Annotated in this window: 51 protein-coding genes and 1 tRNA gene (2 of these 52 running past the window's edge); 25 read left to right on the top strand and 27 right to left on the bottom strand. The window is 57.8% G+C overall.

Annotation, left to right across the window (positions count from 1 at the left end; translation table 11 throughout):
- Both ACYZTR_RS16440 and ACYZTR_RS16445 read right to left on the bottom strand, forming a co-directional pair.
- Positions 1-727: the 5' end (the start) of an aldehyde dehydrogenase gene (locus tag ACYZTR_RS16440; protein ID WP_461972519.1), read on the bottom strand. The gene continues 764 nt to the left of window position 1, outside the view; the window shows 727 of its 1,491 coding nt (coding positions 1-727); it begins with the start codon at positions 725-727; its stop codon lies beyond the left edge, outside the window.
- Between the two features lie 166 nt (positions 728-893).
- Positions 894-2,270 (bottom strand): glutamine synthetase family protein, encoded by a 1,377-nt coding sequence (locus tag ACYZTR_RS16445; protein WP_282375832.1) that lies wholly within the window; start codon positions 2,268-2,270, stop codon positions 894-896.
- A gap of 280 nt (positions 2,271-2,550) precedes the next feature.
- On the opposite strand from ACYZTR_RS16445, the gene ACYZTR_RS16450 reads away from it, so the two are divergent.
- The 5 genes from ACYZTR_RS16450 to ACYZTR_RS16470 all read left to right on the top strand — a co-directional run bounded on the left by ACYZTR_RS16450 (position 2,551) and on the right by ACYZTR_RS16470 (position 7,770).
- The gene (locus ACYZTR_RS16450) at positions 2,551-3,312 is read left to right on the top strand and encodes a gamma-glutamyl-gamma-aminobutyrate hydrolase family protein (protein ID WP_461972521.1); all 762 of its coding nucleotides are present in this window, start codon (positions 2,551-2,553) and stop codon (positions 3,310-3,312) included.
- Positions 3,313-3,521: 209 nt separating this feature from the next.
- Positions 3,522-4,664 carry a polyamine ABC transporter ATP-binding protein gene (gene potA / locus ACYZTR_RS16455; RefSeq protein ID WP_461972523.1) on the top strand — a complete coding sequence of 381 codons (1,143 nt, stop codon included), beginning with the start codon at positions 3,522-3,524 and terminating at the stop codon, positions 4,662-4,664.
- 29 nt (positions 4,665-4,693) lie between these two features.
- Positions 4,694-5,575 (top strand): ABC transporter permease subunit, encoded by an 882-nt coding sequence (locus ACYZTR_RS16460; RefSeq protein ID WP_282376079.1) that lies wholly within the window; start codon positions 4,694-4,696, stop codon positions 5,573-5,575.
- Positions 5,572-6,456 carry an ABC transporter permease subunit gene (locus tag ACYZTR_RS16465; RefSeq protein ID WP_461972525.1) on the top strand — a complete coding sequence of 295 codons (885 nt, stop codon included), beginning with the start codon at positions 5,572-5,574 and terminating at the stop codon, positions 6,454-6,456. Before ACYZTR_RS16460 ends, ACYZTR_RS16465 begins: the two co-directional genes overlap by 4 nt.
- A gap of 216 nt (positions 6,457-6,672) precedes the next feature.
- On the top strand, positions 6,673-7,770 hold the full coding sequence (locus ACYZTR_RS16470; protein WP_461972527.1) for a polyamine ABC transporter substrate-binding protein: 1,098 nt from the start codon (positions 6,673-6,675) through the stop codon (positions 7,768-7,770).
- 165 nt (positions 7,771-7,935) lie between these two features.
- Here ACYZTR_RS16470 and thpR read toward each other — a convergent pair whose 3' ends face one another.
- Entirely contained in the window at positions 7,936-8,475 is a 540-nt protein-coding gene (gene thpR / locus ACYZTR_RS16475) for an RNA 2',3'-cyclic phosphodiesterase (RefSeq protein ID WP_461972529.1), read from the bottom strand.
- 60 nt (positions 8,476-8,535) lie between these two features.
- On the opposite strand from thpR, the gene ACYZTR_RS16480 reads away from it, so the two are divergent.
- Positions 8,536-8,730, top strand: coding sequence for a hypothetical protein (locus tag ACYZTR_RS16480; RefSeq protein WP_461972531.1), 195 nt, complete (start codon positions 8,536-8,538; stop codon positions 8,728-8,730).
- A 13-nt stretch (positions 8,731-8,743) separates the two neighbouring features.
- Here ACYZTR_RS16480 and ACYZTR_RS16485 read toward each other — a convergent pair whose 3' ends face one another.
- The 8 genes from ACYZTR_RS16485 to ACYZTR_RS16520 all read right to left on the bottom strand — a co-directional run bounded on the left by ACYZTR_RS16485 (position 8,744) and on the right by ACYZTR_RS16520 (position 17,348).
- Positions 8,744-9,097: a DUF1428 domain-containing protein gene (locus tag ACYZTR_RS16485; RefSeq protein WP_461972533.1), complete on the bottom strand. Its 354-nt coding sequence runs from the start codon at positions 9,095-9,097 to the stop codon at positions 8,744-8,746.
- 2 nt (positions 9,098-9,099) lie between these two features.
- Positions 9,100-10,194, bottom strand: a complete 1,095-nt coding sequence (locus ACYZTR_RS16490; protein WP_461972535.1) for a hypothetical protein — start codon at positions 10,192-10,194, stop codon at positions 9,100-9,102.
- A 166-nt stretch (positions 10,195-10,360) separates the two neighbouring features.
- Positions 10,361-11,308, bottom strand: coding sequence for an NAD-dependent epimerase/dehydratase family protein (locus ACYZTR_RS16495; RefSeq protein ID WP_461972537.1), 948 nt, complete (start codon positions 11,306-11,308; stop codon positions 10,361-10,363).
- A gap of 3 nt (positions 11,309-11,311) precedes the next feature.
- Positions 11,312-12,427: an HlyD family secretion protein gene (locus ACYZTR_RS16500; RefSeq protein ID WP_461972539.1), complete on the bottom strand. Its 1,116-nt coding sequence runs from the start codon at positions 12,425-12,427 to the stop codon at positions 11,312-11,314.
- Between the two features lie 6 nt (positions 12,428-12,433).
- Positions 12,434-13,282, bottom strand: coding sequence for a hypothetical protein (locus ACYZTR_RS16505; protein ID WP_461972541.1), 849 nt, complete (start codon positions 13,280-13,282; stop codon positions 12,434-12,436).
- A 1-nt stretch (position 13,283) separates the two neighbouring features.
- On the bottom strand, positions 13,284-14,612 hold the full coding sequence (locus ACYZTR_RS16510; protein WP_461972543.1) for a glycosyltransferase family 2 protein: 1,329 nt from the start codon (positions 14,610-14,612) through the stop codon (positions 13,284-13,286).
- Positions 14,613-14,618: 6 nt separating this feature from the next.
- Positions 14,619-15,956 carry a TackOD1 domain-containing metal-binding protein gene (locus tag ACYZTR_RS16515; RefSeq protein ID WP_461972545.1) on the bottom strand — a complete coding sequence of 446 codons (1,338 nt, stop codon included), beginning with the start codon at positions 15,954-15,956 and terminating at the stop codon, positions 14,619-14,621.
- A gap of 501 nt (positions 15,957-16,457) precedes the next feature.
- Positions 16,458-17,348, bottom strand: coding sequence for a LysR family transcriptional regulator (locus tag ACYZTR_RS16520; RefSeq protein WP_461972547.1), 891 nt, complete (start codon positions 17,346-17,348; stop codon positions 16,458-16,460).
- 133 nt (positions 17,349-17,481) lie between these two features.
- Between ACYZTR_RS16520 and ACYZTR_RS16525 the strand changes: the two genes are divergently transcribed.
- The gene (locus ACYZTR_RS16525; RefSeq protein WP_461972549.1) at positions 17,482-18,912 is read left to right on the top strand and encodes an MFS transporter; all 1,431 of its coding nucleotides are present in this window, start codon (positions 17,482-17,484) and stop codon (positions 18,910-18,912) included.
- A 13-nt stretch (positions 18,913-18,925) separates the two neighbouring features.
- On the opposite strand, the gene ACYZTR_RS16530 is transcribed toward ACYZTR_RS16525, so the two are convergent.
- The 3 genes from ACYZTR_RS16530 to ACYZTR_RS16540 form a co-directional block, all read right to left on the bottom strand.
- Complete coding sequence (locus ACYZTR_RS16530; protein ID WP_461972551.1) at positions 18,926-19,366, bottom strand: cupin domain-containing protein; 441 nt, start codon at positions 19,364-19,366, stop codon at positions 18,926-18,928.
- A 546-nt stretch (positions 19,367-19,912) separates the two neighbouring features.
- Positions 19,913-21,316 carry an MFS transporter gene (locus tag ACYZTR_RS16535; RefSeq protein ID WP_461972553.1) on the bottom strand — a complete coding sequence of 468 codons (1,404 nt, stop codon included), beginning with the start codon at positions 21,314-21,316 and terminating at the stop codon, positions 19,913-19,915.
- Between the two features lie 695 nt (positions 21,317-22,011).
- Entirely contained in the window at positions 22,012-22,248 is a 237-nt protein-coding gene (locus ACYZTR_RS16540; protein ID WP_461972555.1) for a hypothetical protein, read from the bottom strand.
- A 173-nt stretch (positions 22,249-22,421) separates the two neighbouring features.
- Here ACYZTR_RS16540 and ACYZTR_RS16545 point away from each other — a divergent pair, with 173 nt between their 5' ends.
- From ACYZTR_RS16545 to ACYZTR_RS16565, 5 genes are all read left to right on the top strand, one after another.
- Positions 22,422-24,185, top strand: coding sequence for an L-lactate permease (locus ACYZTR_RS16545; RefSeq protein WP_461979760.1), 1,764 nt, complete (start codon positions 22,422-22,424; stop codon positions 24,183-24,185).
- Between the two features lie 257 nt (positions 24,186-24,442).
- On the top strand, positions 24,443-25,942 hold the full coding sequence (gene glcD / locus ACYZTR_RS16550) for a glycolate oxidase subunit GlcD (RefSeq protein WP_461972557.1): 1,500 nt from the start codon (positions 24,443-24,445) through the stop codon (positions 25,940-25,942).
- Positions 25,942-27,006: a glycolate oxidase subunit GlcE gene (glcE, locus tag ACYZTR_RS16555; protein ID WP_461972559.1), complete on the top strand. Its 1,065-nt coding sequence runs from the start codon at positions 25,942-25,944 to the stop codon at positions 27,004-27,006. The genes glcD and glcE overlap by 1 nt, the downstream gene beginning before the upstream one ends.
- A gap of 3 nt (positions 27,007-27,009) precedes the next feature.
- Positions 27,010-28,251 carry a glycolate oxidase subunit GlcF gene (gene glcF / locus ACYZTR_RS16560; RefSeq protein WP_461972561.1) on the top strand — a complete coding sequence of 414 codons (1,242 nt, stop codon included), beginning with the start codon at positions 27,010-27,012 and terminating at the stop codon, positions 28,249-28,251.
- Entirely contained in the window at positions 28,248-28,649 is a 402-nt protein-coding gene (locus ACYZTR_RS16565) for a heme-binding protein (protein WP_461972563.1), read from the top strand. The genes glcF and ACYZTR_RS16565 overlap by 4 nt, the downstream gene beginning before the upstream one ends.
- 70 nt (positions 28,650-28,719) lie before the next feature.
- Here the strand turns inward: ACYZTR_RS16565 and ACYZTR_RS16570 are convergent, their stop codons facing one another.
- From ACYZTR_RS16570 to ACYZTR_RS16600, 7 genes are all read right to left on the bottom strand, one after another.
- On the bottom strand, positions 28,720-30,249 hold the full coding sequence (locus tag ACYZTR_RS16570; RefSeq protein WP_461972565.1) for an MFS transporter: 1,530 nt from the start codon (positions 30,247-30,249) through the stop codon (positions 28,720-28,722).
- Between the two features lie 93 nt (positions 30,250-30,342).
- Positions 30,343-31,215 (bottom strand): prephenate dehydrogenase dimerization domain-containing protein, encoded by an 873-nt coding sequence (locus tag ACYZTR_RS16575; protein WP_461972567.1) that lies wholly within the window; start codon positions 31,213-31,215, stop codon positions 30,343-30,345.
- Positions 31,212-33,281, bottom strand: a complete 2,070-nt coding sequence (gene pabB / locus ACYZTR_RS16580) for an aminodeoxychorismate synthase component I (protein ID WP_461972569.1) — start codon at positions 33,279-33,281, stop codon at positions 31,212-31,214. Before pabB ends, ACYZTR_RS16575 begins: the two co-directional genes overlap by 4 nt.
- Positions 33,278-33,676: a chorismate mutase gene (locus ACYZTR_RS16585; protein WP_461972571.1), complete on the bottom strand. Its 399-nt coding sequence runs from the start codon at positions 33,674-33,676 to the stop codon at positions 33,278-33,280. The genes pabB and ACYZTR_RS16585 overlap by 4 nt, the downstream gene beginning before the upstream one ends.
- Positions 33,657-34,919, bottom strand: coding sequence for an aminotransferase class I/II-fold pyridoxal phosphate-dependent enzyme (locus ACYZTR_RS16590; RefSeq protein WP_461972573.1), 1,263 nt, complete (start codon positions 34,917-34,919; stop codon positions 33,657-33,659). Before ACYZTR_RS16590 ends, ACYZTR_RS16585 begins: the two co-directional genes overlap by 20 nt.
- Before the next feature lie 21 nt (positions 34,920-34,940).
- Positions 34,941-35,792, bottom strand: a complete 852-nt coding sequence (locus ACYZTR_RS16595) for a HemK/PrmC family methyltransferase (protein ID WP_461972575.1) — start codon at positions 35,790-35,792, stop codon at positions 34,941-34,943.
- Positions 35,789-37,222, bottom strand: coding sequence for an NAD(P)/FAD-dependent oxidoreductase (locus ACYZTR_RS16600; protein WP_461972577.1), 1,434 nt, complete (start codon positions 37,220-37,222; stop codon positions 35,789-35,791). The genes ACYZTR_RS16595 and ACYZTR_RS16600 overlap by 4 nt, the downstream gene beginning before the upstream one ends.
- Positions 37,223-37,770: 548 nt before the next feature.
- Here ACYZTR_RS16600 and yghX point away from each other — a divergent pair.
- Positions 37,771-38,658, top strand: a complete 888-nt coding sequence (gene yghX / locus ACYZTR_RS16605) for a YghX family hydrolase (RefSeq protein ID WP_461972579.1) — start codon at positions 37,771-37,773, stop codon at positions 38,656-38,658.
- A gap of 107 nt (positions 38,659-38,765) precedes the next feature.
- Here yghX and ACYZTR_RS16610 read toward each other — a convergent pair whose 3' ends face one another.
- A complete protein-coding gene (locus ACYZTR_RS16610) occupies positions 38,766-39,083 on the bottom strand; it encodes a carboxymuconolactone decarboxylase family protein (RefSeq protein WP_461972581.1) in 318 nt (105 codons plus the stop codon).
- Positions 39,084-39,280: 197 nt separating this feature from the next.
- On the opposite strand from ACYZTR_RS16610, the gene ACYZTR_RS16615 reads away from it, so the two are divergent.
- The 4 genes from ACYZTR_RS16615 (at position 39,281) to ACYZTR_RS16630 (ending at position 44,937) form a co-directional block, all read left to right on the top strand.
- Complete coding sequence (locus ACYZTR_RS16615) at positions 39,281-40,654, top strand: glutamine synthetase family protein (protein ID WP_461972583.1); 1,374 nt, start codon at positions 39,281-39,283, stop codon at positions 40,652-40,654.
- A 7-nt stretch (positions 40,655-40,661) separates the two neighbouring features.
- Positions 40,662-42,053, top strand: coding sequence for an aldehyde dehydrogenase family protein (locus ACYZTR_RS16620; protein WP_461972585.1), 1,392 nt, complete (start codon positions 40,662-40,664; stop codon positions 42,051-42,053).
- A gap of 3 nt (positions 42,054-42,056) precedes the next feature.
- Positions 42,057-43,217, top strand: a complete 1,161-nt coding sequence (locus tag ACYZTR_RS16625; protein ID WP_461972587.1) for an iron-containing alcohol dehydrogenase — start codon at positions 42,057-42,059, stop codon at positions 43,215-43,217.
- 154 nt (positions 43,218-43,371) lie between these two features.
- Positions 43,372-44,937, top strand: a complete 1,566-nt coding sequence (locus ACYZTR_RS16630; protein WP_461972589.1) for an amino acid permease — start codon at positions 43,372-43,374, stop codon at positions 44,935-44,937.
- 216 nt (positions 44,938-45,153) lie between these two features.
- On the opposite strand, the gene ACYZTR_RS16635 is transcribed toward ACYZTR_RS16630, so the two are convergent.
- The 5 genes from ACYZTR_RS16635 to ACYZTR_RS16655 all read right to left on the bottom strand — a co-directional run bounded on the left by ACYZTR_RS16635 (position 45,154) and on the right by ACYZTR_RS16655 (position 48,922).
- A tRNA-Gly gene (locus tag ACYZTR_RS16635) sits at positions 45,154-45,229 on the bottom strand.
- Between the two features lie 62 nt (positions 45,230-45,291).
- Positions 45,292-45,852 (bottom strand): CDP-diacylglycerol--glycerol-3-phosphate 3-phosphatidyltransferase, encoded by a 561-nt coding sequence (pgsA, locus tag ACYZTR_RS16640; RefSeq protein ID WP_017339130.1) that lies wholly within the window; start codon positions 45,850-45,852, stop codon positions 45,292-45,294.
- 32 nt (positions 45,853-45,884) lie between these two features.
- On the bottom strand, positions 45,885-47,708 hold the full coding sequence (uvrC, locus tag ACYZTR_RS16645) for an excinuclease ABC subunit UvrC (protein ID WP_461972591.1): 1,824 nt from the start codon (positions 47,706-47,708) through the stop codon (positions 45,885-45,887).
- A 2-nt stretch (positions 47,709-47,710) separates the two neighbouring features.
- Positions 47,711-48,352, bottom strand: coding sequence for a response regulator transcription factor GacA (gacA, locus tag ACYZTR_RS16650; RefSeq protein WP_008015884.1), 642 nt, complete (start codon positions 48,350-48,352; stop codon positions 47,711-47,713).
- Positions 48,353-48,478: 126 nt separating this feature from the next.
- Positions 48,479-48,922, bottom strand: a complete 444-nt coding sequence (locus ACYZTR_RS16655; RefSeq protein WP_461972592.1) for a GNAT family N-acetyltransferase — start codon at positions 48,920-48,922, stop codon at positions 48,479-48,481.
- Between the two features lie 178 nt (positions 48,923-49,100).
- On the opposite strand from ACYZTR_RS16655, the gene ACYZTR_RS16660 reads away from it, so the two are divergent.
- The 8 genes from ACYZTR_RS16660 to ACYZTR_RS16695 form a co-directional block, all read left to right on the top strand.
- Positions 49,101-49,229, top strand: coding sequence for a hypothetical protein (locus tag ACYZTR_RS16660; protein ID WP_461972594.1), 129 nt, complete (start codon positions 49,101-49,103; stop codon positions 49,227-49,229).
- 336 nt (positions 49,230-49,565) lie between these two features.
- Positions 49,566-50,654 (top strand): 3-deoxy-7-phosphoheptulonate synthase, encoded by a 1,089-nt coding sequence (locus tag ACYZTR_RS16665; RefSeq protein ID WP_461972596.1) that lies wholly within the window; start codon positions 49,566-49,568, stop codon positions 50,652-50,654.
- Positions 50,655-50,941: 287 nt separating this feature from the next.
- Positions 50,942-51,823: a lipase family alpha/beta hydrolase gene (locus ACYZTR_RS16670; RefSeq protein ID WP_461972598.1), complete on the top strand. Its 882-nt coding sequence runs from the start codon at positions 50,942-50,944 to the stop codon at positions 51,821-51,823.
- A gap of 108 nt (positions 51,824-51,931) precedes the next feature.
- Entirely contained in the window at positions 51,932-52,213 is a 282-nt protein-coding gene (locus ACYZTR_RS16675) for a peptidylprolyl isomerase (protein ID WP_461972600.1), read from the top strand.
- 135 nt (positions 52,214-52,348) lie between these two features.
- The gene (locus tag ACYZTR_RS16680; protein WP_461972602.1) at positions 52,349-54,217 is read left to right on the top strand and encodes an extracellular solute-binding protein; all 1,869 of its coding nucleotides are present in this window, start codon (positions 52,349-52,351) and stop codon (positions 54,215-54,217) included.
- Positions 54,217-55,281: a microcin C ABC transporter permease YejB gene (locus ACYZTR_RS16685; protein WP_461972603.1), complete on the top strand. Its 1,065-nt coding sequence runs from the start codon at positions 54,217-54,219 to the stop codon at positions 55,279-55,281. Before ACYZTR_RS16680 ends, ACYZTR_RS16685 begins: the two co-directional genes overlap by 1 nt.
- Complete coding sequence (locus ACYZTR_RS16690; protein WP_461972605.1) at positions 55,281-56,303, top strand: ABC transporter permease; 1,023 nt, start codon at positions 55,281-55,283, stop codon at positions 56,301-56,303. Before ACYZTR_RS16685 ends, ACYZTR_RS16690 begins: the two co-directional genes overlap by 1 nt.
- A 27-nt stretch (positions 56,304-56,330) precedes the next feature.
- Positions 56,331-57,671: the 5' portion of an ABC transporter ATP-binding protein gene (locus tag ACYZTR_RS16695; protein WP_461972607.1), read on the top strand. 243 nt of this gene lie beyond the right edge of the window; the window shows 1,341 of its 1,584 coding nt (coding positions 1-1,341); the start codon lies at positions 56,331-56,333; its stop codon lies beyond the right edge, outside the window.

The raw sequence follows: 57,671 nt of genomic DNA on the forward strand, positions 1-57,671 counted from the left end.
CGGTGAAGGCCAGCACGTCGACATCAAGGTGCAACGCCAGCGCCTTGCCGACGGTGTGACCGTAGCCTGGCAGAACGTTGAACACGCCTTTCGGGATGCCCGCGTCCAGCGCCAGTTGGGCGATGCGGATGGCCGTGAGTGGCGACTTTTCCGAAGGCTTGAGGATGAACGAGTTGCCGGCCGCGAGGGCTGGTGCGAACTTCCAGCTGGCCATGATCAGCGGAAAGTTCCACGGCACGATGGCGGCTACAACACCTGCAGGTTCGCGAGTGATGAGGCCGAGTTGGTCGTGCGGTGTGGCGGCGACTTCGTCGTAGATCTTGTCGATGGCTTCGGCGCTCCAGCGGATCGCGTTGGCGGTCGCCGGGATGTCGATGTTCAGGGCGTCGCTGATCGGCTTGCCCATGTCGAGGGTTTCGAGCAGGGCGAGTTCTTCCTGGTTGGCCAGGATGAGATCGGCGAAGCGGATCAGGATGCGCTTGCGCTCGGCCGGGGCGAGTTTGGCCCAGATGCCGGAGTCGAAGGTGCGGCGCGCGACGGCGACTGCCGCATTGGCGTCGGCTTCGTCGGTGCTGGCGACGTTGGCCAGGAAGCGGCCGTCGACCGGGCTGATGCATTCGAAGGTGTCACCGCTGAGTGCTGCGCAGTATTGGCCGTCGATGAATGCGCGGCCTTCGATTGTTAAGGACTGGAAGCGTTGTTCCCAGTCGCTGCGAGTGTTTGTCATTGTTGTGACTCGACGCAGAGGAGTAAGTGATCGTCAGTTAAAACTTGAAATGCAATCCCTTGTGGGAGCGAGCTTGCTCGCGATAGCGGTGTGTCAGGCGACATCAATGTTGACTGTGCCGCCCTCATCGCGAGCAAGCTCGCTCCCACAGGTGATTCACCAGCCATCAAACGGTGTGCAAATACCAGTTGTACTCAAGGTCCGAGATGGAGTTCTCGAACTCGGCCAGCTCGCTTTCCTTGCACGCCACAAACACGTCGATGTACAGCGGGTCGATGTAGCGCGACATGACTTCGCTGTCGGCCAGCTCGCGCAGTGCGTCACGCAGGTTGTTCGGCAGGCTCTGCTCGTTCTGCTCGTAGCTGTTGCCTTCGACCGGTGCGCCCGGCTCGATCTGGTTGGTCAGGCCGTGGTGAATACCGGCCAGGACCGACGCCATCAGCAAGTACGGGTTGGCATCAGCGCCCGCCACGCGGTGTTCGATACGCACGGAGTCCGACGAACCGGTCGGCACACGTACTGCCACGGTACGGTTGTCGATGCCCCAGCTCGGCGAGTTCGGCACATAGAACTGCGCGCCGAAACGACGGTACGAGTTGACGTTCGGGCAGAGGAACGCCATCTGTGCCGGCAGGGTCTCGAGCACACCGCCGATCGCGTGACGCAGTGCGGCGTTCTGCTCGGGATCCTCGCTGGCAAAGATGTTGTTGCCTTCTTTGTCGAGAATCGAAATGTGCACGTGCAAACCATTGCCTGCCTGGCCCGGATACGGCTTGGCCATGAAGGTGGTGTCCATCTCGTGGTCGTAGGCGATGTTCTTCACCAGACGCTTGAGCAACACCGCGTAGTCGCAGGCCTTGATCGGGTCGTTGACGTGATGCAGGTTCACTTCGAACTGCGCCGGGGCGCTTTCCTTGACGATGGCGTCGGCAGGAATGCCCTGCTCTTTCGCGCCTTCGAGGATGTCTTGCAGGCAATCGACGTATTCGTCCAGGTCGTCGATCAGGTAGACCTGGGTCGACATCGGACGCTTGCCGGACACCGGCGAGCGTGGCGATTGCGGACGACCGTTCACGTTGTCCTGGTCGATCAGATAGAACTCGAGTTCGAACGCGGCGCAGATGGTCAGGCCCATTGCATCGAACTTGCTCACGACCTGACGCAGCACTTCGCGAGGGTCAGCGAAGAACGGCTGGCCTTCGAGTTCGTGCATGGTCATTAACAGTTGCGCGGTTGGGCGCTTCTGCCATGGCTCGATGCTGAGCGTATTAGGGATGGGAAAGCAAATTCGGTCTGAGTCACCGATGTCCAGACCCAGGCCGGTGCTTTCCACCGTAGAACCGTTGATGTCCAGAGCAAACAGTGACGCCGGGAGGTTGATGCCTTTTTCGTAAACCTTATGAAGACTGGTGCGCTCGATGCGCTTACCGCGCACCACACCGTTCATATCCGCAATCAGAAGGTCGACGTACAAAACCTCAGGATATTTCTTAAGGAATGCGTTTGCTTCGTTGAGTTGAACGGCACGCAGAGGGACCGACATTTTGCACCTATTAGCTGTTAATTATTATGTTCACTACGGTTTGACGAGCCCAGTCAACCCGAACGGCAAAGTGAAGTCAATAGCGAACGCCCAGCCTCTCATCCTTTATTTTCTGGCCTTTTATGGGCACGGGAGTGCCAATTAAGTCGTGCGCACCGCTTAAATCCTGAAGATCAGACGTGCGGCGTCTAGAATTTTTTACATGAGAGTTGTTAATTAAAATCAACAAGGCTAAGCTCCGGAAAAGCTCGTTCTAGTGTGAAACTTCGAGGTGATAAAAATGGCATTCAAGCCATTGATCGGCGTTACAGCGTGCGTCAAACAGATTGGCCTGCACCCCTACCATGTCAGCGGCGACAAGTACTTGCGTGCTGTCAGCGTCGCGGCTTTGGGGCTGCCGGTCATCATTCCTTCCTTAGGCAAATTGACTGAGATTGAAGATGTGCTCGCACATCTCGACGGTCTGCTGCTGACCGGCTCGCCGTCGAATGTGGAACCCTTCCACTATCAAGGCCCCGACAGCGCCCCCGGGACGGATCACGATCCGCAACGGGACGCCACCACCCTTCCTTTATTGCGTGCAGCCATTGCGGCCGGCGTGCCGGTGCTCGGCATCTGCCGCGGCTTTCAGGAAATGAACGTGGCGTTCGGGGGCAGCCTGCATCAAAAGGTCCACGAACTACCCGGCATGCTGGATCACCGGGAAGCGAATCATCCGGACCTGGCTGTGCAGTACGCGGCGGCTCACGCGGTCAACGTGCAACCGGGCGGTGTGTTCGAGGCGCTGGATTTGCCGCAGGTGTTCCAGGTCAATTCGATTCACAGCCAGGGCATCGACCGGCTGGCTCCCGGCCTGCGCGCCGAAGCCGTCGCACCGGATGGTTTGATCGAGGCTATTTCGGTCGAGCACAGCAAGGCTTTCGCCGTCGGCGTGCAATGGCACCCGGAATGGCAGGTGCTTTCGAACCCTCCTTATCTGAGTATTTTCCAGGCGTTTGGCGAGGCGTGCCGGCAACGGGCGGCGTTGCGTAATACGCGCTGACTTAACACTCGATTAATCAATTTACTGCCCCCGTGAGTCAGGCGGGCGCGCCTTTGCGCGCCAGTCCCTCACGACAACAACAAACGCGATAACAACAAGTACGAACAGGCAGCCAGGACGGCGGCGCCGAATAAGCCCGACCGGGCTTGCAATCCACTATTAAGTCAGGCCGCGTTGGCCCGACGACTGAAACCTGTTGGGAGTTTCACATGGCAAACGCCTCCAGCATCTACAGGAAGGCTCTTGAAGGTCACCAGTCACCGAAAAAGGTGCTGGTGAAAGTCGACCGCGTCACCAAGAAGTTCGACGAAACCACCGCGGTGGACGATGTCTCGCTAGAGATTCATCAAGGCGAAATCTTCGCCCTGCTCGGCGGTTCCGGCTCCGGTAAATCGACCCTGCTGCGGATGCTCGCAGGCTTCGAGCGCCCGACCGAAGGACGGATTTTGCTCGACGGTGTCGACATCACCGACATGCCGCCGTACGAACGACCGATCAACATGATGTTCCAGTCCTACGCCTTGTTCCCGCACATGACGGTGGCGCAGAACATCGCCTTCGGCCTGAAGCAGGACCGGCTGTCCAACAGCGAAATCGACGCCCGCGTTGAAGAGATGCTGCGGCTGGTGCACATGACCCAGTACGCCAAGCGCAAGCCGCATCAACTGTCTGGCGGTCAACGTCAGCGTGTGGCATTGGCTCGCTCCCTGGCCAAACGTCCAAAGCTGTTGTTGCTCGACGAACCGATGGGCGCGCTGGATAAAAAGCTGCGCTCGCAGATGCAACTGGAGTTGGTCGAGATCATCGAGCGCGTTGGCGTGACCTGCGTGATGGTGACCCACGACCAGGAAGAGGCCATGACCATGGCCCAACGCATTGCCATCATGCACCTCGGCTGGATCGCGCAGATCGGCAGCCCGGTGGACATTTATGAGGCACCGGTCAGCCGCATGGTCTGCGAGTTCATCGGCAACGTGAACGCCTTCGAAGGCACGGTTGTGGAAGACCTTGAGGGTCACGCAATCATTCACAGCCCGGATCTGGAGCAAAAGATTTACGTCGGTCACGGCGTCAGCACCTCGGTGCAGGACAAGTCGATCACCTACGCGATCCGCCCGGAAAAAATGCTGGTCAGCACCCTCAAGCCGGACACCCGCTACAACTGGTCCGAAGGCAAAGTGCATGACATCGCCTACCTCGGCGGTCACTCGGTGTTTTACGTGGAGCTGCCTGGCGGCAAGGTGGTGCAGTCGTTCATGGCCAACGCCGAACGCCGTGGCGCACGTCCGACCTGGGACGACAAGGTCTACGTGTGGTGGGAAGACGACAGCGGCGTGGTACTGCGCTCATGAAAACACTCAATCAGCAGTTTATGCGGCTGATGCCGAGTGGTCGAAAGCTCGTCATCGGAATTCCTTTCCTGTGGCTGTGCTTGTTTTTCCTGTTGCCGTTCTTCCTGGTGATGAAGATCAGCTTCTCGGAAGCGGCGCTGGCCATTCCTCCTTACTCAGAGATCTACACCTTCGCCGAGCAGAAATTTCAGCTGCTGCTGAACATCGGTAATTACTCGCTGCTGACCCAAGATGAGCTGTACATCTCGGCCTACTTCGGCTCGTTGAAGGTCGCGTTTTTAAGCACGCTGATGTGCCTGGCGCTCGGTTTCCCGATGGCCTACGCGATCACCAAGGCCAACAAGGAAACGCAAAACGTTCTGCTGTTGCTGATCATGATGCCGACCTGGACCGCGATCCTGATCCGCGTCTACGCGTGGATGGGCATTCTCAGCAACAACGGCTTGCTCAATGGATTTCTGATGTGGACCGGGCTGACCTCGCACCCGATCGAGATCCTCAACACCAACACGGCCGTTTATATAGGGGTTGTTTACGCCTACCTGCCGTTCATGGTGTTGCCGCTGTACGCCAACCTGGTCAAGCACGATCAAAGCCTGCTAGAAGCCGCGTCGGACCTGGGGTCGAGCAACTTCAACAACTTCTGGAAAATCACCGTGCCGCTGGCCAAGAACGGGATCATCGCTGGCTGCATGCTGGTGTTCATTCCGGTGGTCGGTGAGTTTGTGATCCCGGAACTGTTGGGCGGCCCGGAGACCCTGATGATCGGTCGTGTGCTGTGGCAAGAGTTCTTCAACAACCGCGATTGGCCGGTGGCATCTGCCCTGGCGGTGGTGATGCTGTTGATCCTGATTGTGCCGATTCTGCTGTTCAACCGTAGTCAGGCCAAAGAGATGGAGGGTCGGGGATGAAACGCTTCGGATTTTCAAAGTTCATGCTGATTTTCGGCCTGTCGTTTATCTACCTGCCGATGTTGATTCTGGTGATCTACTCGTTCAACGCCTCGAAACTGGTGACGGTGTGGGGCGGCTGGTCGGTGAAGTGGTACGTCGGCCTGCTCGACAACTCGCAACTGATGGGCTCGGTGCTGCGCTCATTGGAAATCGCCTGCTACACCGCGATTGCGGCTGTAGCGCTGGGCACGTTAGCGGCGTTTGTGCTGACTCGGGTGACGCGTTTCAAGGGTCGTACGTTGTTCGGTGGTTTGGTGACGGCGCCGCTGGTGATGCCGGAAGTGATCACCGGTCTGTCGCTGTTGCTGCTGTTCGTGGCCATGGCGCAGTTGATCGGCTGGCCGATGGAACGTGGCATCTTCACCATCTGGATCGCCCACACCACGTTTTGTGCCGCCTATGTAGCGGTGGTGGTTTCGGCGCGTTTGCGTGAGCTGGACCTGTCCATCGAAGAAGCGGCGATGGATTTGGGCGCGAAGCCGTTCAAGGTGTTTTTCTTGATCACCATTCCGATGATCGCGCCGTCACTGGCGGCCGGCGGCATGATGTCGTTTGCCTTGTCGCTGGATGATTTGGTGTTGGCGAGCTTCGTGTCCGGTCCGGGTTCGACGACCCTGCCGATGGAAGTGTTCTCGGCGGTACGTCTGGGTGTGAAGCCTGAGATCAACGCCGTGGCCAGCCTGATTCTGTTGGCGGTATCGATCGTGACCTTCATGGTCTGGTATTTCAGCCGCCGCGCCGAAGCCACCCGAAAACGCGCGATCCAGGAAGCCATGGACCAGACCGCCAGCGAATCCTGGCAGCAACCTAAAAAGCAAATGGTAGAAGCGACGGCCTAATGTGGTGAGGGGATTTATCCCCGTTGGGCTGCGAAGCGGCCCCAAAACCTGCAACCGCGGTGTATCAGGTACACCGCATTCACTGGTTTTACGACTGCTGCGCAGCCGAACGGGGATAAATCCCCTCGCCACAAGGTTTGTGTTTACTGCACAGGTTTTGTGTTCACTGCATTTTTGCTTTGTGTGATTTGATAAAAAAAGAATGGAGTTGTACCGATGAAAATGTTTGGCAGGACTCTGCTGACACTGTCCCTATTGGGCGCGATCGCCACTGGCGCCCAGGCCAATGACAAGGTACTGCGCGTCTACAACTGGTCGGATTACATCGCCCCGGACACCGTCAAGAAGTTCGAAGACGAGACCGGCATCCGCGTGACCTACGATGTGTTCGACAGTAACGAAACCCTTGAGGCACGGCTGCTCGCCGGCAAATCCGGCTACGACATCGTCGTGCCGTCCAACAGTTTCCTGGCCAAGCAGATCAAGGCTGGCGTCTATCAGGAGCTGGACAAGTCGAAGCTGCCGAACTGGAAAAACCTCAACCCGGTCCTGCTGAAAAACGCCGCCGCCAGCGACCCGGATAACGGTCATGCCTTCCCGTACATGTGGGGCTCGATCGGCATCGGCTTTAACCCGGACAAGGTCAAGGCAGTACTCGGCAGCAACGCGCCGACCAACTCCTGGGACTTGCTGTTCAAACCGGAAAACGCTGAAAAACTGAAAGCCTGCGGCATCAGCTTTCTTGATTCGCCGACCGAGATGCTCCCGGCCGCCCTGCACTATCTGGGCTATCCGGTGAATTCTCAGGACAAAGCGCAGATCGCCGAAGCTGAAGCGCTGTTCATGAAAATCCGTCCTTCGGTGGCGTACTTCCATTCGTCGAAATACATCTCGGACCTGGCCAACGGCAACATCTGCGTCGCCGTCGGTTACTCCGGCGATGTGCTGCAAGCCAAGGCTCGGGCCAAGGAAGCCGGCGACACGGTGAAGATCGACTACAGCATTCCGAAAGAAGGAGCCGGCAGTTTTTATGACATGGTCGCCATCCCACGGGACGCGACGAACGTGGAAAACGCCTACCTGTTCATGAACTTCCTGATGCGCCCGGACATCATCGCCGAGATCACCAACAACATCGGCTACAGCAACGCCAACGCGGCGGCGACGCCCTTGGTGGATGAAGCGATTCGCGATGATCCGGGGTTGTACCCGTCGCAAGCGGTGATGGCGACGTTGTATGCCATTCCGGACATGCCGATCGGCGTTCAGCGGGTGATGACCCGCGGGTGGACGCGGGTGAAGCTCGGTAAGTAATTCATTCGGTACTGATCGTTCCCACGCTCTGGTCTGGGAACGATCGGTGTCAAAGATTTCCGTTCACGCAGCGCCTTACCACCGCTGCACTCCTATCTGCAGAACGGCCTCACCTGGCTTCCTCGGTTAAGGTGAATTTGGGCGCCCTCCTCGGGCGCCTTTTTTTTATGACGGAACGAGTGGCCATTCGGCCAATGCGCGATAACGGCCCTTATGGGATTCGAACAAGGTGAAGTGATCGGCCCGCAGGTAAAACTCGGGAGGTGTCGCGGACTCAGGCACCGGCACTCGGTAGTCGCGCATCAAGGTCAAATGCGGGCGGAATTCCTTGGGTGAATCCTCAAACCCAAAGGGCAACATTGCCTGCTCCAGGGCATACACCAGACGAAGCAACTCCGGTGATGCCTGCTCAGGCGCGAGCACCAACACCCCGGCCCTGCGCCAGACATCCAGCCGATCAAGCGCAACCCTCAAAGGCATACCCGGCGTTCGAACATTCGCGGCAGCCGTGCAGATATCGGCAATCTGTGCCACGCCAACCGTGCCCAAAAACAACAACGTCAGGTGAAAGTTTTCCGCCGGCACCGGGCGTCCGCTCCTGAGCCCAAGTGCGCTGCGCCACTGGGCAATGGCCCGACGTTGCTCGATTGCGCAATTCAGGGCAAAAAACAGCCGTTTTAACGGCTCATGGGATTCGTCGCTCATACCTGGCGCCTCCTGGTATCCAAGTTATAGTTCATGCAAACGATTCAACGGGAGGGGGCCATGCGAGAGATCATCAGCAAAGAGCCATGGTGGGCCATGCCACCGAAACCCGGTCAAGATGAGTCCGAGCTGGAATGGGGCTGGCTGGTTCATTACAACGAAGGTGAGCCGCGCTTCGAGTTCGTCAAAGAGCGGCCGACAGACAGCGAGATTCGTCATCGCAAGAGTTGCAGGACCACCCCGCCGCCGGAGTGATCCTGCCGTTAGCTCAGGCTTTGACGATCATTTCGAAACCGCCAAAGATCAACCGCTGACCATCGAACGGCATCGGGTTGACGTCCTGCTGCATGCGCGGATCGGTCATGAGTTTGTCCATGCCTGCATCGCGGGTGGCCTTGTCTGGCCAGACGATCCAGGAAAACACCACGGTTTCGTCGTCCTTGAGTTTTACCGCCATCGGAAACGAGGTCACTTTGCCGTCTGGCACGTCGTCGCCCCAGCATTCAGCGAGGCTGATGGCACCGCTTTCCTTGAAAATGGCAGCGGCTGTCTCGGCGTGTTTCTTGAATTTCTCACGGTTGGCGGTAGGTACGGCTGCGATGAAGCCATCAACGTAGGACATGGTCATTCTCCTGCTGGGGGTAGAGGGTCGATCTGCTGGTTAGTCGATTCCGTCGGGCCCCAATCGACAGACCCGCTGCCCGAACTGACCGACGGTACCTCGGCGCTTCCCGCCAGATTGCCCTCGATCTGCGCCGCCATGTACAACGTTCCGGCCATCACCCCGGTCGTCGGGTTTTGCACCAGTTTCATCCAGGCCTTGTCGAACGTATTGCCCAGGCTGCTGCGAATCAGTGCCTCGCTGTCCGGCCGGTCGTTGGCCTGAATGATCGCGCGGATACCCGCCACACCCACGGAAATCAAGCCCCCGGCCAATTTGCCCGCTGCAGCGGCGACCGCACTGGCCGCACCTCGCGGGACCATTTCGGCTTCCATCCGTTGACTGGCGCGCTTGGCCACCGGTGCCATGGCGGTGTCGGTCGAATCCACGCCTCGGTCGCCACCTGCCTTGTGGATCTTGTCGATCAGCGCCGCGTAGGCCGGCAGCGTGTTCAGCGGTTGGGTGTGCACGACCTGATACAGCGAGGCATTCCGGGCGGGCGGCGGGCCCAGGGCAATCGCGGGAATTTTCTGGATACGGCCGTTGAGCTGAGCCATCGGCACGCCGTGGCGCTGGGAGATTCGCTGCAGTTCTTCCTGAAGAATGTCCACATAGAACGCCGCTGCCAGGCCGAGAATCGCGTCGGGATCGATCTCCACCGCGACCGGCGCCAGCACGCGCCGTTGGTATTGCTCCAGCAGATAGGCTGCCAGGCGCTTGGCCGAGGCATCCTGCTCGCCCTTGGCACTGAGGGTGTACCAGCTGACCTTCATCGATAGCCATTCCTGGGTCCAGTAGCTGCTGAACCAGGGAATAAAGTTCTCTTCGGTCAGTTGATAGACGCGCGTTCGCCAGTAATCCATGGCTCCGCGCGCGTAGATTTTGGTCTGCTCGGTGGCCGATTGCGATGCCGCGACAATCTCACGATCCACCCGCTGCCAGGTGCTTTGGGAAATCACCACCGGCACCACTTCCACCGGGGCAGGCGCAGGCGTGACGCATCCCGCCAACACCACCAACACCACCAACACGGCGACGATCAGCGAACGCAAGTTCAAGATCGCGGTTTCCTACAGACTTGCCCGAACGGAATGTCCGGTACTCAAAGGCCTATTAATTTGAGTATAGGTGTCGGTGTTTGTTCGCTTGGGCTCGAGGGGTGTTCTTCAAGAACATCCAAAAACCGTCCATCAGTTATTCTCCTGGCGATTGAGCTCGCCTCTTCTACCGCCCGCCGGAATCAATACTTCTGAGCAGTTGCCCCAGGCCCTCGGCAAAACAGGTCGGCGTGCTCGGGGAGAAGCACTGAAGCAGTCGGCTGTTGTCGGCGCGCGAATGCTTGATATCACCGGAACGCGGCGCATCGTAGTTCAACGTCAGGGGCCGCCCCAGGAGTTCGCTTAACGCTGCCGCCAGATCGTTAAGGCTGGTGGATCGATTAAACCCGATGTTGACCGGTCCGATGCTCGGTTTTGACGCTTTGACCGCCTGTAGCAGGACCTTTACGAGGTCCTCTATGTAGACAAAATCCCTTGTTTGCTCCCCGTCACCGTAAACCGTGATGGGGAGATTTTTTTTGGCCCTTTCGCTGAAAATACTGATAACACCGGAATAAGGCGATGAAGGGTCCTGGCGCGGTCCGTAAATATTGAAAAAACGCAGAATGACCGGTTCTAGACTGTGCTGGCGTCGATAGAAATCGAGGAAATGTTCGCTGGCCAGTTTGTCGGCGGCATACGGAGTCAGCGGATTCTTGGGCGTGTCCTCGGTAATCGCCATGCCCTCGCCATTGTTGCCATAGATCGCCGCACTGGACGCGTAAACCACCCGTCTTACGCCTGTCTGACGCATGGCTTCGCAAATATTCAGCGTACCGACGAAGTTGCTTTGGTGAGTAGCGACCGGGTCGTCGACCGACGCCTGCACCGAGGCCACCGCAGCCAGATGAACCACCGCACTGCAGTCTTTCATCGCCCGCTCCACCGTCGGCGCGTCGGCGACATCCCCCACTACCAAAGTCAAATGGCAGCGATCAATCGGCAGATTCGACAATTTGCCAGTAGAAAGATCGTCCAGAACTCGGACGCTATAACCGTTTTCAAGCAGTGCTTCGACAAGGTGCGAACCGATGAAACCGGCACCGCCCGTCACAAGAATACGATCTGCAGTCATGGTTTATTTACTCCCCGGTGCGGTGGTGGGTGTTCGATCCATCGCAATGAAGTCCCCTAATTGCTCGATGAGCTCACGGCTGTCACTGAGCATTTGCTGCCAGTCGGTCGGAAAGCGAACATTCAACGGCAGTTGATCGATTCTCCAGCGTGCCGACAGGGGGCGATCAAACCGGGCGGCGACCTGCAAGCCCATTTCGCTGGCAGCGAACGGCCCACGCAACACCGTCGGCGTGCGGCCGGCGCTGTCGACGGCCTGGACAACATGGGCCGCCAACCACTCGCCATCGGGCATGCGAACGCGCAACGGCTGACCAATCGCGGCGTAGCTGATGTTCAGCGGTTCCAGATAAATCCACAGCAGGGGCTCTTCCAGCCGTTCAAGGCGTATTAACAACGTACCGGCACCGACATTTTCGCCGGGGGTGACCAATACCTCCGCAACCCGACCGCTCTGCGAAGCCTTGACCGACAACGCAGCGAGGCGCGTTTTCAACCACTGTTGCTCGGCGTTCTGTTGAATAATCTCGCGTTCAACGCTTAACGGCGACTGACGAGCCAGTTGCTCGCGGCGCTCGAACGCCAACAGGTCCGCTTTAAAAGCGTCGAGTTCGGACTGGGCGGCCAGCACTTCTCCACGAGAGACGGCGCCTGAGACCACGAGGTCTTCAAGTACCTGCACGCGTTGTTCGGTCCTGCTCACTCGAGTCCTGAGCAACTGACGCTCCCGAGTGTCCAATTTGGTGCTGGCGGCGCGCACCGTGTTCTTCGGCATCGCGGCGAGCTGCATTAGCCGCGCACGCCATTCGGGATTGTCGAGACTGACCAACGGCTGATCGACCTGTACCTGTTCCCCGGCCATGACAAACAGCTGATCGACCCGACCGGCATCCCGCGCGCGCACCTCGAGAATCGGCAGGCGCAATTGCGCCGGCGCGTCAATCATCAGCATGCCGTAGGTCAGTTTTCCACCCAGCCAGAGCAAGGGGCTCGCGACCAGGAACAAGATCAAATACCAACGCACGCGAAACGCCATGCGCTTGCCTGGAGCGTAGAGCACACTCAAACCCTGCTCCTGAGTGGGGTTCAGTTCTTTACGACTATCGAATCGAATCTTCATGACGGCTCACCGTTTTGGAAAGTCTCGCCAGGCTTGCCAGTCAATGCCGGCAATTCCTCGTGGTTGCAGCTGTTCGCGCCAGGCACGGGTCTGGTGCTGCAACTGCTCAGTCGACGCGCCGGCCCAGGATTCCGTGGCATCCAATTGCGGCTCGGTGCTTTGCGCCAGGCGAAACTGCAGATCAGGCCAGCGATGAGCGATCTGCTCTGCCATTCGTGCGCTGTTTTGCGGGTTGCGGGTGTAGATCATCAGGCTGACCTGACGCACACCCGCGTCGGGCAGCGCGCACGGCAGACAGGTTTTTCCGGGTTTTGCCTCGGCGAACCAGCGATGATGGCTGGAAATCTCTACCGGCCAGGGGCTCGCTGCGGAGGCCGCGCGCAAGGTGTCGAGCAAGTCCTTCAAACGCTGATCCGGGACCGGTACGCCCAGCTGCTCGACTTCCAGGTCCAGGTGCAGGCTGGCGAATGAAAGCCCCTTCAGCTTCGCCAATAAATCGGTGAGCTGATGGCGTCCCTGCGGCTCGATCCAGGCCGAATCGCCGAGCAACAGGCTGACTTGCACCCCCTCGCCTGCCGCGTCCTGCAGCAATTGCTTCAGCCGTTGGCGCGTCGTGACAAGGTCTTTCAACTGGGCGGCCTTGAGGCCAAGGTAGATCTTGTCCATCCCGGCTTTACGCAGTTGCTCAAGCTCCGCTTGACGCTGATCGGGATCGAGCAATGCTTCGCTGTCCCAGACATAACTGGCCTGGGACCATTGGCTCGACTGCGAACCCGCCGCCTGAAGCGGCAGTGGTTGTGCGGCCATTATTGTCGTTGGCAACGACAGCGTCAGGAGCAGAAGTATCGATCGCATATCAAAACCTCGTGGCTCGTTTAAGCACCCACCATGGCGCCATCGAGGTTTCTTCATGGCCCCGACGAAACATCTCGTTGAGCATGGCCACTGCGCTCCAGCACCGCAGAAATAGCATGAACAGCGGAAAGAAAGGCACCAACAACCCCAGGATCATGTCCTTTCGAGGTCGGTCGGACACCATCAACAACATGGCGCCGAACAACAGTGTGGTGATCATCAGGTACAGCGCGTAGATCAGTACAAACAGAAACAACAGCGTCTTGCCCGGCAGAATAAATAACGCCAGCAAGGTGTAGCTGAAGATGATGAACGGCAGCACCAGCTGAAAAAAGAAGCCGCTGAGCAGGATCATCAGAAAGGTCGGCCAGCCCAATAAGTTAGGGTCGATGTTATGGTTGTGCTTTCTGACGTACAGAAAAAACAGGTCGCCATCCCAGCGCAATCGCTGCATCAGAAACTGACTAAGCGTCGACGGTGCATCGGTGTGACCAATCGCTTCCGGCTCGAAGGGAATCCTCAAGTCATGTCGCTTGAAGTAACTTTTGATGCGCAATGTCAGGTCCAGATCCTCCGCAGTGTGCGTGTTCCAGCCACCGATTTTCACCAGAAAGCTGCGGCGAAATGCCCCGAAGGCCCCCGAGACGTTGTTGACCAGGTTCCATTCGGCCAGACCGATTTTCGACATGTGGATGGATAACAGGTATTCCAGCGCCTGCATCGCGGTGACCCAGGAACCCCAGACATTGCGCACACGCAGGCTACCGGCGACCGCAGGTACCGAAGGGTCCTCGAAATGGCGCACGATGGAGCTGACCATGTTGTTGTCGAAAGACGTGTCACCATCAAGCGCCATCACGATGTCACCGCTGGCAAGCGACAGACCTGCGTTCAATGACGACACCCGCCCGCCCCGCTGCCATTTGGCGATCGGGCGCAAATGACGCCTGGGGTACAACTGCGGATCCACCTTAAAACTGCGAACGGCGCTCAACGTCGGCTGATTCACCGTGGCCCCGTCCACCACCGGAATCATCTCGATGTGGCCGGGGTACGTCTGCTCGCACAGGCTTAACAGCGTGGTCTGAACATCCATCCCTTCGCTGTAGCAGGTAATGATGCAAGAGACCTTGGGGCGATAGACGCTGATCTTCGGTATACGAGTGCGTCGACGCGTAAACCAGCGCAATACACCCAGCAGCACCATGATCATGAGGGGCAATTCAAAGATCAGAAACAAGGGGAAAAGCATCAAAAACAACCGGCTCAATCCATCTGGCCCCATGAGCGCGCTGAGTGCGTTGAAGAGTTGCTCCATTAATGGGCTCATGGCGTCTCACACCAACTCACTGGCCAGACGGGCCAGTAGTAATTCGCCGTCTTCCTGCTCGAGAAGATCGTGGGGCGCCGTGATGCTGACGACACGCAGTGAAATGTCACTGACCTCCGGTGCTGAAAACAACTCGGCGACCCGGCTCAAGCGTTGTTTGACGCTTTCCAGGCCCTTGCCATCGGTGTGTGGAAGCATGATCCACAAGTACTCTTCCGTACTTCGAGAGCAGCGGTCGGTTTCCCTGACGGTTTCCTTCAAACGATCGGCCACACTGTCGATGAAGGCATGGCCGTGGTGTTCGCCCAGGCGAGACAACGTACTGGCCAGGTTGATGAAGCGCAGACCGATCAGTGAGAAGGCAGGCATCGGGTAGCGGCGCACGACTTGCATCTGCCAGGTCAGCAGATCATAAAAATCCTTGCCGCCTAACAGAGTGAGTTGACCGAAGTGCTGTACCGATTGATCGCCGAACTCCTGGCGGCAGCGGAAACGTCCGGCCTCGGCCAGGCGGAAATCTCTGACCTCGCGTACTCGCAACTTGTCAGGCGTGTGTGACAGGCCGCAGTCCAGGCAGCGCGCCTGCACTTCGGCATCGACAAAAAACGCCTGGCATGACCGACAGCGATAATTCTCCATAGGGCGGTCGTAATCACTGCCGATATGACGCAGCCGGTTCAAGCAGTTGGGGCACAACAACACCCCGTCTTTGAGAAAGGATTCCTGTGGCCCCACGTGCCCACAGGTAAAGCAGTGCAATGAAGGCTGCCGTGAAATGTCCAGGGCCTGACATTCGGCACACACATCAATGTAATTGAGCCGGCCCGAACCACAGTCCGAACAGAGGCGAACACGATCGACCAGAACCCCCGCTTCCAGCCAGTCCTGCTGCACCATCAAACTGAGCCAGACAAACGAATTGACTTGCTCGTTATCAGCCAGGGCGTCCAGCAACGGATAGCGATAATGCTGAGGCACCTCCGGGTCTCGCAGGGCATAGACGTGGGAGTGGTCGCGCAACCACAACCAGGAAAGCACCCGACTTTCAAAACGCTCGGGGGCGGAGCCCTGATTGAACAGCCGGTAGCGCTCTTGCCATACCCCCCAGAGGGTTCTTATTTCGCTGGATTCGCCAGGGCACTCACCGTCACCCAAGGCTTCACACCAGTCATTCTGATCACGGCAACAAAAAATGAGGGTGTAGCGATAAGGGGGAATCGATCGCAACTTTCGAAGCACCCGCCCGGAATAAGCCGCTGGCAGGTCCAGCAGCAAGACATCAAATGCGGGTGCAGCCAACAAGCTGCCCACATCGGCGAAGTGTTCAAGCTCCGGAAGATTCAAGCTTGGAACTCTATTACCGAGTATCGCAATCCGTGGAGTTGGAGTCGGCATGTCGCACGGCCTCTGCGGACAGATAAGCGCGGTTAAAAGGAGTTACAAACACTACCACCGCGTCAGAAAAGCGCCAACTTTATTGTGAAGTTATTTTTTTGATAGGTCGAATGCCACTATTTTGTCATTAACTTACTCGCCTCCCGTCGTTGAACACTGCGCTTCAATACGACCGGTATCCATGACTATCAAAAATAATAATTGTTAATATTTCAAATACTTACACACACTTAGCAATTAAAACATTACCACTACGCTCACTACTGTTTAATTGCCAGCATTGACAGCGCTGGACGTAGCCAAGACCGCTATCAAGTTAATAAGTTCAAGGGGTTTTTATATCAAATTCGCCAATTCATATAACAATAACAGCACAACGAAACTGAACAGTTACACGAGTGAAACATGCAGTGTTTCATTAATGAACATTTGCTAAAATCTTGCAACTTTTTAATCAGCACAAACATCCCGAAGGCAGCTACGTAACCAGCGATGCACCGGATCAGCGTCCAGGCGCGGGTGCCAGAGCATTGCGACGGTGAACGCCGGCAGAGACAGCGGCAGCGCAAAGCTGTGCATGCCGGCACGAAGGTTGGCGGTGTGCCGTTCGGGAACGCTGGCGATCAGGTCGGTGGCCCGGGCGAGTACCAGCGCAGTGGAGAAGCCTGCGACGATTGTTGCTATCTGCCGCTTCAGTTCCAGGGGCTCAAGGGCCTCATCAATAGGTCCCTTGTCGAGCCCGCGCCGAGAGACACTGATGTGACTGCCCGCCGCATAACGCGCGGGGGTTATCTCGCCTTGGCTGAGTGGATGCCCCCTTCGCACGACGCCAATGAAACGGTCACGGAACAAGCCCTGCGTGCGCAACTCCGGACCAGCAGCCATTCCCACCACACCCGTTTCCAGATCGACCGTCCCGTCGCGCAGTGACGTGCTGTCTTTGTCGGGTTTGTGCATGAAGCGCAGCCGCACGCCTGGGGCTTGCTCGGCGACGCGCGCAATCAGGTCCGCGCCAAAATTCTCGACGAAGCCTTCACTGGTGCGCAGCGTGAACGTGCGGCTCAGCTGTTTAAGGTCGGGTTGCTCGGCAGGCCGAAGTACCGCTTCGGCGTCCTGCACCAGTTGACTGACCCGCTCGCGCAATTCGAGCGCTCGCGGGGTGGGCACCAGACCACGTCCGGCCCTGACCAACAGCGGATCGCCGGTGGTTTCACGCAATCGCGCCAGCGCCCGGCTCATCGCCGACGGGCTCAGCCGCAAGCGTTTGGCGGCGCGCGCCACGCTGCCTTCGGCGAGCAGCACATCAAGAGTGACCAGCAAGTTGAGATCGGGAGTGGACATGCATTGCCCCGCGGCAGAGTGATATGGCGTTTGACGCACGAATAAAGTGCAAATGGTGCGTCTTCCGCCATGTTAGGCCGGGGCGTAGATTTCTGGTAGCTCCGCTTCGGGAGTGGCCAGAAATGAGGACAGAATGAAATCAATCAGTGCAGTCGCAGCTCAAGCGCAACAGACACCGTCCGTTCGGTGGGCGTTGGCCAGTCTTTCGCTGTCGATGCTCCTGTCCTCGCTGGGCACCAGTATCGCCAATGTCGGTTTGCCGACCTTGGCCCAGGTGTTCAACGCCTCCTTTCAGGAAGTGCAGTGGATCGTCCTCGCCTACCTTCTCGCCATCACCACCCTGATCGTCAGCGTCGGTCGGCTCGGTGACATAACGGGCCGTCGACGGCTGCTCTTGGCCGGCATCGGCGTGTTCACGCTGGCGTCGGCGTTGTGCGGCTTTGCGCCCTCGCTTTGGCTGCTGATTGGCGCCCGGGCGCTGCAGGGACTCGGTGCGGCAATCATGATGGCGCTGACCATGGCCTTTGTCAGCGAGACGGTAGCGAAGGCGAAAATCGGCAGCGCCATGGGCTTGCTCGGGACGATGTCGGCGATAGGCACCGCAATGGGGCCGTCGCTCGGTGGCCTGCTGATTGACGCGTTCGGCTGGCGGGCGATCTTCCTCATCACCGTACCGCTGGGCTTGCTGACGTGGGTGCTCGCTCATCGCTATTTGCCCGCCGATCACCAGAAACCCAAGACCGATCGTGCCGGCTTCGACCCGCTGGGCACACTGCTGCTGGCGCTGACACTCGCCGCTTATGCGATGGCCATGACCCTTGGACGAGGCAGTTTCGGCCTGATCAACATCGCTTTGCTGTTGGCGGCGGGCGTCGGCGTCGGCCTCTTTGTGTTCGCCGAGGCCCGCGTCACCTCACCGTTGATTCGATTGGCGCTGTTCCGTGATCCCGTGCTCAGTGGCAGCCTCACCATGAGCCTGCTCGTCGCGACAGTGATGATGGCGACGCTCGTGGTCGGTCCGTTCTATCTCGCGCATGGACTCGGCCTCGATGCCGTTCTGGTGGGGTTGGTCTTGTCAGTCGGGCCGTTTGTCGCGGCACTGACGGGTGTGCCCGCAGGCCGTATTGCCGACCGCTTTGGCGCCCGACGCATGACCCTCGCCGGGCTCGCGGCAATGGCCACCGGATGCTTCACGCTATCGGTGCTGCCGGAGACATTCGGCATCAGTGGCTACCTCTTGCCCATGGTCGTGATCACTCTCGGCTATGCCCTTTTTCAGACAGCCAACAACACGGCGGTCATGGCGGATGTTCAGCCAGACCAACGGGGCGTCATTTCCGGCATGCTCAACCTGTCGCGCAATCTGGGGCTGATCACCGGTGCATCCGCCTTGGGCGCGGTGTTCGCGCTCGCATCGGACGCTGTCGACATTGCAACAGCGCAACCCGAAGCGGTTGCCAGCGGTTTGCGAATCACCTTCGCCGTGGCGCTGGTGTTGGTCGCTGTCGCACTGGCCATCGCGCTGGGAAGCCGCGCGTTGGCAATGCGTCATAACCGCCGGTAACCCGACACGGCGTTTACTTTTCCAGCACGACCAGTGGCGTGTCTTTCTTCACAATATACGTCGCCAGCTCCGACGCTTTGTTCGCGCCGATATTCTTCGCGACGTGCGCAGTACCGGCGGGGATGTACAAGGAGTCGCCAGCCTTGAGCGTTATCGGTGGCCGCCCCTCGAGCTGATATTCAAACGTGCCCTCAATGACGTAGGCCGCTTCCACTCCCGGATGAGAATGCTTGGGGGATACCACACCCGGCTCGAAATCAACGCGAACCTGAATCACCTCACGCCCGGCGACGTCGAGATCCTGGCGCAGCAGATCGGTGCGGTGAAGACCCGCCTGCCAGCTTTTTACCGCAGGCGCCTCTTCAGCTTGAGCAAGGCCCGCGAAGGCGGTGAGTGCCGCGGCAATGGCAACGCCGAACATGCCAGCGGAGATACGGTGGTTGAAAGGGGACATGGCATTTCTCCAATAAGAGCGCGGAAAGTCGCGCGCAGGTTGCCGCGGATGCGGTGGCTCTATTCAGAGGCCGCCGTGTATCGCGCAAGTGTCGGGAATGCCGTGGATTTGTATGCGAAGTTAGCTGCAGCCGTGCGGGATACGTTCCGATACAAACGGATCCTGTGGATACGAAAAAGCCCGCACAAGGCGGGCTTTGAAATAGAGTAGGTGGCCGGTGCTGGTCTCCGGCTTACAAGGTTTATCGGGACTCCCACAGAACAGTTTTGTGCTGTCCTGCTTCACACGGCATAAGGGCTGGATCTCAGCGCGGAGATCTTTCTAACCGTGTACCCTTCGGAACGCGCCCCACGTTTCCTCGCCATCCGCTTGCGCATCAGTCTGCGTCTTCACCTACAACTTCAAGAGTAGTACAAAGTCCAAAGCGCAACGCGGGCTTTTTTAGAACGATTTTGAACTGTGGCAAGCGTGGCAGGATGGAAAAATGCTATCGCCTGTGGCGCACCATCGTCCCCCGCCTTTCAGCTCAGTGGATGGTGCCAGCCGTTACAGATCGGTGATTTCCTTATGGCGTGGCACCAGCGTCTTCATCACACTCCACGCCACCAGATAGGCCACCGCACAGATGGCAAACATGATCATGTAGCCGGTATGAATATCGCCAATCAGTTTGTAATGGTCGATCACCCAACCGCCGGTCTTGGTCATCACTACGCCGCCCAAGCCGCCTGCCAAACCACCAATACCGACCACCGAAGCGATGGTTTTCTGCGGGAACATGTCGGACACGGTAGTGAAGATGTTGCACGACCACGCCTGGTGCGCGGATGCGCCCACGCCGATCAGCAGCACCGGTACCCAGAAACTGAGGTAACCCAATGGCTGCGCCAGTAACACCAGCAGCGGGAAGAAGGCGATCACCAGCATGGCTTTCATACGGCCGTCATACGGCGCGTCGCCGCGTGCCATGAAATAGCTGGGGAACCAGCCGCCGCCGATGCTGCCCACCATAGTCATGCTGTACAACACGGCCAGCGGCAACACGATGGCCTGGCCCTTCATGCCGTATTGCGCTGACAGATAGGTCGGCAGCCAGAACAGGAAGAACCACCACACGCCGTCGGTCATGAATTTGCCAAAGGCAAAGGCCCAGGTCTGGCGGTAGGTCAGCAACTTGAACCACGATACTTTTTTGGCAGCGCCACCCGAGTCTGTGCTGGTGAGCGCCTGCGCGCCCTGATCACTGCGGATGTAGGCCAATTCCTGCGCCGACAGGCGTTTTTGCTCCTCCGGCTTTTCGTACAGCGCAATCCATACGCCCAGCCAAACGAAGCCCAACATACCGACCACGATGAAAGCCGCTTCCCAGCCCCACAGGCCGGCGATCAGCGGTACGCAGATCGGCGCCAGGATCGCGCCCACATTGGCACCGGAGTTGAAAATACCGGTGGCAAAGGAACGTTCCTTCTTCGGAAAATATTCGGCAGTGGCCTTGATTGCGATCGGGAAATTACCCGCTTCGCCTATCGCCAGCACGGCGCGCGACAGCATGAAGCCTGCGATCGAGACCGGGATGACGGCAATGCCGAGCGCGCTGGATAGGGCGCCGATCCCCTCACCCATCGGCACCGCAAAGGCGTGCATTATCGCGCCGGTCGACCAGATGCCGATTGCCAACACAAAGGCGGTCTTGGTGCCGATCCTGTCGACCACACGGCCGGCGAACAGCATGGAAATCGCGTACACAAACTGAAAAACAGACGCAATGTTGGCGTAATCGGTATTGCTCCAGCCAAACTGCGTCGATAGATCCGGCGCCAACAGACTGAGTACCTGCCGGTCCAGGTAATTGACCGTGGTGGCAAAAAACAGCAACGCACAGATAGTCCAGCGGTACTGGCCGACGGCCTGGCCGATGCGTTGCGGGTTGATGGGCTCATTCAGATTCATAGCATCACTTTATTGTTGAATTAGGCTCGAAAATGGGTAATCAGTGCTCAGCGGCCGAAGTTGGACGTATAGCAAGTGCTATCAGGCGTTTGAGGAAACAGCCGTATGTAACGCGCCAGACTGCGAGGATGGGCAGGCAGTCAAGGTCGAACCATAAGAAGGGGCATTCAGGGAGGCGTGCAGGCGGGTTGCATTCATGATGGGGCCGATACTCTTTTTTATTTTTAGGGTTTAGTCGTCGGCAATTGTCTGTCGTCGTACAACTGCGTCTTTTATATCGAGTTCACTCATAGGCTGTCAATCTGAAAAATAGCCGTTCGTCTCAACGATGAGCGCCTGTTAATGGCATTAAGCGTAGGGTATGAACAATGGGGTGATTGGGATTGTTGTACGACAACACTTTCCCAGCTCATGACGAGACATCGATTGCGGTCATCTCGTCAGGGTTTCGCAGGGCCGCTTACTCAGCCGATTGGGTGCGACAGGCCGCTCGTGTCGAGATGAGAGGCCTGATGGGTCTTCCAGCGAGGCGCCCTTGGCAAACGTCAGCTTCACGACCTGCTTGTACGGCGTTCCTTGATTCTCGCGCCGATTAGCTGCGAGGCCGAATCGCCGCCCTCTTCTTCTGTTGCACCGACCTGCTCTTTGTTCATGGTGGTTATCGCCTTGTTCATGTGGGTGTCTAGAGCCAGGGCTTACAGCGTTCTTTGGCTGTTACCGACGTCTTTCGCCGTTTCGATACCCCAATCCAAGGCGGCCTCCATGTCCAGCAGATGTGGTTTTGGATCGTGATCCTCAAAAATGGCCGTGCCGTCCGGCCGGTATACACCGATGAACATCCCCAGCGAGCCGTCCTTCAATATCTCGGCTTTGACCTCGATCTTGCATCCGTTCGACAGCGTTTCCTTGTGGTGAATATGGCGTTCAGTCATTGCTGCATTCCTCTCGTCGTTGAAGGCTGAGTAGCGCATTTACCTATGGGCCATGTTAGCTCAGTGCGGTCCACTAGAAGGCCTGCCAGGACAGCGGCGTAATGCCACCTATACTAGAAGCCACCGCCCCCACCGGGGTCTGCTCGCCCAACAATAAAAAGCAGAGGTGGAACATGGTCTGGCAGCAAATCTACGATCCGTTCGGCAACCCGATACTTTCAACCATCATGGCAGCAGTGCCGGTCGTGGTGATGCTGGCAGCCCTGGCGTTTTTCCATATCAAGGCGCATCTGGCCGCATTGCTGGCCCTGGCCTCGGCGCTGGTGATCGCGATCTTCGCTTTCGGCATGCCGGCGAACATGGCCGGCTCGGCCGCACTTTACGGCGCCGCCAACGGCTTGCTGCCGATTGGCTGGATTGTGCTCAACATCATTTTCCTGCATCGGCTGACGACGGAGAACGGCTCGTTCAAGGTGCTGCAGGATTCCCTGGCGCGCATCACCGACGACCGACGCCTGCAATTGCTGCTGATTGCCTTCTGCTTCGGTGCTTTCTTCGAAGGCGCCGCTGGTTTCGGCACGCCGGTGGCGGTGACCGGGGCGATTCTGATCGGGCTGGGCTTCTCGCCTCTGGCCGCGTCTGGCCTGGCGTTGATCGCCAATACTGCGCCTGTGGCATTCGGCGCGCTGGGTACGCCGATCATCACCCTGGCCAAGGTGACCGGGCTGGATGAAATGGAACTGTCGATGATGGTCGGCCGGCAATTGCCGTTCTTCTCGGTGATCGTGCCGTTCTGGTTGATCTGGGCCTTCGCCGGATGGCGCAAGATGCTGGAAATCTGGCCGGCGATTCTGGTAGCCGGGGTCAGTTTTGCCGTGCCGCAGTTCGTGGTGTCCAACTACCACGGGCCGATGCTGGTGGACGTGATCGCCGCGCTGATTTCCATGGCCTGCCTGACCGGTTTCCTCAAGGTCTGGAAACCGGCCACCGTGCATACCTCCGCCGCGCTGTCCGGGCGCGTCGACAACTCCAAAATAGCCGAAGAGCATGACGAAAAACCCGTCGCCAGCGCGACCTTTGCCAGCGATGCCAAACCTGCGGTGATGCGCGCGTGGATGCCGTGGATCATCCTCACGGTATTCGTTTTCGCCTGGGGCACCCAGGGTTTCAAAAACATGTTCGATACCCGCCCGGCGATGGATCCGGCGACGAACTCAGCGAAGCTCGACCCTCAAGGCAAACCGATGCGCGAAGCGAACCCGATCTTCGCCCCGGTGGTGACATTCACGACTATTCACCAGCAGATCGAGAAGGTACCGCCCGTGGTGCCCGCGCCTAAAACCGAGGAAGCGGTCTACAAGTTCACCTGGCTCACCAGTACCGGTAGCGGCATCCTGCTGGCGGCAATCCTCGGCGGGTTGCTGATGGGCTATTCCATCCCGCAACTGATTCACCAGTACCTGCGAACGATCTGGGTCGTGCGTTACTCGCTGATTACCATCGTCGCGATGCTCGCCCTGGGTTTCCTCACCCGCTATTCAGGCCTGGACGCCACCATGGGCCTGGCCTTCGCCGCGACGGGCATCTTCTACCCCATGTTCGGCACCCTGCTCGGCTGGCTCGGCGTAGCCTTGACCGGCTCGGATACGGCGTCAAACGTGCTGTTCGGCGGCTTGCAACGGGTGACCGCCGAGCAGCTGGGAATCAGCCCGGTGTTGATGGCCGCAGCCAACAGTTCTGGCGGGGTCATGGGCAAGATGGTCGACGCCCAGTCAATCGTGGTGGCGTCCACCGCCACGCGCTGGTATGGCCATGAAGGGGAAATCCTGCGTTACGTGTTCTTCCACTCGATCATCCTGGCCATTCTGGTCGGTGGCCTGGTGACGTTGCAGGCGTATGTGGAGCCGTTCAGCAGTATGGTTGTGGGCGGGCATTGATTGAAGCAAACCTGTCAGCCATGACTGGGGTCATCGTTTGGGCATGGCGGCAGGACTCTCACTGACTCATGACTTCTTTAAGTGATCAGCAAGCTTTACACCCCCCCAAGTCGCAGCGTTGCCCGAACCTTCGAACAGAAAACTGGTTCGACCAGCCAACAACACATAGACAGTAGAACGCCTCAGGCCAATGATGAAAGTCAGTGGTAAACGGACACAGACCTCCAATAAAAACAACTGAGGGCCGTCAACCGACTATGAACATTCTCTACGATGAACGCGTCGACGGCGTCCTGCCTGATGTCGACAGAGCTGCCTTACTGCAAGCCCTGCACACGCAGTGGCCAGATCTGGAAGTCCTGCACCAACAGGAAGAGCTCAAACCGTACGAATGCGACGGACTTTCTGCTTACCGCACCACACCCATGCTGGTGGTACTGCCGCGCCACATCGATGAGGTACAAGGCGTGCTTCGGCTCTGCCATGAGCGGCATGTCGCGGTGGTCGCCCGCGGTGCCGGCACCGGTTTGTCCGGGGGCGCATTACCGCTGGAAAAAGGCGTGCTGCTGGTGATGGCGCGCTTCAATACTATTCTGCACATCGACCCCGCCGCCCGCACGGCTCGGGTTCAGCCGGGGGTGCGCAACCTGGCGATTTCCCAGGCAGCAGCGCCGTTTGGCTTGTACTACGCGCCGGACCCTTCCTCGCAGATCGCCTGCTCTATTGGCGGCAACGTGGCGGAAAACGCCGGTGGCGTGCATTGCCTGAAGTACGGGCTGACCGTGCACAACCTGCTCAAGGTCGACATCCTGACCGTCGACGGCGAACACCTGAGCCTGGGTTCCCAGGCACTCGACTCTCCGGGCTTCGATCTGCTGGCGTTGTTCACGGGCTCCGAAGGCATGCTCGGTGTCATCACCGAGGTCACGGTCAAACTGCTGCCCAAACCCCAGACCGCCAAAGTGCTGTTGGCAGCGTTCGATTCCGTCGAGAAGGCTGGCCGTGCGGTGGGTGACATTATTGCCGCCGGCATCATCCCCGGTGGCCTGGAAATGATGGACAACCTGGCCATTCGCGCCGCCGAAGACTTCATCCACGCCGGCTATCCGGTCGACGCCGAAGCCATCCTGCTGTGCGAACTCGATGGCGTTGAAGCCGACGTTCATGATGACTGCGCCCGCGTGCGCCAAGTGCTGGAACAGGCCGGCGCCACCGAAGTGCGCCAGGCTCGCGATGAAGCCGAACGCGTACGCTTCTGGGCCGGACGCAAGAATGCCTTTCCGGCGGTGGGCCGCCTCTCACCGGATTATTACTGCATGGACGGGACAATTCCGCGCCGCGAGCTGCCCGGAGTGCTGCAGGCGATTGCTGCGTTGTCGGCCGAGTACGACCTGCGGGTGGCCAACGTTTTCCACGCCGGTGACGGCAACATGCACCCGCTGATTCTGTTCGATGCCAATCAACCGGGAGAACTCGATCGCGCCGAAGCCCTGGGCGGCAAGATCCTTGAATTGTGCGTGAAGGTCGGCGGCAGCATTACCGGTGAACACGGCGTAGGCCGGGAGAAAATCAATCAGATGTGTGCGCAGTTCAATAGCGATGAGCTGACCCTGTTCCATGCCGTCAAAGCCGCCTTCGATCCAAGTGGTTTGCTCAACCCTGGCAAAAACATTCCGACGCTGCACCGCTGCGCCGAGTTTGGCGCCATGCACGTTCATTTGGGTCAGATGCCCTTCTCTGAACTGGAGCGTTTCTGATGCGCAGTGAACACGATCTCGACGACAGCGGCGCGCTGCTCGAGCAGGTCAACCAGGCGCTGCAAAACGCCACGCCGTTGCGCATTCAAGGCGCCAACAGCAAGGCGTTTCTTGGGCGCATCGTGGCGGGTGAAGTCCTCGACACGCGCAGCCACCGAGGCATCGTCAGCTACGATCCGACCGAACTGGTGATCACCGCCCGCTGCGGCACGCCGTTGAAAGAGCTTGCTGAGGTGTTGGATGCAGCGCAGCAGATGCTGCCTTGCGAACCGCCCTCCTTCGGCGACGGCGCCACGGTCGGCGGCATGATCGCCAGCGGGTTGTCGGGACCACGGCGTCCCTGGTCGGGGTCCGTCAGGGACTTCGTCCTTGGGACACGCGTCATCACCGGTCATGGCAAGCATTTACGCTTCGGTGGCGAAGTCATGAAAAACGTTGCCGGCTACGACCTGTCGCGCTTGATGGCCGGCAGCTACGGCTCGCTTGGCGTGGTGACCGAAGTCTCGCTCAAGGTCCTGCCCAAGCCGCGTCAAGCCTTAAGCATCAGCCTGGAAATGGACAGTGATCGCGCCTTGCTTCGCCTCGCCGAATGGGGGCAACAACCGCTGCCGATCAGCGCCGCGTGCCACGATGGACAGCGCCTGCACCTGCGACTTGAGGGTGGCGAAGGCTCGGTGGCTGCGGCTCATGAGCGACTGGGCGGCGAGTTGCTGGACGCCTCGTACTGGGATGATCTCAACGAGCATCGATTGAGCTTCTTCGATGAGGACCAGGCACTTTGGCGCCTGTCCGTTCCTCACAACACGTCGCGACTTTCCCTGCCTGGCCGTCAGCTGATCGATTGGGGAGGTGCACAGCGCTGGCTCAAATCCGACGCAGAGCCAACGTTCATTCGCTCGATCGTGGAAGAGATCGGCGGGCATGTGACCTGCTACAGCCATGGCCTGATCGACAGCCCGTTCCAACCGTTGCCTGCCGCACTGATGCGCTACCACCGGAACTTGAAGCAACAACTCGATCCCCGGGGAATCTTCAACCCCGGACGCCTGTACGCGGAGCTTTGACCCATGCAGACCACTTTAAGCGAACACGCACGCCAACTGCCCCGCGCCGAAGAAGCCGAAAGCATTCTGCGCACGTGCGTGCACTGCGGTTTCTGCAATGCCACCTGCCCGACCTATCAATTGCTGGGCGATGAGCTGGATGGACCGCGGGGCCGCATTTACCTGATCAAGCAGGTTCTGGAGGGCAACGAAGTCACGCAAAAGACCCAACAGCACCTGGATCGCTGCCTGTCTTGCCGCAATTGCGAAACCACCTGCCCTTCCGGTGTCGACTATCACAACTTGCTGGACATCGGCCGGGCCGTGGTCGATGCGGCGGTGCCGCGCCCACTCGGCCAGCGGTTGTTGCGCGAGGGATTGCGCAGCGTCGTCCCCAATCCTGCGCTGTTCAAAGGGCTGGTCAGCAGCGGCCAGGTGTTCCGGGCGTTGTTGCCCAACACCTTGAACATAAAGTTACCCCGCCGCGTCTATCCGGCCAAGCCGCGCCCGGCCACTCGCCACGAACGGCAGGTGCTCATGCTCGAAGGCTGTGTGCAACCGAGTCTGTCGCCCAATACCAACGCGGCCGCCGCTCGAGTACTGGATCGACTGGGGATCAGCGTCACCGCGACCCATCAAGCCGGATGCTGTGGTGCCGTGGATTATCACCTCGACGCTCAGGCGGCCGGCCTTGATCGCGCCCGCCGCAATATCGATGCGTGGTGGCCGAGCATTGAAAAAGGTGCCGAGGCCATCGTGCAAACCGCCAGCGGGTGCGGCGCTTTCATCAAAGACTACGGTCACCTGCTCAGCACCGATCCGGCCTATGCCGAAAAGGCTAGAACGGTCAGTGCACTGGCCAAGGATCTGATTGAAGTGCTGCGCGACGAACCGCTGGAACAGCTCGGCATCCATGGCGACCAGCGCCTGGCGTTCCACTGCCCCTGCACGTTGCAGCACGCACAGAAACTGGGTGGCGCGGTTGAGGCGATTCTGACAAGTCTGGGCTTCAACCTCACGTCAGTTCCCGACAGTCACCTGTGCTGCGGCTCGGCGGGCACCTATTCGCTGACCCAACCCGAACTGTCCCGGCAACTGCGCGACAACAAGCTCAATGCGCTGGAAAGCGGGCATCCCGAAGTCATTGTCACGGCCAATATTGGCTGTCAGTCCCACCTCGATGGTGCGGGCCGAACCCCTGTCAGGCACTGGATCGAACTGGTCGAAGCCGCCTTGCCATCACCGAGCACTGGAGAACTGCCATGAAAAGCAAAGCTGTACTGAGCCAGACCGAAGTCAGCCAAATCCTCGCGGCTGCACGCACCGAAGCGCAGAACAACCAATGGGCGGTAACCATCGTGATTGTCGATGACGGCGGCCATCCCCTGGCCCTCGAACGCCTCGACGGTTGCGCTCCGATTGGCTCCTATATCGCCACCGAAAAGGCCCGCACCTCGGCCCTCGGTCGGCGCGAATCCAAAGGCTATGAAGAGATGGTCAATGGCGGCCGCCACGCCTTTTTGTCAGCACCATTACTGACCTCGCTTGAAGGTGGCGTGCCGATCATCGTCGATGGCCAGGTGGTCGGCGCGGTCGGGGTATCCGGTGTCAAAGCCGAGCAGGACGCACAAGTCGCCAAAGCCGGCGCGCAATGCCTGAACTGAGCCGAACTGATTTGAGCTGAGCGCTGAAATAGTCGGGCCGTGTGATAAACGGCCCGACGTTCGTTCTCGATCACTGCCCTTCAGCAAGTTCCGTCGTCGGTGTCCGCAGAGCGCGCCAGGCAATTAAAGTCGCCATGAGTGCCAAGCCAAATGTCACCCACGAAACCAAATTAATTCCACCCTCGAATGCACTTCCCGCCTGCGTCATCAGCGCACGTGCTTGATCTCCCGACAACTGCACCGCCACATGATTAGCACCGGATAGCGTCTCACTCGCCAGCATCGTCTGCACCTCGCTCAAAAAACCCGGAAGCTGCAATGCACCGCGATAGTAGGCAGTGACGAGACCACCGAGCACTGTCGTCCCCAAAACCACACCCACTTCATAGGCTGTTTCACTCATGGCCGACGCCGCACCCGCCTTATCCGGCGGTGCGGCGGACAAAATCACGTCGTTGGATACCGTCGCGATCGCGCCCACGCCAATGTTCAGCAAGGCAAAAGCCACCACCAGAACGAACAGGCTGCTGCCAATGCTGGCGACCATCAAAAACGCCGCCCCAACAAACGCCATCAGAATCGGCACCAGCACATGCACCTGTACTCGACGCGCAACAGGCACGACTGCCATTCCCACTACGATTGCCATGATCTGACCAGGTACTAACGCCAAGCTAGCCCTCAAGGGTGACATCTGAAGGACGATCTGTAAGAACTGAGTGGTGAAGAATACAAAGCCGACGAGGAACGCGAGGCTCATCAGATTGATCAGCACTGAGCCGCTGAAGGTGCCACTTCGGAACAGACTCAGATCCATCAGCGGCACAGGCAGACGTAACTGCCGACGCACAAACATCCACCCAGCAAACATGCCGATTACAAATGCTGTCAGTGCCAACCCGTCAACACCATTACTGGCGCTATGTTTAATGCCGTAAACGATAGCACTGAGGGCGACCATCGATTGCAGGATACTGAGCGGATCCAATGGCCCTGAACAGTCTTGCTCGGACTCGGGCAACAACACCGGTCCCAATACCAATAACGGCACCAATACGGGTATTGCCAACAGGAAAATCGCCTCCCAGCTGAAAAATTCCAGCAAAACCCCACCGACCAAAGGACCGAGTGCCGATCCTACCGTCAGCGTTGTTGCCCAGATCGCGACAGCGACTCTCCGTTCTTCTCGATCCACAAATACCGAACGTATCAATGCCAACGTTGAGGGCATCAGCATCGCACCGAAAATCCCCATGCAAGCTCGCCCGGCAATCAGTTGTGTAGCCGTATCGGAATAGGCGGTCAGCACCGAGACAATGACAAAACCCAAAGACCCAGCCAATAACAACTTACGATGACCGATTCGATCGCCCAGGCTGCCCATCGACACCAGCAATCCCGCCAATACCAGCGAATAGGCATCGATCATCCATAACTGCTGACTAGCGCTCGGATGCAGAGCCTCGGCAATCTTGGGTAACGCGAATCCAAGCACCGTATTGTCCACGGTCACCAGTAGTACTGGCAGCATCAGCACGCTAAGGGCTGACCATCGTTTTGATTTTGCTCTGTGTTGTGCTGCCTTACTTACTAATGCCATCAGCCAAGCTCCTTATCACCCTCAAAAAATTCACAGGAGATTTTGCAATGCGCTGTGAAACGAACCCAGCACACTTCCATGTCGAGGACTCGGTTAGTTCAGTAATGAAAAAACGTGCTGACAATCGACAGCCCCCGAGTTCAAACGACGACCCAAAGCATTTGAAACGCCCTGTAAGTCGCGTCTGAACTCGTCATAATCTTGACTAGAGACATTGTTCATCAAGCGTTCCATCCCTTCCGCCAGCGCGGCGCGCTGGTGGTTAGCCTGATCATTTTCTAGCTGTATATCCCAGTAGACTTCAGGCGGATTGACCAGAACCCGGGACAGCAACGCCATCATTGTCCGCATCGGAGGTGGCATCACCTCAAGAGCGCTTTCCAGATCAAGTGAAGACCTTGCCAACGCCAAGCCGAACCCGAGAATTGCGGCATGGGGCAACGCCTGACAGAGCGCCATGAGTTCATCGTGAGCCACGGGCGTCATTCGCTTTATCTTCATCCCCGCCTCCATCAAGTGTTGCTCGATGAAAGTCGAAGGCGAGTCGCCATCTTCAAGACAAATTGCGACGGTGCGTCCCTGAACGGAGAGCTTGGGTGAAAACATTGGGTTGACGCCGACGAAAGGCTGCTGGGACGAAGCATTTTTCAATGCTCTGTAAAATGGCTCCTGAACAGAACAAGTCGGTATGAATACAACCTCGTTCGAAACGGAGCCAACAACCCAAGGTATTGCCCGGATAGCCACGCTTTCGGGCAACGCAAAGACCACTGCCACCGCTCCTTGGAAGATGTGCCCGGTATTGCTGAACGGACTTGTGACATCGACTTCATAGAAGCCACATTCCTGTTCGGAAGGCCTGCGATCCACCACCCGGACATCGTATCCATATTGCATAAGAATGCGGCTGATCAATGAGCCAACCAAACCCGCTCCCCCCAACACGACAACCGTGTCGCTCATCATGATTCGCTCCCTACGACAAAACTGTAATAAGGCACGCTAGCCTTGACCAAAGTTTCTTCAAGCTCTTGCTGTGGATCGGAGTGCGCAACAATCGCGCCACCAATTCCAAATTTCGCCTCGTTACCCTGGAGCACTGCCGTTCGGATGACAATACTCAGCTCCGCTCCACCACTGAAAGATAACCAGCCTAATGCGCCTGAGTAGACACCACGGGCGGAAGCCTCCAATACGTCAATAATTTCCATCGTGCGTTTCTTCGGAGCTCCCGTCATTGAGCCACCGGGGAAACAGGCTCGAATAGCTTCGACCGTTGAAATATCCGAGCGAAGGTGCCCACGAATCGTTGAGACAAGTTGGTGAACCGAAGAAAAGCTTTCCACTGAGAAAATCTCAGGGACATGAACGCTCCCTGGACGGCACACTTGATTCAAATCATGGCGCACCAAATCGACAATCATTAGGTTCTCGGCCCTGTCCTTTGCCGAGTTACGTAGCTCATCGCGCAATATTTGGTCCTCGGCGAATTGTTTACTACGCGGTCTGGTTCCCTTGATCGGTCTGGACTCGATCAATCCGCTGTCATCGATTCTGAGAAAGGTTTCGGGCGAAGCGCTTAATACTGAAAATCCTGCAAACGAGAGGTAAGCACCGTAGGGTACGGGGCTAGCCTGGCGCATTCGCCAATAAGCACTCAAAGGCGCACCGCTGTACGCCATTTTTGCCCTATTGGTCAGGCAGATCTCGTACGACTCCCCATCGGTGATGTACTTGAGAGATTGATTGATCTTACTGATGTAATCATCTGGCCCGTCCTCAAGCGAGAGCTTCAGCTGATCTACGGCACCTGGAATAAACGAACTGCAATGACCAGCTGACTCATCATTACGATGGAGAAAATCAGGTAAGGACGGCCAAACCACAGCATCGCCAGTCGCAGTCATCACGCATTCATAGGCCTTGTCTTCATGATGATCAAAGACAAAGAAATGCGGCGCAAACATGAATGAAGCATCCGGATAAACCGAACGGTAAATTTTTCGTCCACCCGCCAGTGCTTTCAATTCGTAACCGAGGTAGCCAACAAAACCACCCTTGAAAACAAACGGCAAGTACTGAGGGGTTGCCACATGCACAGCTTCGAAGATTTGTGCAATCAGTGTAAAAAAGTCTCCTTTGATGTTTTTTTTGCCCTTGGGGCCTTCAAGTTTCATGCACTCATCGTTGACATCGTATTCAAGCCTTATCGCTCCTTGCGCCTCCCCACTACCCATGATCGAGTAGCGGGCATTAGGTCTTTCTGACTTCTCGCTGTCTAGCCAAAAAGAATAACGATCGTCTGCATAGAGCGTCGAGAATACTGCTAGTGGATCCGTGCATTCGGAAAACTCACGGTAGGCAAGCTGCATATTCAGCATCCCCCCTACTGCGACGTATGCATCTTTTGATGACGTACATTCCGTGTCGGACTCTAAGTGAGCTCTAGCACTTACGTTATGTTCCAGCGCCATGCGTACGAAGTTGCTCAATAGCGCATGGCCATATTCTGACTCGATGGATTCGGGGTGGAACTGGACACCCCAAACTGGTCTGGCGATGTGTTCGATTGCCATGACCACACCTTCAGACGTCCAGGCCGTACATTGGAGCTCTGCTGGTAGGCTTGTACACATTAACGAATGGTATCTGACCACTTCGAACTGCTCCGGTAAGTCTCGAAAGAGCCCTTTACCTGAATGAGTAATCCGACTGCGGTAGCCATGCACAGGGTTGGGAGCGTACCCCACCGTCCCCCCAAGAAATTGAGCGATTCCTTGGTGGCCTAGACAAATACCAAGCAACGGGACAGGAGAACGGAGGATGACGTCACCGCACACACCGAAATCCCCCTCCTGACTGGGGTGTCCTGGACCGGGCGACAGCACTACAGCGTCATATTTTTCGATGCCCAATTCATTGTACGGAAGTGTATTTTTGACTACATCCGCGCAAATGCCTGTCACCTCATACAAATACTGAGCGATGTTCTGGGTGAAGGAATCAAAGTTATCAATCAGCAATATTTTCATGAGGGTCGCCCCGGGGCCAGACACTGATTGATCAGGACGTCTTCCTGAGTACACGTCTCTTCTATAATCAGTCTGAATATCGACTCGGCATATTCCGGCCTCAATCCTACCGCCTCCGACCTAATCTTAATCATATCGAGCACGTAGGAAATTCGTCCGGGTTGCATCATCGCAATACCATAGATGGCTTTGAGCTGGGCAATGTCCATGCACACTTTCATTCGCTCAGAAAGCAGGTCGACAACTTGCAAATTTATCGAGTCAAGCCGCTCCCGCTGCGGCTGCAAAATGTTAGACGTGCCTGTCTGTGATAACTGTCCCTGTCGTTTCATCTTTTGCACCTCCGTTAGCCAATTTCTGGAAGAGAGTCGCCAGTCAGGCGTGATCCCGCTCATTGATAGCAGGCGTCCATAACCCCTTGCTCGTCATAGCCCCTAGAGCAGCCCCCAATAACCTGATGTCTTTGCCACTGTGGTCTGCTGAAATTGCAAAACGCAGCATCGCTTTGCCTTTGGCAATGATTGGGTAAAACACCGGAAAGAGCAGAATGCCTTGGTCACGCAGGATTCTCGCAGCCTGCAAGCCGGCCTCCTCTGTTTCAAAGAAGGCTCCTCTGACAGGTGACTGGATACCTGCGTTGAGCAACTGGTTGTCGGTGAGGGAATCTAAAAGGGCGACATTTTCCCAAAGTCGCCGTTGCAAAATATCGATCTCTTCACTGAGATGGATTTTCGCCGAGGCAACGTTCGCCGCCAACATGGGCACCATAATGGAATGACCAAATATCAGCGGATTCGCCAGGGTTCGGATAACTTCAACATCCCGTGGATCTGAAACCACGACAAAACCACCCGCGCCACCAAAGGCTTTGGAGAGAGACCCTGCCAGAATAATATTTGCAGGTAATGAGTGATCAACTGTTGAAAAGGCATATCCCGCACCATGTCGTCCGACGATCGAAATACCATGAGCATCGTCTACGTATAAGTATCCCTGTGCCGACTCTAGCTGCCGAGAGAGCTCAGCGATGGGTACAAGACCACTCATTCCATCGATCAAGAGCACTGGAGTTTCACCTTTGTCGGTGCAGTCTTTCAGCGCTGTGGTCATTGATTCTTGACTGGTGGACTCAACTCTAGAAACAGGTCCGAACTGGTCCAAAATCCCCCTAAGTACCTGCATCGAAGCATGGGCGGTTTTGTCCATCAGCCAATGGATTCGTCTTTTGACCGGATACCCACCCAACGAACCACTCCCCAGCAACGGTAAAACACCTAAATGGACACTGCTGGTAGAGGTAAACACCGCAACGCCGCTACCTCTGTAAATCTGAGCAAGCAACTCTTCCAGTTGAGGCAGGTAACTTGGGCGCATTGCACTTCGAGAAGACGACAGGTGCAATCCGGAAGTTTCCATAGCCTGGTGTGCGGCATCGATCAATGCCGAGTGGGTTTCCAAGCCCAAGTACGAACAGGAAACAAACTCTATGAATGTGCCTCCGTCCTGCAAGGTAATGTGCTTACCCGCACGACTCGCAACGGTAAAACCTGTCAGCCCTTCCTCGTAAGCCTTCGCCAGTGCACCAGTGGTGTTGCCGCGACGAATGCTCATCCAGTCTTGTCTAGTTTGCACATCCATAGCTAAACTCCTTTCTAAAAATCACTGAGATTTGCATCCGATGGTCATTACTGAGCTGCCCGAGGCGTCGGACGCTTCCTTATCGATTACAGTTTGTGTATTTGTCAGCTGACTCTGCTTGAACAGTTCGCGCACCGCTTTGGCCTGCTCCTCGCCATGCTCAATGACTAGCCAACCTTCACGACTTAGTAACTGGTTCGCGAGCGAGATGATGTGCCGTATCAGTTCAAGACCATCGGTCCCGGAATAGACCGACACCCGTGGATGGTGATCGCTCCACTCAGGCAACAACTCTTGGAACTGTGGGACGTACGGAGGATTAGCGACAATCAAACCAACCTGATCTGTGAATCGCGTAAATGCCTGTTTGTCGCGAATGTCAGCCTGCAAGTGATTGACCTGTCCCCCCTTGCAGGCCAGTCGGTCGATATTGCGCTTGAGGTACTGCACCGCTATCTCATCAAACTCCACGCATGTCACTTTCAGATCCGGTCTACGTCGTGCGATCGCCAAGCCAATCGCGCCGCTTCCTGCACACAAATCGAGGACACTAGCACCCGGTCGCAGCGCAGCACTGGTCTCCAGCCACTTGTGAATGATTTTGCTGTGAGGGCGGGGGATAAACACGCCGCTACCGACCACCAGCGGCATTTCGTCAAACTCCACCATGCCAACAATATGACCGAGAGGAATTCGGTTACAGCGCTCTTTAACCGCTAACATAAATTCATTGAGCGCACGACTTTTATCCACCCGTTCGATATAGCGATCTATAAGACAACTCAAATCTTCTTCCAAGTCCCAGACACCAGACGCTTGCAACATGGCCCGCGCTTGACTAATAGCAAGGTACTCACGATCCGTAAGACTCATGACCACTCCTTGTAATACTGCGCAAGTCTTTTCAAAATTGACTCATACAGATAGGAGAATGCGACCAACTCCGGCGGAGGCGTAAATGACGAGTGCAAATCATTTATAAGTTGTTCGTAATTGCGCGATAGTCCTTCATCCAGCAAAGGAAACCAGTAAGGTTTTATATCCCAACGATACTCATATCCTGTGGCAAACATCTGCTGTACCGTTTCCCTGACCGTATTTTCGCGGGCAAACCCGGATAACGGAGCACGTACAGGTTTGAAAGGGCTGAGATCTAGATCGGGAGTATCTATATCGGCAAGGCAATTAGCTATATACCGCGCCAACAATGGTGACTGGTGCAGGCCGTCTCGGTAGGTGCCTGTTGCAAGCCAAAGACCTTCGATGCCGCACTCGCCAATCAATGGAAAACCATCTGCCGGAATTGGTCTGTTGCCAACCTGTATGGAAATGATTTCAGCGCTATGAAGGTCCAGGTTTAGTTGATCAACAGCACAGTCAAGCAAAAACTGAACATCCGATATGAGAGCCTGTTGTTTAGGCCGCTCCGAAATTATATTAGTAGCTCCCAGATACAAGACTCCGTCCCCACGAGGGACACAGTGCAAGCCGCACGCAAAAGCACGATTTGGCGTCCGTATGACAGAACTCGGCAACTCAACCCCTTCTGGCATTTTCACGAGAATTGAAACGCCATATCCACTGAACAACGGTGGAATTTTCTTTACGAGCTCCTCGATATCACTAAGCAGGTCTAAAGATTGAACGCCTGCCGCAATCACAACTTTTTTTGCCCAAAGAACCTCTCCACTGCATAACTCAATGCCGGTGACTACCTCACCCTCAACCAACACGCGTTGGGCGTTCTCATTTTTCAGAGTGCCACCCTCTGAGACAAATGCAGCATCCAGTTTCTCCAGCAAAAGATGAGAATTCACGGAATGCTCGTTTGGTATGTACAACCCACGCAGAGGGCGAACCAGATGGTTGGGCTTCAGCCACTCCATTTTGCGCGGATCAACTATTTCAAATGGCTCACCATACTCACGAAGGGTTCTCTCGATGGTGTCGAAGTTAACGCTGTCCACCTCATCCATGCCGGCGGTGTTGAGCAGCACATGGGTCCCAATCGCGGTAAACAACGAACTAGAATCACCTGAAGAAATTGCCAAGCGCTCCGCCCAACTTGACCACAGGTGTTGAGCTTGTCGATCCATGTCTAATTTCAATCGACCAAAATCACTTGCCAGCAGGCCGCTTGTTACCTCCCCGAAACATCCATTCATCGCTCCGGCAGCCCTTGACGCAGCATTTGTACGATCAGTCTCACCGACTCGACAGACATTTAAACCTCGCGTGGACAACTCATACGCGATTGATCCACCAACTGCTCCTGCTCCTACAACAACGACGTCGAACTCCATGTTTTGACCTCAGACGATTACCCGCAATGTAAGAAAAATAAATTTTTCTCGTTGGAAACAGGAACATTTCTATAATTTCGTTACATTACGATTCAACCGACTATTTGTTTCATATTGTATCTTCGAAATAATTCTACACATATTGCAGCGGAGCTAAAAATCTGGACCTCTGCGCTTAAACCAAAGACTGTCCAGTTAATTTTTAAAAAACAGCAGCCTATGAAAACTTAGTTGAATTTACATAATTAGTAAAAACAAAAACTCAAAAAAAATCGACCATCACAGATTGCGTGAAAACTTAACTACCCCCCTGACGATTCGAGCTTGGCCGTAGGTGAACTGGTGGCGATTGATAGCGGTAAGTTCCAGGCAGCCGCGTCCTACCCCCAAAAGCAAGCGCCCCAAACAATCTCGGCGTTGCTTGAGTCACCTCTCCTCGTTTTCACCCAGTCTTCGAGGCCTCTTTTTTTGAACGGCTACGCTCGATAGGTATCGCTCACGCTGTCCAGCCGACAGCGCAATCGACCCGCCCAAGAGGAAGCGCACAGATGACCCGTCTCACTGCGAAAGATTTTGCCCCGGAATTGCTCGAACTGTACGACTACTACGCCCACGGCAAGATCAACCGGCGTGAATTTCTGGATCGAGCGGCGCTATTCACCTTGGGCGGTTTGACCGCCAGCGCGCTCCTCGCGGCCCTGAGTCCGAATTATGCTCTCGCCGAGCAGATTGAATTTACCGACCCGGACATTGTTGCCGAATACATCACCTATCCATCGCCCAAGGGCAACGGGCAGGTCCGTGGTTATCTGGTGCGCCCGGCGAAAGCCACCGGCAAGGTGCCGGCCGTGGTGGTCGTGCATGAAAACCGCGGGCTCAACCCTTACATCGAAGATGTCGCGCGGCGTGTGGCCAAGGCAGGCTTCATCGCCCTCGCCCCCGATGGCCTGACGTCGGTGGGCGGCTATCCTGGCAACGATGACAAAGGCCGGGAGTTGCAGGCGACCGTCGACCCTGAAAAGCTCATGAACGATTTTTTCGCCGCCATCGAGTGGTTAATGAAGCACGACGCAACCAGCGGAAAAGTCGGGATCACCGGGTTCTGCTACGGCGGTGGCGTCGTCAATGCTGCGGCCGTGGCCTATCCGGAACTGGGGGTTGGCGTGTCCTTTTATGGCCGACAGCCAGAAGCCAAAGATGTGGCCAGAATCAAGGCGCCGGTGATGCTTCACTACGGCGAACTGGATACGCGCATCAACGAAGGCTGGCCCGCCTATGAGAAGGCATTGAAAGACGCGGGTAAAACGTATGAAGCCTACATCTACCCCGGCGCCAACCATGGTTTCCATAACGACTCCACGCCTCGATACGATGACGCCGCGGCCAAGCTGGCCTGGGACCGGACGCTGGGGTGGTTTCGGCGGTATCTGGCTTAACGGTGACGCTGAAGTCTGCTTTGACACTGTTGCCAGATTCCGCATGAATGGAGGTTTTCGAAAAGCTGACGCGTCAGGTGCTTAAACGCGGCTCAATAGGCCCTCGTTCAGGTCTCAATCACATCGTCCGCCCAGCTGATGGCCGCCACGACGGTCGGGAAACCGATGGTGCTCGTCAGTGAGATCAGCGTGTGACGGATCTGCTCTGGCGTAGCGCCGGCCTCCAGTGCTCGTCGGGTATGACTGTGCACCGCGCCCTCAGAGCGAATGGCCGCAGCAGCACCGAGCTGGATCAGCTGGATAACGATCTCCTCCAGTGGGCCGGTATGACGCACCGCCTTACCCAGGGCCTCCACTGCAGCCAAGTAATCCGGGTACTGCTGTTCGAGACGTTGGTAGGTGTTGTGCTCTCTCTTCTTTGCCATCTTTTGTGTCCTCGCGTGGGAGGTGCGAACAGAATCATCAGGCTTCGATTTTCGAAACTTGCACTCTGCGGCAGTAGGCTACGCTTACATCAGCTTATTGCCCACGATGCTCGCGTCTGCCGGTTTTGGTTTGTTCTGGAGAGCGTCTGCAACAGCTATTTCAGACAGGCCCAAACATTTCACGCAGGACTGACGTGATGACCGAGCCCTTCCTCAGCTTAGCCGAACTCAAACGTGCCGCCGCCTCCGGCGAGATCGATACCGTGCTGGTGTGCATGGTCGATATGCAGGGGCGACTGGTCGGCAAGCGATTCCAGGTCGAGTTTTTCATCGACAGCGGCCACGAAGAAACCCACTGCTGCAATTACCTGCTGGCCGACGACATCGACATGGAGCCGGTACCAGGTTACGCCGCGGCCAGCTGGAGCAAAGGCTATGGCGACTTTGTGCTCAAACCCGACATGGCCACGTTGCGACGGGTGCCCTGGCTTGAATGCACGGCGCTGGTGCTTTGCGATGTGCTCGATCATCACCATCGGCGCGACCTGCCACACAGCCCGCGGGCGATCCTGAAAAAGCAGATCGAGCGACTGCGCGAGCGCGGTTACACCGGCATGTTCGCCTCGGAACTGGAGTTCTACCTGTTCGACGAGAGCTACGAGGCCATCCACGAGCGTAACTACCACAAGCCGAAGACGGCCGGTCACTACATCGAGGACTACAACATCCTGCAGACCACCCGCGAGGAACCGGTGCTGCGGGCGATTCGCAAACATCTGCAGGCCTGCGGCATTCCCGTGGAAAACTCCAAGGGTGAATGGGGCCCGGGCCAGGAAGAAATCAACATCCGCTATGCCGATGCCCTGACCATGGCCGACCACCACGTCATCATCAAGCACGCCTGCAAAGAGATCGCGCAACTGCAGGGCAAGGCGATCACGTTCATGGCCAAGTGGCGCTATGACGCCGCCGGTTCCAGCAGCCACATCCACAATTCGCTGTGGGACAAGAGCGCCAAAAAGCCGCTGTTCTTCGACCCCAAGGCGGAATTTGGCATGTCGAAATTGATGCGCTCCTGGGTGGCCGGGCAGCTCAAATACGCCAACGACATCACCTGTTTTCTCGCGCCCTACATCAATTCGTACAAGCGCTTTCAGGCCGGCACCTTTGCACCGACCCGGGCGGTGTGGAGTCGGGACAACCGCACCGCAGGCTTTCGGTTATGCGCAGAAGGCAGCAAAGCCATCCGCATTGAATGTCGCATCGGCGGCGCCGACCTCAACCCTTACCTGGCCTTCGCCGCCTTGATCGCTGCGGGACTGGCCGGAATCGACGAGAAGCTCACCCTCGCGCCGCCCTTCGAGGGCGATGCCTACGTCGATGAGCATTTGCCTGAAGTCTCGAAGACGCTGCGCGAAGCCAGCGCCTCGCTCCAGGCCTCGACCATGTTGCGCGAGGCGTTTGGTGATGAAGTGATCGACCACTACGTGCACACCGCCGAATGGGAGCAGAAAGAGTACGACCGGCGGATCACCGACTGGGAACTGCAGCGCGGTTTTGAGCGCTATTGAGACCACCATGACCTCGACCATTCAACTCATCTCACCGGTCGATGGCCGGGTCTACGCCGAACGCCGCTGCGCCGATGCTGCGCAGATTGACCAGGCGCTGGCGGCTGCCGACGCTGCCCAGGCGCAATGGAAACGCCGGCCACTGAGCGAACGTGCCGCCTTTTGCAGCGCCGCGGTGGATGCGATGCTGGCCATGAAGGCCGATATCGTGCCGGAACTGGCGTGGCAAATGGGCCGTCCGGTGCGCTTTGGCGCTGGCGAACTGCGCGGGTTCGAAGAGCGTGCCCGCCATATGATCGCCATTGCGCCTGAAGCGCTGGCAGCGCTTGAACCCACACCCGTCGCCGGTCTTCGACGCTGTATCAAACGCGAGCCGCTGGGTACGGTATTGGTCGTCGCACCCTGGAACTACCCCTACCTGACGGCAGTGAATACGATCATCCCGGCGCTGATGGCCGGCAACAGTGTCATCCTCAAACACGCGTCGCAAACGCTGCTGGTCGGTGAACGGTTCGCCGAGGCATTTCGCCGTGCCAATCTGCCCGAAGGATTGTTCCAAAACCTGCTGCTGAGTCATCTCCATACCGCGATGATCATTGCCTCAGGACGGGTGCAGCAGGTGAACTTCACCGGCTCGGTCGAAGCCGGCAAGACCATGGAACACGCTGCTGTCGGAGGTTTCCTCGGCGTGGGCCTGGAGCTGGGTGGCAAAGACCCGGCCTACGTCCGGGCAGACGCCAACCTCGAACATGCGGTAGAAAATCTGGTGGATGGCAGTTTCTTCAATTCCGGGCAGAGCTGCTGCGCCATCGAGCGTATCTATGTCGATAGCAAAATTTACCCGGCCTTTATCGAGCGCTTCGTTTCTTTGACCCGCCAATACGTGCTTGGTAATCCGCTGGACGAAGCCACCACACTGGGTCCCCTGGTCACACCCACCGCCGCTGATTTCGTGCGCGGTCAGATCGCCGAAGCACTGACACAGGGCGCTCGAGCGCTGATCGACCCAAAGGATTTTCCTGCCGATGCGCCGGGCAGCGCCTACCTCGCGCCGCAGGTGTTAGTGGATGTCACCCATCAAATGTCGGTGATGCGTGAGGAAAGTTTCGGTCCGGTGGTCGGCATCATGTCGGTGGCCAGCGACGACGAAGCCATCACCTTGATGAACGACAGTGAGTTCGGGCTCAGCGCTTCCATCTGGACGCAAGACCTTGCCGCCGCCGAACGCCTGGGCAACGAGATCGACACCGGCACCGTCTTCATGAACCGCTGCGATTACCTCGACCCGGCCCTGGCCTGGACAGGGGTGAAGAACAGCGGGCGCGGCGTCACGCTGTCGCGCCTGGGCTATGACAACCTGACCCGAGCGAAATCCTTCCATTTGCGCCACGAGATCTGAGCCATGAGCCTGACCGCGAACTGGAACTACCCCACCAGCATCCGCTTCGGTGTTGGCCGCATTGCCGAGCTCGCCGAGATCTGCCGCAGCCAAGGGATCCAGCGACCGTTGCTGGTCACCGACAGTGGCCTGGCGCGTGCACCGATCACCACGGCGGCGCTGGACGCCTTGCGCGCCGCCGGCCTTGGCGTCGCGCTGTTTTGCGATCTTAAACCCAACCCGGTCGAAGCCAATCTGGCAGGCGGACTCGAGGCCTGGCGCGCCGGAAAACACGATGGCGTGGTCGCCTTCGGCGGTGGCAGCGGCCTGGACATGGGCAAGCTCATCGCCTTCATGAGTGGCCAGACCCGCCCGGTCTGGGACTTCGAAGACATCGGCGACTACTGGACACGCGCCGACGAAGGCAGCATCGCACCGATCATTGCGGTGCCGACCACGGCGGGTACCGGCTCCGAGGTGGGTCGTGCGGCGGTGATCATCGATGAGCGTACGCACACCAAACGCATCATCTTCCACCCGAAAATGATGCCGCGCGTGGTCATCAGCGACCCGGCCCTCACCGTCGGCATGCCGGCAAAGGTCACCGCGGGCACCGGCATGGATGCGTTCGCGCATTGCCTTGAATCCTATTGCGCCCCAGGCTTTCATCCCATGGCCGAAGGCATTGCGGTGGAAGGCATGCGCCTGGTCGCCAATGCCCTGGTGCGAGCCGTACACACACCCTCGGACCTTGAGGCGCGAGCGGAAATGCTCGCGGCGGCCGCGATGGGCGCTACCGCCTTTCAGAAAGGTCTGGGCGGGATGCACGCCCTCTCACATCCGGTGGGCGCCCTGTACGACACCCATCACGGCATGACCAATGCCACGTTCATGCCCTATGTCCTGAAATTCAATCGCCCGGCCATCGAGGAACGCATCACCCGCCTCGCGGCTTATTTGCGTCTGCCCTCTCCCGGCTTCGACAGTTTTCTGGCCTTCGTCCTCAAGTTGCGCAAGGACATCGGCGTGCCGCACACGCTGTTTGAGCTGGGGGTGGATGATCGGCAGGCCGACCTGATCGCGGACATGGCGGTTGTCGACCCTTGCGCTGGCGGCAACCCGCTGCCATTGACCCGAAATGGCGCGGCAGAAATTTTCGACGCGGCGTACCACGGCCGTCTATAGAGCAGTTGTCTGTCCATGGCCAAGGTGCGAACTCGCAGCATGGACGGAGTTTATCGGTAAGAAAAAGGAGCAGTACGACAAGGGGTTGAAGGCCAGCCCATCCGGCCACGTACAACCCGGATGGATGCGTATCAAAACCTAAGGGGCACACAACATGAATCCAGCAAGTCAGCCCGGCACAAGCGCGCCGCAAGACGATGACGTCAAGGTGCTGCACAGCATGGGCTATGCCCAGCAGCTGTCGCGACGGATGGGCGTTTTCTCCAACTTTGCCATTTCCTTTTCGATCATCTGCATTCTCTCGGGTGGTATCAATTCACTCGCCCAAGGCACCTCGGGTGCGGGCGGTGCGTCAATCGGCATCGGCTGGCCGATCGGTTGCCTGATCTCCGGGGTTTTCGCCATGGCCATGGCGCAGATTTCCTCGGCGTACCCCACCGCCGGTGGCCTCTATCACTGGGGCTCGATTCTCGGCAACCGCTTTACCGGCTGGCTGACCGCGTGGTTCAACCTGCTGGGGTTGGTCACCGTGCTCGGTGCGATCAACGTCGGTACCTATTACTTCTTTTTCGGCGCCTTCGGACCGGCCTTGGGCATGGAAGACACCACCACGACCCGGGTGATTTTTCTGGCGATCCTGACCGGCCTCCAGGCCTTGTGTAACCACCTGGGTATCGGCCTGACGGCGAAGCTCACCGACTTCTCGGGCTATCTGATTTTCGCCACGGCGCTCGCGCTGACCATCGTGTGCCTGATATCGGCGCCCAGTTATGAGTTCGCCCGGTTATGGACCTTCAGCAACTATTCCGGCGAAGCGGGCGGCAGCGTCTGGCCACAGGTCTCGAACGGCTGGATTTTCATGCTCGGCCTGCTCTTGCCGATCTACACCATCACCGGCTATGACGCCTCCGCGCACACCTCGGAAGAGACCCGCAATGCGGCCATGTCAGTGCCACGTGGCATGGTCATGTCGGTGGTCTGGTCGTTGCTGTTCGGCTGGGTCATGCTCAGCTCGTTTGTACTGATGCTGCCGAGCATGGACGAGGCGGCCAAGCATGGTTGGACCGTGTTTTTCTGGGCGATGGACACTCAGGTGAACCCGACAGTAAAAACGGCGTTGTACGTGGCGATTTTCATCTCGCAGTTTCTCTGCGGGTTGGCGACTGTGACCTCGGTCTCACGCATGATCTTTGCGTTCTCCCGTGACGGCGGCCTGCCCTTCTCCAAAGCACTGGCGTCGGTTTCGCCGACCCGTCGCAGCCCGGTGGCGGCGATCTGGACCGGTGCCACCCTCGCGGTGTTGTTCGTCTGGGGATCGTCGGTGATATCGGTCGGCGAAACGCCGGTCTATACCATCGTGGTGTCCTGCACGGTGATCTTCCTGTTCTTTTCCTTCGTCATCCCCATCGTGCTGGGCCTGTTTACCTACGGGACTTCGAAGTGGCCGACCATGGGGCCATGGAACATGGGACGCTTCTGGTACTCCGTGTTTGCCATCCTCTCAATCCTCTCGATGGTGATCATTTTCATCATCGGCATTCAGCCGCCGAACGATTGGGCGTTGTACATCACCATCGGCTTCCTGGTGCTGACGGCCATCGTCTGGTTCGGTTTTGAAGCCCGCCGCTTCCAGGGGCCGCCGATTGGCGACGTGATCGTCAAGCGCCAGGCTGAGATTGCGGCGGCTGAAGAGGCATTGAATAAACGCGCTGGAAGTTGATTTACAGTCAGCTAATAGATAGAACGAACGATGAGTAACCTGTGGCGAAAGTACTTGCTCCCTCGCCACAGTTGTTCGCCAAGAAACTGCGCGAAAAACGTATCCATTGGGGCTGGACTTAAGTGTTTTCAGGGAATGTAGCGGGACGAACCCAGGCAAGACTTTTCTTTGGACGAAAAAAATGGACCTCTTTTCAGAGATCCATTTTTCAATGCTTGGAGCGGGAAACGAGACTCGAACTCGCGACCCCGACCTTGGCAAGGTCGTGCTCTACCAACTGAGCTATTCCCGCGTCTTGGTGTGGCGCATTCTATAGAATCCAGAATCCTCGTCAACACCTTGATTCAAAAAAGTTTATTTCTTTTCCACATCAGTCTTCAGATGCGGCCAGGCCGCCCGCAAATATTGGACCATGGACCACAACGTCAGGCCCGCGGATATCAGCAACAAGGCATACCCCACCAGCACCCAGAACGTGAAGTCCGACGGATTGGCCAACAGAATCACCAAGGCCAGCATTTGCGCGGCGGTTTTCCATTTACCCAGGTTTGACACGGCGACGTGAGCGCGGGCGCCGAGTTCGGCCATCCATTCGCGAAGTGCCGAGACGACAATCTCGCGACCGATGATCACGGCGGCCGGCAGCGTGAGCCACAGGTTGCCATGTTCTTGCACCAGCAACACCAGCGCAACAGCGACCATCAGTTTGTCAGCAACGGGATCGAGAAAAGCCCCGAACGGCGTGCTTTGTTCCAGTCGGCGGGCCAGATACCCATCGAGCCAGTCTGTCGCGGCAGCAAATGCGAAGACCGAGGCGGACGCCAGGTAGCTCCATTGATAAGGCAGGTAGAACAGTAAAATGAAGATCGGAATGAGCAGGACGCGTAGTACGGTAATCAGATTAGGGATATTCATCGGCACAACTGGCTACGAGGTGAGGGGGCATTCTACTCGCTGTGCAGATTTGCATAAATCAACTCTGCGAGCTTTTTACTGATCCCGGGGGCTTTGGCGATCTCTTCGATGCTGGCACGAGACAGCTCCTGCAATCCACCAAAATGTTTCAACAAATCGCGACGACGGGTCGGCCCGACACCGGCGACGCCCTCTAGTGTAGACGTTCGGCGGGTTTTCCCACGACGTGCGCGGTGCCCGGTAATCGCAAAACGGTGAGCTTCGTCGCGGATCTGCTGGATCAAATGCAGCGCGGGAGAATCGCCGCGCAAGGTAAATTCGTGGGCAGCATCGTTCAGGTACAGGGTTTCGAAACCGGCCTTGCGCGTGGCGCCCTTGGCCACGCCAAGCAGAATCAGGTCAGGCACCGCCAGCTCATTGAGCACGTCGCGGGCCATGGACAACTGTCCCTTGCCACCGTCCACCAGCAGAATGTCCGGTAGCTTGCCCTCCCCGTCCTTCAGTTTGCTGAAGCGTCGAGTCAGGGCCTGGTGCATCGCCGCGTAGTCATCGCCTGGGGTGACGCCTTCAATGTTGTAGCGACGGTAGTCGGACTTGATCGGGCCTTCGGGACCGAACACCACGCAGGATGCCACGGTCGCTTCGCCGCTGGAGTGACTGATGTCGTAACACTCCAGACGCTGGGGTGGCTCGTCCAGGTTCAGCACTTCTGCCAGCGCATCGAAACGTGCGGCAACGTGTTGACGATTGGCCAGGCGTGCACCCAGCGCCTGTTCGGCATTGGTGACCGCCAACTGCTGCCAGCGTGCTCGCGTGCCACGAACCCGATGGCTGATGATCAATTCGCGACCGCGCAACTCTTCGATGGCCGCGATCAGGGTCGGGAAGTCTTCGTGAACCACGTTGACGATCAGTTCGCTCGGCAAGTCGCGTTCTGGACTGGTGATGAAATACTGGCCAAGAAACGCCGCCATGACCTCGGAAACGTCTTCTTCAATACCCACCTGCGGGAAGAAGTTCTTGCTCCCCAGCACCCGCCCGCCGCGCACACTGATCAAATGAACGCAGGCACCACCCGGATTGACAAACGCGGCGATCACATCGACATCGCCGGTCCCGCCTTCCATGCTCTGCTGATCCTGAACTCGGCGCAGTAATGAAATCTGATCGCGCAACTCCGCCGCTCGCTCGAACTCGAGGTTGACCGCTGCCTCTTCCATTCCTGCGGACAACTCATCCGTCAACGCATTGCTGCGCCCCTCAAGGAACATCACCGAGTGCCGCACATCTTCGGCATACACCTCGGGCTCCACCAGCCCGACACAGGGCGCCTTGCAGCGTTTGATCTGGTACTGCAGGCAAGGACGCGTGCGGTTCTTGTAATAGCTGTCTTCGCACTGACGAACGAAAAACGTCTTCTGCAGCAGGCTCAGGCTTTCACGGATCGCACCGGCGCTGGGATAAGGACCGAAATATTTGCCCTTGGCCTTTTTCGCGCCGCGATGAATGCTCAAGCGTGGAAACTGGCCATCCGAGAGAAAGACATAGGGGTAGGATTTGTCGTCGCGCAGCAGGATGTTGTAGGGCGGACGCCACTCCTTGATCAGCGTCTGCTCAAGCAGCAAGGCTTCGGTTTCATTGGCCGTAATCGTCGTTTCGACCTGAGCGATACGTGCCACCAGCGCAGCGGTCTTGGGCGCCAGGCCGGATTTGCGGAAGTAGCTCGACAGACGACTCTTGAGATTCTTGGCCTTACCGACGTAGAGCAGGCGTGCCTCGCTGTCGAACATGCGATACACACCGGGACGCCCACTGACTGTCGACAGAAAGGCGCTGGGATCGAAGGCTTCAGTCATTTTCAGAGGCTGGCATCAACCATGCCGTGACGAACCGCCAACAGCGTCAACTCGACATCGCTGCTGATCGAAAGCTTTTCGAAAATGCGGTAACGGTAGGTATTCACTGTTTTTGGCGACAGGCAGAGCTTGTCGGAAATGATCTGGACTTTCTGACAGCCGACAATCATCAACGCAATCTGGATTTCCCGCTCCGACAACGCGTCGAAAGGCGAATCATTGGTCGGCTGGAAGGATTTGATCGCCAGCTGCTGTGCAATCTGCGGGCTGATGTAGCGTTGCCCGGCGAATACCAGGCGGATGGCCTGGACCATTTCCGGCAGCCCGGCACCCTTGGTCAGATAACCCGCGGCACCCGCCTGCAACAACCTTGTAGGAAACGGATCTTCCTCGCACACGGTGACCGCGACGACTTTGATATCCGGATGGCTGCGCAATAGTTTGCGCGTGGCTTCAAGACCACCGATACCGGGCATCTTGACGTCCATCAGCACCACATCGGGTTTCAACTCACGCGCCTTGAGCAAGGATTCTTCCCCTGACTCAGCCTGGCCGACTACTTGCAGGCCATCGATGTCAGCCAGCATTCGTGTAATGCCTGTACGAACGAGATCATGGTCATCGACTACTAGCACCCTAATCAAGCAGACACCTCGCGATATGGTCTTATTGAGTTGCCGACACCTTAGCAAAAAGCGACTGGCAGACCTAGCGGCAAGCGTCATATAAAAAGTTTCAATACATCTTGAAAGGCTTGTCGTATGCGTGTTTCAGCCAGGCAAGGCATCGATATCGCGCTGCATTCTCAGGAAACACTCGTCCGTACCGACGACCTTCAGGCCCTTTCTTTCATACAACCCTTGCGCGGGGTTGTTTTCAAAAACCGTCAAACGCAATGCCGGGCGCCGCTCCTTACACGCCATGTTGAATACCTGATCGATTGCCCAGGAACCGGCGCCCTGCCCTCGAAACACTTCGATGACATGCAACTCGCGGATGTACAGGGCTTTGGCATCACGACTCAGACTCACGTAGCCCAGCAAGGTCTCGTCGCGCACAATCAACCAGTTCTCGCGCCCTGCCCAGCCCACATCGAAACCTTCGTCCTGCCACAGCAGATCGTGCTGAATGTAATAACGCAGCATGTTTTTGCGGGTCAGGTCACGAGCGAAGTCGAGGTCCCGGAGCGTCGCCGGGCGTAATTCAAATGCCATCAAGCCTCCGCAACACGACCATCAGGTTGCCTGCTGTGTTTTTAGTTTAAGTTCAAAGTGTGTCACAACCTTCGGCGCACTCAAGCGATAGAACACGCCGCCGGTGATCGATAGCATTTTCTGATTGAATCCGCGTACCGGCCTCGAGTAAGCTCGGCGCATTCATCGGAGAAAGTCCATGTTCAACACCCTCTCACCGCTTCACACCGCCAGCGCCCTGCGCTCGGTCGCGGCTGCCCGGGTGAACGACATCTGTGCTTCGGTCAGCTTTTATTTTGGGTATTGGTTTAGCCACTGGCGCGCCTGATACCCACATGGCGCCCACTTTAAACGGGTCGCCACCAGAGAATTCTCAACCCCCGGTCGGCTTCCCGACCGGGGGTTTTGTTTTTTCAGCCCCGCACATTTTTAGCGACAGACCCGACAACCAGAGGATTAAAAAATGAACTACGCCACTTATTACCGTCACGACAGTTTTACCGCCTGGCGATTTAGCAGCCTCCGCTCGGGACAGCCTGCCGCCTCCGATCGGTCACCCACAGGTGGCAAGCACACACACGCAGCCAATCCGGCCAATTGTCGAACACCCCAGTAGGGCCGAGTACGCGGGAACGAACCCGCCGCCAGCCCAGGAAGCCCGAATATGAACTCGTCCGTTTCTGCTCTGCCGCTGTCCACCTTGAGCCCTGCCAATGAAGCGCTGACCTTGCGTCTGCCCAGCTCATTGCAACTCAAACAGCAATTACCACTCAGCAACGCCCTGAGCCAGCAAGTCGCCGCCCACCGCCAAGCGGTTCGCGCGATCCTCAACGGTGAAGACTCCCGTCTGCTGGTCATCGTCGGCCCCTGCTCGATACACGATCCAAAGTCCGCCCTCGAATACGCCGGCAACCTTGCCCGCCTCGCCGCCGAGGTCAGCGGTGAAATGCTGCTGGTGATGCGCGCTTACGTCGAAAAACCTCGCACCACAGTCGGCTGGAAAGGCCTGGCCTACGACCCCCACCTGGATGGCAGCGATGACATGGCAGGCGGATTGACGCTGTCCCGCGAGTTGATGCGCGAGATGCTCCGCTTGGGACTGCCGATTGCCACCGAACTGCTGCAACCGATGGCCGCCGGTTACTTCGAGGACCTGCTGAGCTGGGTCGCCATTGGCGCTCGCACCACCGAGTCGCAGATCCACCGGGAAATGGCCAGCGGCCTGAGCATGCCGGTCGGTTTCAAGAACGGCACCGATGGCGAGGCCGGTGTTGCCAGCGACGCCATGCGCTCCGCCGCCCATCCGCATCGCCATTTCGGTGTCGATAGCCAGGGTCATCCTGCAATCATTCAGACCCCGGGCAATCCCGACACGCACCTGGTATTGCGCGGAGGCCATCACGGGCCGAACTACGACCGCGCGAGTGTCGCCCAGGTGCACAGCGATTTGACCAAACTCAGAATCCCGGCGCGGATCATGGTCGACTGCAGCCATGCCAACAGTGGCAAAGACCCGTTGCGTCAGCCGGCGGTGTTCAACGACGTGCTTGAACAACGCCTGCAGGGTGACCGATCGCTGATCGGCATGATGATCGAGAGCCATCTGTTCGAAGGTTGCCAACCGCTGGGCCCGTCACTGCGTTACGGCGTGTCAGTCACGGACGGCTGCCTTGGCTGGAGCGGGACGGAACAGCTGTTGCGCCAGGCAGCCGACCGCCTCATGGCACAGAGCCGGGATCAACAACCGGCGTGAGCCACACCCTTGTCCAGTCCCAACAGAGGACTGGACGTCGGAATCGAGAAACGATTAGCAGGCAAATGGCGTTCCCGAGGTAGGCCATCGAAGAAAAACGCGCTGTTACAGTTAAAAAGATGTCCAAATATTCCGACCAAGACCTCATCTACTTTCGAACTTTCGTACATTTTCTATTCCGTTTTCATCAGGTTACAGCGGCTTTTTCATACAACGCCGAGCTGCTGGTGTGCTTTAGAGTGAGCCCATCAACACACCTCTGAACGACTGCGAAAAAGGAAAAGAACATGCTACGGAATGCAACTACTCAGTATCCGATCCTGTTGATCCACGGGCTCTTCGGCTTCGATCGCATCGGCAAGATCGAACTCTTTCATGACGTCAAGCAGGCCCTCAGGAGTGCAGGCGCAAGAGTGTTTATCCCGCACTTGTCGGCGACCCATAGCAATGAAGTGCGCGGTGACCAACTCCTGGCGCAGATCGAACGCGTGCTGGAAGGCACCGGTGCGAGCAAAGTCAACTTGATCGGTCACAGTCAAGGCGCACTCGCCGCACGTTATGCGGCGGCGGTCGCACCGGAGGCAATCGCTTCGGTGACTTCCGTCAGTGGACCGAATCACGGCTCGGAGCTGGCTGACTTCTTGCGCAAGGCGCTGACGCCCGGCCGCCTGCCAGAGCAGGTCGCCGAGACGGTTGCCACCTTGTTCGCAGACTTTCTGTCATTGCTCAGTGGCAATCGCCACCTTCCGCAGAACGCCATCGCCGCGCTGAATGCTCTGACCACCGAAGGCGTCGGCACGTTCAACGACAAGTACCCCCAGGGATTGCCAAAAACCTGGGGTGGCAAGGGGCGCGAGCGGGTCGGCGGCGTACGTTATTACTCCTGGAGCGGCACCCTGCAGGGCGACATCTTCGACAAAGGGCTCGATGCCGTGAATCCTCTGCACGGATTTCTCCGCGCCTTTTCCCACTATTTCACCACCGAAGGCGAGCAGAACGACGGGCTGGTTGGCCGCTACAGCTCTCATTTGGGCAAAGTCATTCGTTCCGACTATCCGCTGGATCATCTGGACAGCCTCAGCCAGACCGCCGGCCCGTTGCGCAAGGGCATCGACCCGATTGCCCTGTATGTGCAGCATGCCGAGCGCCTGAGAAATGCCGGCCTATAAAAGGTATGTATACCGGGCTGCGCAGTCTGAACGGAACTTTGAGAAGAAATAGGCCACTGAATCCGGTAGGCTCCGCATTTTATTGAACATTGAAAGGAGTATTTTCCCATGCCTAAAGCCACTGCCCGTCACATCCTCGTTGCCTCGGAAGCCAAGTGCAACGAACTCAAAACCCAGATCGAGGGCGGCGCCGATTTCGCCGAAGTCGCCAAAGCCAACTCCACATGCCCTTCCAGCCGCCAGGGCGGTGATCTGGGTTCGTTCGGTCCAGGCCAAATGGTCAAGGAATTCGACGCCGTAGTCTTCAGCGCACCGCTTAACGTGGTGCAAGGCCCGGTCAAGACCCAGTTCGGTTACCACCTACTGGAAGTGACCAGCCGTCAGGACTGATCAGCCTTCAAGTTTTCTGCACAACGGCCCGCCTTTTGGTGGGCCGTCGTGTTTGGGATACGTGATACGAGTGGCGAGGGACGCGCCGCTAGCGTACAAATTGTGGTTATTGACCACCCGGTTCTAAGGCTGACAATGCGACTGGCTTTCCCTACTTTGTTGTTCACTGCCGTGACCCTGTTGTTGGGCGTCACCGGTGTGAATGCAGCACCGCAACATGCGTTGACCGTGTACGGTGAACCGGCGAAGTACCCTGCCGGCTTTAGTCATTTTGCCTACACCAACCCGCAAGCCCCCAAGGGTGGCACGATGCGCCGCTCGGCGATCGAAATCGGTCATTTCGACCATATCTTGCCGTACATCGATAAAGGCATCGGCGTCACACAGATCGACGGCCTGCTTTACTCGCCACTGGCCCAGCGTTCGCTGGACGAGCCTTACACCGTGTACGGTCTGGTGGCTACGATGATGGAGCGCTCGGACGACGGTTTGTTCCTGCGCTTCTACCTGAACCCCAAGGCCCGTTTCGCGGACGGCAAACCGATCACGGCCGAAGACGTGCGCTACACCTTTGACCTGTTGATGACCCAGGGCAGCCTGCGTTATCGCACCCAGTTCGCCGACGTCAAAGGCGTCGAAGTGGAATCACCTCTGACGGTTCGGTTCGACTTGAAAAGTAATGAGAACCGTACCCTGCCCCTCGATATCGCGACCTTACCGGTGTTTCCCGAGCATTGGTGGACGACTCGCGACTTCGCCAATGGTGGCGGTTACGAGCCGCCGTTGGGCAGCGGCCCCTACAAGGTGAGCAAGGTTGACTCCGGTCGCAGCATCACCTTCGAGCGTAATGCCGATTGGTGGGGCAAGGATTTGCCGGTCAGCCGCGGCCTCTACAACTTCGATCGTTTCAGCATCGAGTACTTCGGCGATACCGACGTCGCCCGCCAGGTCCTGCGGGGGGGCGCCTACGACTACAACCGCGAATTTTCCGCCACCGGTTACTCCATCGGCTACGAAAGCCCGGCCCTGAGCGACGGGCGCTTGCAAAAGGCGCATCTGGCAATACAAGCCCCCCAGCCGGCGCAGGGCTTTGTGTTCAACCTGCAAAACCCAATGTTCCAAGACCGTCGAGTCCGCCAGGCACTGGTCATGCTCTGGGATTTCGAGTGGAGCAACCGGCAGATGATGCGAGACATGTACATCCGCCAGCAGAGTTTCTTTTCCAACACCGACCTCGCCGCCCGGCAACTGCCGGACGCTGGCGAGCTGGCGATTCTCGAACCGTTGCGCGGGCAGATTCCCGACGAAGTTTTCACCCAGGTGTTCGAAGCACCGAAAACCGATGGCAGTGGCCTGATACGCGACAAACAGTTGCAAGCACTCGACTTGCTCGAACAGGCCGGCTGGAAACCCGATGGCGATCAACTGGTCAACGCCGAAGGCAAGCCGCTGAGTTTCACTTTCCTGGTCAGCCAGAACGGCATGGACCGATTGTTGCTGCCTTATAAGCGCACCCTGAAACAGATCGGCATCGACCTGAACATCCGTCGCATCGACTCGTCCCAATACGTGAATCGCCTGATGAGCCGCGACTACGACATGATCGTCACCGGCTACCCGGTCACGACTTCGCCAGGGAGTGAACTGGTCAATTACTTCGGCTCGGTCTCGGCCAACGACCCTGGCGCCAATAACTACATGGTCCTAAACAATCCGGCCGTCGACACACTGGTCACCGGGCTGGTTCGCGCCACCACCCAACCCGAGATGCTGCGCTACGCCCACGCGCTGGACCGGGTGCTGCAATGGAACTACTACTGGATTCCCAACTATTACCCGCCGGGCACCTCCACGGTGTGGTGGAATCGTTTCGGCAGGCCCAACGAGCAAGCGAGCAATGACGAAGCCATCGAGAGCTGGTGGGAAATAAGCACCACGCCAATGACCAACCAACAGATGACGGCTGAGAAAATCAGCCGTGGCAAACCCGGAGGGCCACGCTGATGTGGGCTTATATACTGCGGCGTCTGCTATTGATCATTCCGACGTTGGTGATGATTCTGCTGGTCAACTTCATCATCGTCCAGGCCGCACCGGGCGGCCCGGTGGAACAGGCCATCGCTCGGTTGCAAGGCATCGGTGGGGCGAGCGTCGGCGGAGGCGGTTCCGGCGAAACCATGTCCGGCACCTCCCGGTCCAGTCGCGGCCTCGACCCGCAGCTGATCAAGGACATCGAAAAGCAATACGGCTTCGATAAGCCGGCGCACGAACGCCTGTGGCTGATGCTCACCAGCTACGCGCGCCTGGACTTCGGCAAGAGTTTTTTTCGCGGCGCGACCGTCACTGACCTGATCCTGGATAAAATGCCGGTGACCATTTCCCTGGGGCTCTGGGCGACGCTGATCACCTACCTGGTGTCGATTCCATTGGGCATCCGCAAAGCCGTGCACCACGGCAGCCATTTCGATATCTGGAGCAGCACCGCGATCGTCATCGGCTACGCCATGCCAGCGTTCCTGTTCGCGATGTTCCTGATCGTGGTCTTTGCCGGTGGCACCTCGCTGAACTGGTTCCCGGTGCGCGGGCTGGTCTCGGACAACTTCGAGTCGCTGTCGACCGTGGGCAAAATCGCCGATTACTTCTGGCATCTGGTATTGCCAGTCACCTCGCTGGTGATCGGCGGGTTTGCCACGTTGACCATTCTGACCAAGAACTCCTTCCTCAATGAAATCACCCGCCAGTACGTGGTCACTGCCCGCGCCAAGGGCCTGAGCGAACGCCGAGTGCTTTATGGCCACGTGTTTCGCAACGCCATGCTGCTGGTGGTCTCGGGGATTCCCCAGGCGTTTATCAGCGTATTTTTCGCCGGCTCCCTGCTGATCGAGGTGATCTTCTCCCTGGACGGCTTGGGTCGCATGAGCTACGAAGCCGCGGTTTCCCGGGATTATCCGGTGGTATTCGGCTCGCTGTTCATCTTCACCCTGTTCGGTCTCTTGATAAAACTCGTCGGCGACCTCTGCTACACCCTCGTCGACCCGCGCATCGACTTCGCCGCGAGGAACGCCTGATGTTCAAGCTCTCGCCGTTAGGTCGTCGTCGTTTCGAGCGATTCAAGAAAAACCGTCGCGGCTGGTGGTCGTTGTGGTTGTTTGTCGGCCTGTTTCTGTTGACCCTCGGTGGCGAGCTGATCGCCAACGACAAGCCGCTGATCGTCAGCTATCAGGGCTCACTCTACTTCCCGGCCCTGAAGCGTCATACCGAGCAGGAATTTGGTGGGCAGCTGCCGTTCCAGGCGGACTACCGCAGCGACTATGTGCAGAATCTGATTCACAAGGACGGTGGCTGGATGCTGTTCCCGCCGATCCCCTTCAGCGACGACACACCAAATTATGACCTCAATCAACCGACGCCCAGCCCTCCGACGAAGGTTAACTGGCTGGGCACCGACGACCAGGCGCGGGACGTTTTGGCCCGAGTGATTTTCGGTGCGCGGGTGTCGATCCTGTTTGCCTTGATGCTGACCTTTGTCAGCGCACTGATCGGCATTACTGCCGGCGCCCTGCAAGGCTACTACGGCGGCTGGGTCGACCTGATCGGTCAACGCTTGCTGGAGGTTTGGTCGGGGTTGCCGGTGCTGTATCTGCTGATCATCCTGTCGGGGTTCGTCGAGCCGAATTTCTGGTGGCTGCTGGGGATCATGGCGCTGTTTTCCTGGCTGGCCTTGGTGGACGTGGTGCGCGCCGAGTTTCTGCGTGGACGCAATCTGGAATACGTCAAAGCCGCTCGGGCGCTGGGCCTGACCGACCGCAAAGTCATCGTCCGGCACATCCTGCCCAACGCGATGAACGCGACCCTGAGCTACCTGCCGTTCATTTTGACCGGGGCGATCTCGACCCTCACTGCATTGGACTTCCTCGGTTTCGGCATGCCCGCCGGCAGTGCATCGCTGGGCGAGTTGATCGGCCAAGGCAAGCAGAACCTGCAAGCGCCGTGGCTGGGATTGACGGCATTTTTCACCCTGGCGCTGATTCTTTCTTTATTGGTGTTTATCGGGGAGGCGTTACGTGATGCTTTCGATCCCCGATCTTGATCCGAGATCATGATGCGGACTGCTGATATGAGTAACAACCTGATCGAAATCCGTGACCTCTGCGTGGCCTTCAGCGGCCAGACCGTGGTGCGCAACCTGTGCCTGGACATTCGCCCCGGCGAATGCCTGGCGCTGGTGGGCGAGTCGGGCTGCGGCAAATCGGTGACCGCTCACTCGATCCTGCAACTGCTGCCCGAGACGGGTACACACACCACGGGCAGTATTCGTTACCGTGGCCGGGAGCTGGTCGGCGCTTCGGCCAAGGTGTTGCGAGAACTGCGGGGTAATCGCATCGCGATGATCTTCCAGGAGCCAATGACCTCGCTCAATCCGCTGCACAGCATCGAAAAGCAGATCGGCGAAACCCTGCTGCTGCACAAGGGCCTGACCGGCAAAGCGGCGCAAGCGCGGATTCTCGAGTTGCTGCATCTGGTGGGCATTCAGAAGCCCAAAGAGCGGCTCAAGGCCTACCCCCATCAACTGTCCGGTGGCCAGCGGCAACGGGTGATGATCGCCATGGCCCTGGCCTGCGAACCGGAATTGCTGATCGCCGACGAACCGACGACAGCGCTGGACGTGACGGTGCAGCGCAAGATCCTGCTGCTGCTCAAATCCCTGCAACAGCGACTCGGCATGTCGCTGCTGCTGATCAGCCACGACCTCAATCTGGTGCGCAGCATTGCCCAACGAGTGTGCGTGATGAAGGCTGGGGAAATCGTCGAGCAGGCACCGTGCGAAACGCTGTTCACCGAGCCGAAACACCCTTACAGCTGCGTATTGCTGAACGCCGAGCCGGAAGGTGAAGCCCTGCCCCGGGACGAGCGCGAGAACGTGCTGGAAGTGGACAATCTGCGGGTGCAGTTCGCCCTCGGTGGCGGGCTGTTTCAGCGCAAGACTTATCTAAAGGCCGTGGACGGTATCAGCCTGAATATTCAGCGCGGCAAGACGCTGGGTATTGTGGGCGAATCCGGTTCCGGCAAGTCGACGCTGGGCCAGGCGATCCTGCGCTTGCTCGATTCCGAAGGCAGCATTCGCTTTCAGGGTGAGGCGCTGGACGGTCTGACGCAAAAGCAGCTTCGACCCTGGCGCAAGAAGATGCAGGTGGTGTTCCAGGACCCCTTCGGCAGCCTCAGCCCACGGATGTCCGTGGCGCAGATCATCAGTGAAGGCATTGAGGTGCATAGCCAGTTGACCGCTGACGAATGCAAAGTCGAAGTGATTCGGGCGCTGGAAGAAGTCGGCCTCGACCCGCAAAGCCGTCATCGCTACCCGCATGAGTTCTCCGGTGGCCAACGCCAACGCATCGCCATCGCCCGGGCGCTGGTGCTGAAACCGGCGCTGATCCTGTTGGACGAACCGACCTCGGCG

The organism is Pseudomonas sp. Hz4, from assembly GCF_054898165.1.

Excerpts from the sequence above, each read along its gene's own strand:
- ACYZTR_RS16445 (WP_282375832.1), bottom strand. The coding sequence starts at position 2,270 with ATGTCGGTCCCTCTGCGTGCCGTTCAACTCAACGAAGCAAACGCATTC.
- ACYZTR_RS16450 (WP_461972521.1), top strand. The coding sequence starts at position 2,551 with ATGGCATTCAAGCCATTGATCGGCGTTACAGCGTGCGTCAAACAGATT.
- potA (WP_461972523.1), top strand. The coding sequence starts at position 3,522 with ATGGCAAACGCCTCCAGCATCTACAGGAAGGCTCTTGAAGGTCACCAG.
- ACYZTR_RS16460 (WP_282376079.1), top strand. The coding sequence starts at position 4,694 with ATGCCGAGTGGTCGAAAGCTCGTCATCGGAATTCCTTTCCTGTGGCTG.
- ACYZTR_RS16465 (WP_461972525.1), top strand. The coding sequence starts at position 5,572 with ATGAAACGCTTCGGATTTTCAAAGTTCATGCTGATTTTCGGCCTGTCG.
- ACYZTR_RS16470 (WP_461972527.1), top strand. The coding sequence starts at position 6,673 with ATGAAAATGTTTGGCAGGACTCTGCTGACACTGTCCCTATTGGGCGCG.
- thpR (WP_461972529.1), bottom strand. The coding sequence starts at position 8,475 with ATGAGCGACGAATCCCATGAGCCGTTAAAACGGCTGTTTTTTGCCCTG.
- ACYZTR_RS16480 (WP_461972531.1), top strand. The coding sequence starts at position 8,536 with ATGCGAGAGATCATCAGCAAAGAGCCATGGTGGGCCATGCCACCGAAA.
- ACYZTR_RS16485 (WP_461972533.1), bottom strand. The coding sequence starts at position 9,097 with ATGTCCTACGTTGATGGCTTCATCGCAGCCGTACCTACCGCCAACCGT.
- ACYZTR_RS16495 (WP_461972537.1), bottom strand. The coding sequence starts at position 11,308 with ATGACTGCAGATCGTATTCTTGTGACGGGCGGTGCCGGTTTCATCGGT.
- ACYZTR_RS16500 (WP_461972539.1), bottom strand. The coding sequence starts at position 12,427 with ATGAAGATTCGATTCGATAGTCGTAAAGAACTGAACCCCACTCAGGAG.
- ACYZTR_RS16505 (WP_461972541.1), bottom strand. The coding sequence starts at position 13,282 with ATGCGATCGATACTTCTGCTCCTGACGCTGTCGTTGCCAACGACAATA.
- ACYZTR_RS16510 (WP_461972543.1), bottom strand. The coding sequence starts at position 14,612 with ATGAGCCCATTAATGGAGCAACTCTTCAACGCACTCAGCGCGCTCATG.
- ACYZTR_RS16520 (WP_461972547.1), bottom strand. The coding sequence starts at position 17,348 with ATGTCCACTCCCGATCTCAACTTGCTGGTCACTCTTGATGTGCTGCTC.
- ACYZTR_RS16525 (WP_461972549.1), top strand. The coding sequence starts at position 17,482 with ATGAAATCAATCAGTGCAGTCGCAGCTCAAGCGCAACAGACACCGTCC.
- ACYZTR_RS16530 (WP_461972551.1), bottom strand. The coding sequence starts at position 19,366 with ATGTCCCCTTTCAACCACCGTATCTCCGCTGGCATGTTCGGCGTTGCC.
- ACYZTR_RS16535 (WP_461972553.1), bottom strand. The coding sequence starts at position 21,316 with ATGAATCTGAATGAGCCCATCAACCCGCAACGCATCGGCCAGGCCGTC.
- ACYZTR_RS16540 (WP_461972555.1), bottom strand. The coding sequence starts at position 22,248 with ATGACTGAACGCCATATTCACCACAAGGAAACGCTGTCGAACGGATGC.
- ACYZTR_RS16545 (WP_461979760.1), top strand. The coding sequence starts at position 22,422 with ATGGTCTGGCAGCAAATCTACGATCCGTTCGGCAACCCGATACTTTCA.
- glcD (WP_461972557.1), top strand. The coding sequence starts at position 24,443 with ATGAACATTCTCTACGATGAACGCGTCGACGGCGTCCTGCCTGATGTC.
- glcE (WP_461972559.1), top strand. The coding sequence starts at position 25,942 with ATGCGCAGTGAACACGATCTCGACGACAGCGGCGCGCTGCTCGAGCAG.
- glcF (WP_461972561.1), top strand. The coding sequence starts at position 27,010 with ATGCAGACCACTTTAAGCGAACACGCACGCCAACTGCCCCGCGCCGAA.
- ACYZTR_RS16565 (WP_461972563.1), top strand. The coding sequence starts at position 28,248 with ATGAAAAGCAAAGCTGTACTGAGCCAGACCGAAGTCAGCCAAATCCTC.
- ACYZTR_RS16570 (WP_461972565.1), bottom strand. The coding sequence starts at position 30,249 with ATGGCATTAGTAAGTAAGGCAGCACAACACAGAGCAAAATCAAAACGA.
- ACYZTR_RS16575 (WP_461972567.1), bottom strand. The coding sequence starts at position 31,215 with ATGATGAGCGACACGGTTGTCGTGTTGGGGGGAGCGGGTTTGGTTGGC.
- pabB (WP_461972569.1), bottom strand. The coding sequence starts at position 33,281 with ATGAAAATATTGCTGATTGATAACTTTGATTCCTTCACCCAGAACATC.
- ACYZTR_RS16585 (WP_461972571.1), bottom strand. The coding sequence starts at position 33,676 with ATGAGCGGGATCACGCCTGACTGGCGACTCTCTTCCAGAAATTGGCTA.
- ACYZTR_RS16590 (WP_461972573.1), bottom strand. The coding sequence starts at position 34,919 with ATGGATGTGCAAACTAGACAAGACTGGATGAGCATTCGTCGCGGCAAC.
- ACYZTR_RS16595 (WP_461972575.1), bottom strand. The coding sequence starts at position 35,792 with ATGAGTCTTACGGATCGTGAGTACCTTGCTATTAGTCAAGCGCGGGCC.
- ACYZTR_RS16600 (WP_461972577.1), bottom strand. The coding sequence starts at position 37,222 with ATGGAGTTCGACGTCGTTGTTGTAGGAGCAGGAGCAGTTGGTGGATCA.
- yghX (WP_461972579.1), top strand. The coding sequence starts at position 37,771 with ATGACCCGTCTCACTGCGAAAGATTTTGCCCCGGAATTGCTCGAACTG.
- ACYZTR_RS16610 (WP_461972581.1), bottom strand. The coding sequence starts at position 39,083 with ATGGCAAAGAAGAGAGAGCACAACACCTACCAACGTCTCGAACAGCAG.
- ACYZTR_RS16615 (WP_461972583.1), top strand. The coding sequence starts at position 39,281 with ATGACCGAGCCCTTCCTCAGCTTAGCCGAACTCAAACGTGCCGCCGCC.
- ACYZTR_RS16620 (WP_461972585.1), top strand. The coding sequence starts at position 40,662 with ATGACCTCGACCATTCAACTCATCTCACCGGTCGATGGCCGGGTCTAC.
- ACYZTR_RS16625 (WP_461972587.1), top strand. The coding sequence starts at position 42,057 with ATGAGCCTGACCGCGAACTGGAACTACCCCACCAGCATCCGCTTCGGT.
- ACYZTR_RS16630 (WP_461972589.1), top strand. The coding sequence starts at position 43,372 with ATGAATCCAGCAAGTCAGCCCGGCACAAGCGCGCCGCAAGACGATGAC.
- pgsA (WP_017339130.1), bottom strand. The coding sequence starts at position 45,852 with ATGAATATCCCTAATCTGATTACCGTACTACGCGTCCTGCTCATTCCG.
- uvrC (WP_461972591.1), bottom strand. The coding sequence starts at position 47,708 with ATGACTGAAGCCTTCGATCCCAGCGCCTTTCTGTCGACAGTCAGTGGG.
- ACYZTR_RS16655 (WP_461972592.1), bottom strand. The coding sequence starts at position 48,922 with ATGGCATTTGAATTACGCCCGGCGACGCTCCGGGACCTCGACTTCGCT.
- ACYZTR_RS16660 (WP_461972594.1), top strand. The coding sequence starts at position 49,101 with ATGTTCAACACCCTCTCACCGCTTCACACCGCCAGCGCCCTGCGCTCG.
- ACYZTR_RS16665 (WP_461972596.1), top strand. The coding sequence starts at position 49,566 with ATGAACTCGTCCGTTTCTGCTCTGCCGCTGTCCACCTTGAGCCCTGCC.
- ACYZTR_RS16670 (WP_461972598.1), top strand. The coding sequence starts at position 50,942 with ATGCTACGGAATGCAACTACTCAGTATCCGATCCTGTTGATCCACGGG.
- ACYZTR_RS16675 (WP_461972600.1), top strand. The coding sequence starts at position 51,932 with ATGCCTAAAGCCACTGCCCGTCACATCCTCGTTGCCTCGGAAGCCAAG.
- ACYZTR_RS16680 (WP_461972602.1), top strand. The coding sequence starts at position 52,349 with ATGCGACTGGCTTTCCCTACTTTGTTGTTCACTGCCGTGACCCTGTTG.
- ACYZTR_RS16685 (WP_461972603.1), top strand. The coding sequence starts at position 54,217 with ATGTGGGCTTATATACTGCGGCGTCTGCTATTGATCATTCCGACGTTG.
- ACYZTR_RS16690 (WP_461972605.1), top strand. The coding sequence starts at position 55,281 with ATGTTCAAGCTCTCGCCGTTAGGTCGTCGTCGTTTCGAGCGATTCAAG.